The organism is Paraburkholderia sp. JHI869, assembly GCF_038900775.1.
In the GTDB taxonomy this organism is placed as follows: domain Bacteria; phylum Pseudomonadota; class Gammaproteobacteria; order Burkholderiales; family Burkholderiaceae; genus Paraburkholderia.
Genome location: NZ_JAYMSC010000013.1, coordinates 114,701 through 171,024 on the forward strand (window position 1 = coordinate 114,701; position 56,324 = coordinate 171,024).

Consider the following 56,324-nt stretch of genomic DNA (forward strand, 5'->3'; position numbering starts at 1 on the left):
CACCTCCATGCCGCGGCGCTCGGCAATGGGGGCCACCGCCGGCGAAGCCGGCAGCGCGCCGCCATGCACGCGCTGCAGCAGGCCTTCGGCCGCCAGTTCGCGCAGGTCGCGCCGCACCGTGTCCTCGGAAACGCCGAACTTCTCGCTCAGTTCGCCGGCGAGCACCTGGCCGTCGCGCTTGAGGGCTGCGAGTATTGCTTTCTTTCGTTGATCTGTGAGCATGGCATTGGCATGAACGGGATTGCACGAATTTTCTTGATTTTGCACGAACCTGCACGATACCATGAATGGCAAATGCTGACCGAGGAGAACGAGATGACTGCAACCCAGGACCGCGTGCGAATGATCAACACCACCGTGCTGTCCGACGACTGGTATGTGCTGCGCAAGGTGACCTTCGACTTCCTGCGCAGCAATGGCACGTGGCAACGCCAGAGCCGCGAGACGTACGACCGCGGCAACGGCGCGACCATCCTGCTGCACGACCCGCGCAGCGGCAATGTCGTGCTCACGCGGCAATTCCGCATGCCGACGTTCGTCAACGGACACGACGGCATGATGATCGAGGCGCCGGGCGGCCTGCTCGACGACGCCGCGCCCGACGAGCGCATTCGCGCCGAAGTCGAAGAAGAAACCGGCTACCGCGTGCGCAACCTGCGCAAGGTGTTCGAGGCGTACATGAGCCCAGGCTCGGTAACCGAAAAGCTTTACTTCTACCTCGGCGAATACGACCCCGCCGAGCGGCCCGGTGCAGGGGGCGGCGTCGAGGAGGAAGGCGAGGATCTGGAAGTGGTCGAAGTGCCGCTCGGCGATGCGCTAAGGATGATCGAGCGCGGCGAGATCGTGGACGGCAAGACGATCATGCTGCTCCAGCACGCGGCGTTGCGCGGTCTGGCGCGCTAACATAGCCGTTCCCGCACGCTCAATATCGACCGCACATGTATATCGTTTCGCTGATCTATACCGCTTCGCTCGAACGCATCGACGACGCCCTTCCCGCGCATCGCGCTTACCTCGACGCGCAATTCGAAGCCGGCAACTTCATTGCAGCCGGCCCGAAAATGCCGCGCGACGGCGGCGTGATCATCGCCTCGCACATGCCGCGCGAGCGACTCGATGCGCTGCTCGCCGCCGATCCCTTTGCACAAGAGGGCGTCGCCATCTACGAGGTAACGGAATTCAAGGCGACGCGGCTTGCGCCCGGCCTCAATCTGCCGCGAGCCGAAACGCCTTGATCAGTTCGATGAGCCCGCATCCGCTGCCATGGGCAGGACCATGCCCGACCACACGATTTCCAGCTCCACCGCAATGGATCGCGCGAGCCCGTCGAGCCCCGGAAAGAGCGACGCATTCGTGATGTTCATGCGGTAGAGCCACTTCATCGCGTCCATGCGGATACGCTCGGGCAGCACGATCTTGTGCAGCAGTTCCTCGTGGCTCTCGTAGCCTTCGAGAATAGCCTGCAACGGCTTGTCGATCACGCCCGGCACGACGAACGTGCCCGACTGCGCGACGAGCCGGTCGTCCATCTCCGTGGGTTCACCCGACCAGAGAATTTCGTTCGTGTTGCTAAAGAAATAGCGTTCGAAGTTATCGTGCGCACGCGGGTCGATCACATCGCGCGTGAGCGTGGGGTTGGTTTTGGGCAGCGCGCGGCTGTTCCACAGTGCAGGCGTGTTGAGTGCGTAGACGGCCGCGTCGCCGGTTGCGCGTTCCAGCGCGAAAAAGGCCGCGACGAACGGGCTCTTGGTGAAATCGAGCAGCCGCGTGGGGGCGCCGTGGTGCTGCATGAGCGCGAGACAGCGCAGGTCGTCCTTGAGCAGGTCCGGATGCGCGAGAAAGTTGTGCGCCTTGCGGCGAAACACGCGAATGGCGCGCTCCTCGCGCTGGCGCCATTGCAGGCGGTCGCCCACGTAGTCGCGCATGTAGCGCGTGAGCGAGCTTTCGAGGTGCCACTGCGCGTTCTGCTGGCCGCGAAACGCCCAGCCGTCGAGCTGTGTCGTCAGCACCATGAACTGCTGCCAGTCTGTGAGTACCGTGGTCTGCATCGTTATTCCGGAGGCGTTTGTTTTTGCGTTGCGCTGGGTCGCGTGTAGCGCGCGCCCCGCTGGACACGCTAGCACATCGACAATGACAACATCACGAAGCCTTCGCCGCGTTCCTCGTGCACATTCAGGCAAATGCACGCAGCATCGCGATCTGCTCGCGCCAGCGCGTCAGCACCTGCTCGGGCTCGTAGAGCCGGAACGTCACGCCGCTCAGCACCTCGGCATACTTCGCGCGATGTTCGGTGACGGATTCGATTTCGACGCGAAATACGCTCAGTTCGAGCGCCGTTTGCCGCTGCGCCACGGCGTGCGAGCGGGCGCGTATCTCCAGCAGCGCGCCGTCGTGCACGAGCGAGAGCGTAAGGCGGCCGTCGCGCACGAGGTTGGCTGTGGTGCTGGACTGCGGCCAGAGCGCGACGAGCAGCGTGGTGGCGTTCACGGCCAGGATCTCGCCCGCGCTGAGTTGCGCGCCGTGCGGCCAGCCGTCCTCGCTTACGGTCGAAAGGCGGAGCGCATCGGCGAGGCGCGCTTCAAGGTGGTCGCCGTCGAGTTCGCGCACGAGCGCTGCGGGCAATCGGGTGGACGAGGCGGGTTGCAACGGCCGCGGGGCCGGTTCCTTGTGCGGCATGGGGCGTTCCTTACGGGCATGACTGACGTCGGGTCGTTCGAAATTGGACCGTAGCGCCGCGCCGAAGTCAAATCGCCCCGCCTTTCATCACCCGTTCAGCCCTTGGTCGCGCCGAACGTGAGCCCCGCCACGAAATGCTTTTGCATCGCGAAGAACATCATTACCGAAGGCAGGGCCGCCAGCACCGAGCCTGCGGAAACGAGGTTCCATGCCGTCGTCCACTGGCCCTTGAGGGCCGCAACGCCCACGGTGATCGGCGCGGCGTCGTCGCCCTGGGTCAGGCACAACGCCCAGAAGTAGTCGTTCCAGACGAACGTGAATACGAGAATGGCCAGCGCGGCGAGCGCCGGTCGAATGAGCGGCAGCACGATGCGCACGAACACGGTCCATTCGTTCGCACCCTCGATGCGCGCGGCCTCGACGAGTTCGAACGGCAGCTGCTTGATGAAATTGCGCAGGAAGAGCGCGCAAAACCCGGTCTGAAACGAAAGATGGAACAGGATCAGCCCGCCCACGGTGTTGTAGAGCCCGAGCTTGAGCGTCAAGTCGCGCACCGGAATCATCAGCACCTGGATCGGCACGAAGTTGCCCGCAACGAAGGTCGCGAACAGCGCCGAATTGCCCGGAAAGCGGTAAATGGCCAGCGCATAGCCCGCCAGCGCCGCGAGCGCGATCGCCCCGGCCACGGCGGGCAGTGTGATCTGCACGCTGTTCCAGAAGTAATGGAGCATCGGCGAAGTCGTGAGCGCGTCGCGATAGTTCGCGATCAGCGCGAAGTGCCTTGGCCAGCCCCAGTAGTTGCCTTCGCTCAGTTCTTCGGTGGAGCGCACAGAAGTAACCAGCACGGCGACGAGCGGCAGCAGCCAGATGACGAGCGCCACGGGCAGCGAGAGCTTGTACAGGCGGCGCGACGCGGGCTTCCATTTGTCGACCGGTATCGGAAACATGTGGGGCTCCTCGTAGCGGATTCAGTGCTCGCTGCGCAGCAGGCGGCGCAGGTGATAGACGATGTACAGCAGCATTATCGCGAACAGCACGACGGCAATCGCGGCCGAATACCCGAGCCGGTAATATTTGATCGCCTGGTCGTACATGTAGTACGCGAGCACCGTCGAGCTTTCGAACGGACCGCCACCTGTCATCACGGAGATAAGGTCGAAGCTGCGCAGCGCGCCAATGACCGTGACCACCACGGCCATGAATGTGACGGGACGCAGTTGCGGCAGGATCACGTGCCACAGCATGGTCCAGCCCTTCGCGCCTTCCATGCGCGCGGCCTCGATCTGCTCGCTGTTGAGCGTGGTGAGGCCCGTGAGATACAGAATCATGCAGTACGCGGTTTGCGGCCAGAGCGCTGCGAAGATGATGCCGGGCGTGGCGTAGTTCGGGTCGCCGAGCACCGGAATGCCGTGGCCGAGTATGAGCGCGAGCAGGCCGAACGTGGGGTCGTAGAACCACGAGTAGATGAGGCCCACCACCACGCCCGAAAGCACGAACGGCGCGAAGAACAGCGACTTGACGATGCGGATGCCGCCCACCGCCTGGTTCAGATACAGCGCGATCGCGAGGCCCATGGGCGGCGCGAGCAGGAACAGCACGAGCCAGATCACATTGTTCTTGAGCGCCGTGTAGAACGTGGGCGACTGGAACAGTTCGACGTAATTCGCGAGACCCACGAAACTCGCTTCGGTCATGCCGTCCCAGTTGTAGAGCGACAGACGCAGCGTGGAGAGAATCGGCCAGATCACGTAGACCGCGAACATGATGACCGCGGGCGCGAGAAAGAGGCACGCGGCACGGCGCTGGCGACGTGCGGTGGGCGACGCGCGGCGGCGCGGCTGGATGCCCCGGCCGCTTGCGTGCGGCATGCCGCCGTTCTCGCCGCCTGCCGGCGCGGCGCCGTCCACGCGGTGCGAAACGGTGTGAGTCACTGCCTGTCTCACGGCAAAAACCTCCTGTTAGCCGACTCAGCAGGCGGGCAGCATTGACGCACCGCCCGCCTCTTCTTCGAACTCCTTACTTCTTGTAGATCCGCTGACGCGTCTGCTCCAGTTGCGCGAGAATCGCGTCGATCTTGGTCGGATCGGACACGAACTGTTGCATGCCCTTCATGCCTTCGTCTGCCATTTCCTTCGTCATGTCGCGATCGTAGAACTGCGCAATGCCGCCCTTCGTGTTCGAGAGGATCTGGAAGCCGATCTTCGAAATCGGATCTTCAGGCTCCGGCGACTTGCTGTTCGCCGAAAGCGAACCCAGCCCCTTGGCGAGTTGCGAGCCGATCTCCGGCGTCTCCGCAAACGCGAGGAATGCACGCGCATCGGCCTTGTTCTTCGCCTTGCCCGGAATATGCAGCGATTCGACCGGACCGTCTTCGGCGGTCGGCACGTTCGGGTCGATGATCGGGAACTGGAAATAGCCCATCTGCTGCTTGACCGTCGGGCTGAAGCCGCCCGTGATGAACGTGCCCATCAGCATCATCGCGGCCTTGCCCTGGAACAGGAACGGCTGCGCCGAGTCGAGATCGTACGAGAGCGAATTGGGAATGAAGTCGCCGTCATCGATCAGTTGCTTCCACGTGACGTACACCTTCTTCACGCGCGGGTCGGTGTACGGCACTTCGCCCGCCATGAGCTTCTGGTGGAACGCGTTGCCGTTCAGGCGCAGGTCCAGATAGTCGAACCAGCCCGCAAGCGTCCACGCGTCGCGGCCGGCCACGGCAATCGGCGCGATGCCGGCGGCCTTGAGCTTCTTGCAGGCGTCGAGGAATTCATTCCATGTTTTCGGCTCGCTCTTGATGCCCACCTTGTCGAACAGGTCCTTGCGATAGAACATGCCCCACGAGTAATACACCGTGGGCGCGGCATACTGCTTGCCCTGGTACGACGAAGCCTCCTTCGTCGATGCGTACATGCTGTCCCAGTTGTTTTTCTTCCAGTCGTCCGACAGGTCCGCGAACAGGCCGCGCTTCGCGTAGTAGGCCATGCGCTCGCCGTCGTGCCAGTTCACGATGTCGGGCGGCGCGGTCGTGAGCCAGTTCGGCAACTGCACCTTGTAGGCTTCCTCGTCGACGAACGACACCTTCACGTCGGTGCCGGGGTGCGTCTTCTTGAACTGGTCGATCACCTGTTCCCACACGGCGCGCTGGCTTGCGCCCTTGTAGGCAATGTTCATTTCGAGCGTGCCGGCCTGCGCCGCGCTTGCGAACGTGCCTGCAAGCGCGCCCGCCGCCAGCGTCGCAGCAACGAGCAGGGTGCGTGGTCTGAAGGTCTTGCCGATCATGCGTGTCTCCTTGGTTATACGTCGTTGTCGGTGCTGCATCGGTAGGAACTGGATCTGCTATGCGTCTGTTATGAACGGTAGGCGCTCACGCCCTGCGGTTCTATCGTACGCGAGCCCATCACGATTGCCTCGTCGGGAATATCCGCAGAGAGGGTGTGCGTACCCGGTCCGTAGTTGAATACCCAGGTGAAGCCGCCGCGCCGGCTCACGCGTATCGCATCGCCAAGCGGCTGCGGCGTGAGGCCCGCTTCGCGCGCCACGCGCGCAAAGAGCGCCTGCGTGCTCGCCTCGTCGAACAGGCTCGCGAGGTAGTGGACCGCGCCGCTCTTCACGTAAGCGGGATGGCCGTCGCTGAACGTCGCGCGCACTTCCGGCACAGCCCATTCGTTTTCGCCGGTGTTTGCACCGAGTTCGATCAGATCGCGCCAGTGGCGCGCGTGGCCTTCGTGCGCGCCGTCGATGTCGAAGCGCACCGGCTCGCTGATGTTGGGCCGCAGCGACTCCACGCGCCACACGCGCAGCGGCAGCAGCGCCGCGAGCGGCCCTGGCGGCAGGTTGGCGGGAATCTGCAGATCTACGGTTTTCGAACCCGTGCGCGGCCCGATCACCACCTGCGCGCCCGAATTGGCGAGACGCTGTGCGAAGTCGTCGGGCACGATGGGCAGCGGCGGCACGACCACGAGACGGTAGCCGTCGAGCGGCGCGTGCACCGAAACGATATCCACATCGAAGCCGAGCGCGCGCAGCGCCGAGTAGTACTCCACAGCGAAACGCGGATAGTGGAAATCCGCGCCCTGCGGATGAATTTCGAAGAGCCACTTCGCCTCGTAGTCGAGCACGAGCGCAACGGGCGTCTTCACGTCGAAGTCGCGGCCGCCCTGCTTCGCCGCCGCGAGCACGGCCTCGATTTCCTCGGCCACGCGTGCCGCTTCCGCACTGCCAAGATCGGGGCGGTTATCGGGCGTATTCAGACCCGCGTGCATCTGCTCCTGCGCGAACGGCGCCTGGCGCCAGCGGAAATACGACACGCAGCCCGCGCCATGCGCGAACGCTTCCCAGCTCCACAGCCGCACCATGCCGGGCAGCGGCGCGGGGTTCCAGTGCGCCCAGTTCACGGGACCGGGCTGTTGCTCCATGACCCAGAACGGCAGCTTCGACATGCCGCGATACACGTCGTGATGGAACGAGGCGAAGTCCGGGTGACCGGTGCGCAGATAACGCGCCTTCACGTCGGGCGCGTACCACTGCTGGTCGAGCGCGCCGAGCGGATAGCTGTCCCACGTCGCGACGTCGAGATCGGCGGCAACCTTGTAGTGATCGAACTCCATGAACAGTTGCATGAAGTTGTGCGCAATGGGTCGTCCCGGCGAATGCGCGCGCAGGATATCCACCTGCATGCGGTTGTAGCGCTGTACTTCATCGGAGGCGAAGCGCTGGTAGTCGAGCCGGTGCGACGGATGCGCTTCGGTTACGGTGCCGACGGGCGCTTCGATTTCGTCGAAGCTGCGGTACTCCATGCTCCAGAACACGGTGCCCCAGGCGGTGTTGAGCGCGTCGATGCTGCCGTAGCGCGCCTTGAGCCATTCGCGAAAGCGCTGCACCGCCGAAGGGGAGTAGCTCACCACCGTTTGATGGCAGCCGTACTCGTTATCGGTCTGCCAGTAGGCAACGGCGGGATGCTTGCCATAACGCGCCGCAACCGCTTCGCAAATGCGCCGCGAAGCCTCGTAATACGCCGGCGACGAAAAATCGTAATGCCGACGCGAGCCGAACCCGCGCACGCGGCCATCGGCGCCCACGGGCAGGATGTCCGGATGCTGGTCGATCAGCCACTTGGGCGGGGTGGCGGTGGGCGTGCACATCACCACTTGCAGGCCGGCGGCGCCGAGCGTGTCGATCGCGCGATCGAGCCAGCCCCAGTCGAATTCTCCGGGCGTGGGCTCGATGCGGCTCCACGCGAACTCGGCGATACGCACCTGCGCGATGCCCAGCGCCTTCATGCGCGCGGCGTCGTCTTTCCACATGGCCTCCGGCCAGTGCTCCGGGTAATAGCAGACTCCAAGACGCATCCCTGTGTCCTCGGTGGTTGTTGTCATGCAGGTTGATCGGCGGTGGCGAGCGGCGCGACGGCGAAGCCGTCTTCCGCAAACAGATGGCAGGCGCTCGCGCTCGCACGGAACTGGACGGTGTCGCCGCTACCTAGCCGTGCGTCGCCGGGCGCCTTGGCGACGAGCACCGCACCGCCAGGCTGCTCGAGGTGCACGTAGCTGTGCTCGCCAAGCTCTTCGACCAGGGTAATGGTGCGCGCAATCGTCAAGGCGTCCTTATCATCCTTTGACGCTACGACACTGCCATTCATCAGTTCGAGATGCTCGGGCCGCACGCCGAACGTGACAGGCGCACCCACCGCAAGCCGTGCGCCCTGCACTGGCAGCCGCACCGTTTCGCCGCTTTCGTCGAGTGTGACGCTCACGCCGTTCGCCTCGATAGCCGACACGCGCGCCGGCAGAAAATTCATGCGCGGCGAGCCGATGAAGCCCGCCACGAAGCGGCTCGCGGGCCGATGATAAAGCTCGAGCGGCGCACCCACCTGGGCGATGCTGCCGTATCGTTCGGTATCCTTACCGCTATGCAGCAGGACGATCTTGTCGGCGAGCGTCATCGCCTCGATCTGGTCGTGCGTCACGTACACCACGCTGGCCTGCTCGAACTGTCGATGCAGGCGAGCGATCTCGATACGCGTCTGGCCGCGCAAGGTGGCGTCGAGATTGGAAAGCGGCTCGTCGAACAGGAACACGCCGGGCTCGCGCACGATCGCGCGGCCAATCGCCACGCGCTGGCGCTGCCCGCCCGAAAGCGCTTTGGGGTGACGTTCGAGCAACGCTTCGAGTTGAAGAATGCGTGCGGCTTCGCGCACCTTGCGGTCGATTTCGGCCTTCGGCGTTTTCGCGAGTTTCAGGCCAAACGCCATGTTCTCGTACACGGTCATGTGCGGGAACAGCGCGTAGCTCTGGAACACCATCGCCACGCCGCGCTGCGCGGCGGGCACGTCGTTCACGAGCTTGCCGCCAATCGAAATATCGCCGTCGGTCAGGTCTTCCAGGCCCGCGATCATGCGCAGCAGCGTGGACTTGCCGCAGCCCGATGGGCCGAGGAATACACAGAACTCGTTCCTGCCGATCTCCAGATCGACGTTGCGAATCACCGGCGCATTCTCGCCGTATGCCTTCTGAACGCCGCGCAACGAAATGCTCGCCATCGTCCCGTCTCCATGTTCTAATCGGCACGAAACGGAGATTAAGCGCTTAATCAGCAGCCCATAAAAAAGCGATCGCATGGGCGATCTGGCTGGCTTGTCTCCGATATTCGTTTTGATTGTCGGGCCAATGTTGCAGTGGCCGTCACAATCATGCAAATGTTGAATCGCCTTCCCATATTTTGAGATCGCATGCCGACCCTGAACGAAGTCGCGCGCCGCGCCGGCGTCACGCCGGCCACCGTCTCGAACGTCTTGCGCGAGCGCGGGCGCGTGGGCGAAGCCACACGCCAACGCGTGCTCGAAGCGGTCGAGGCGCTGGGCTATCGCCCGCATTTGTCGGCGCGCGCGCTTGCCGAAGGGCGGCCGCCCACCATCGCGCTCATGGTGTCGAGCATCGCTAACCCGTTCTACCCGGAGTTCGCGCTCGCCGTGGAGAATGCGCTGCGGCGCAGCGGGCGCTTCCTCATCATCTGCAATACGGACGGCGACCCGCAAACGGGCCGCGCCTACCTCGAACAGATTGCGGGCACGCTCTCGGCGGGCGTGCTCGTGATGAACGCCAATCTCGACTTTGCCGACCTGCGCGCCACCGTGCGGCGCGGCGCGCCCGTGGTGCTGTGCATGTGGGAGCGGCCGCTCGACCCGCCGGGCCTGCCCTGCGTGGCCGTGGACTTCCGGCGCGCAGGCGAGCTTGCCGCGCAGCATTTGCTGACGCTCGGGCACCGGCGCATTGGCGCGATTGTCGGCAGCAAGGTTTCCGGCATCCACGCAGCGCGCTATGACGGCTTCGTCGCGGCCATGCAGGCAGCCGGCCTCGACGGCGCGCTCGCGCCCGTGCGCTACGCGCCGGATACGACGCAAGGCGGCTACGCGGCCACGAGCGAGTTGCTGGCGCGGCATCCCGACCTCACTGCGATCTTCGCGACCAACGACCTGCCCGCGCTCGGCGCGATGCAGGCCGCCGCCGATCTCGGGCTCGACGTGCCGCGCGAGCTTTCCGTGGTCGGCATCACCGATATTCAGCTTGCGCGCGAGTCGCGGCCCGCACTCACGACCGTTGCGGTCGCAACGGTCGAGGCGGCGGAGCTGGCCGTCGAATTGTTGACGGAACTGGTCGAGGCGACAGATTCGGCCACCGGCACGGCTGCGCGCGTGTGTGTGGTTTCAGCGCCGCGCCTTGTCGTGCGGGCTTCGACGGCGTCGCCGCGAGCGAAAGGCTAACGAAAGAATTGATATACCAAACCCTACCCAGCGCAAAGAACCCATAAGCAAAGCTTAAGGTTCCGTTCGAACCATCCGTTAAACACGATGGCGCTGCACATGTGCACCGTCACGCAAAAAACAATCGAAGATGGCTGGAGAAAAACGAACGTGAAGCGAACAACGTTGAATCAGAAAGCCTGGAGCATCGTCGGGCTGCTATGGATCTCGCTCGTCGTGATGGTGGTGGCCAACGCCTTCATGACGCGCTCGGGCATGGTCACGGACCGCAAGAACCTGGTCGAACAGGAGACGCAAACCGCATTGGGCGTGGTCTCGTACTACCAGAAGGAAGCGACCGCCGGCCACATGAGCGCCGACGACGCGAAGCGTCTCGCCATCGCCACGCTGCGCGGCACGCGCTACGGCGACGACCAGAGCGGCTACTTCGGCATTTACGACAGCAACGCCATGGCGCTGCTCGTGCCGCCCAAGCCGGAAATGGAAGGCAAGAGCCAGGCGAACATGACCGACCCGCGCGGCACGCATGTGGCGCTCGAGATCGTCAAGAGCTCGTCCACGGGCGGCGACGGCTACAGCAGCTACTGGTGGCCGAAGCCCGGCAAGAGCGCGCCGGTCGAAAAGATCACCTATTCCGCGCTCGTGCCGGGCTGGGACTGGCACATCTTCACCGGCATCTATACCGACGACATCGACGACGCCTTCCGCAGCGCGCTGATCAGCAACCTCTTGCTCGTGACCGTGATCGGCGCAGCGGTGACGCTCGGCCTCATGTGGCTCATCCGCACGATCCGCAGAAGCCTTGGCGGCGAGCCGGAATACGCCTCGGAGATCTGCCAGCGCATTGCCGAAGGCGACCTCACGGCTCATGTGAATCTCGCGCCCGGCGACCAGCACAGCCTGCTCCACTCGATGCAGCAGATGCAGCGCCGTCTCGTCGAAACCGTGCAGCGCATTCAGACTTCGGCTGAATCGATTACAACGGGCGCGAAGGAAATCGCATCCGGAAACCTGGACCTGTCCTCGCGCACCGAGGAGCAAGCCGCCTCACTGGAGGAAACGGCCGCCAGCATCGAAGAGCTCACGACCACGGTCAAGCACAACACCGACAACGCGCGCCAGGGCAATACGCTCGCCGTGAACGCATCGGAAGTCGCCGCGCGCGGCGGCGAAGTCGTGCGCCGCGTGGTCGAAACGATGAACGAGATTTCGAGCAGCTCGCAGCGCGTGGAGCAGATCATCGGCGTGATCGACGGCATTGCCTTCCAGACCAACATCCTCGCGCTCAATGCGGCCGTGGAAGCGGCGCGCGCCGGCGACCAGGGCCGCGGCTTCGCCGTCGTGGCGGGCGAAGTGCGCAGCCTCGCGCAGCGCAGCGCGACGGCCGCGAAGGAGATCAAGGACCTGATCGGGCAGTCGGTGGCGCAGGTGTCGGAAGGCACGAGGCTCGTCGACGAAGCGGGTAAAACCATCGACGAGGTGGTGATTTCGGCGCGCCGCGTGGCCGACCTGATGGGCGAAATCGCAGCAGCGTCCGAGGAGCAGCATACGGGCATCGAGCAGGTGAACCGCGCCGTCGCACAGATGGACGAAGTCACGCAGCAGAATGCGGCGCTCGTGGAGGAGGCATCGGCCGCTGCGCAGTCGATGGCGGCGCAGTCGAATGGCTTGCGCGATGTCGTGACGGTGTTCCGGGTCGGGGCGCAGGCTGAGCCGGCGATTGCGTCGACAGTTGCAGCGCCTGCTCGAAGCGCGCCTGCCGTGCGCCCGGCGGCACCGCTCAAGCGCTCGGTGCCGCCCGCACGCGCGAAGGCCGCTGGAAAGTCCGCGAACGCAGCACCGGCAGCACCCGCGGCAACGGCAAAGGCGGCATCGGCCAGCCCTGTGGCCACCGCCGCTAACGAATCCGCAGACTGGGAAACGTTCTAAAGGCTGTTCGCGACGTAATCACGCAAGGCGCTCGCCCTCATCCGGCGCGCCTTGCACCGCCCGCCACGCAGCAAACGTGATCAACCCGGGTGCAAGACCCGGATCGCCGATACGCGTCCAGCTCGTATGCGTATCCTCGAGTCCCGGCACCGGCTGGGGCGTCGCAAACTCCACGCGCGACATGCCAGGCCGATACGCTTCGTTCGGCCAGTAAACCGGCATGATGCGGCGCGCCGCCATTTCCTCGCGCAGGGCTTCCGGGCCACCCTCGTCGGCCACGACATCGCATTGCGCCGCCCAGTCGTGGCTGTCCCATGCGAGAAACACGCCGGCGTTGCCTTCGGCGTCGAACGTCAGCACGGCATTCTGCTCGGGCCGCCAGTAGTACTCGACGATGCGCTCGCGCAACGCGACTTCGTGCAGCACGTCGGCAATGCGCCGGTTCGCGTAGATCGCGCCCACCCCATGCACGCCGATATGGCCGCGCCTAGCGCAGAACTTGCGCTTGGCGTCGTCGATCGCGCCGCGCAGCTTGCGGGTCATGGCGGGATCGGACTTCTTCACATAGAAGTCGATCAGTCCCGCGTTGAACGCCTCCACCGCGTGCGACTCGTCGGCCGTGGCCGTGAGCAGGATGCGCGTGCACGCCAGATCCTTCGCGGCCGCAAGGAACTCGACGCCAGTCATCTCCGGCATTTCATAGTCCACGACGAGCGCGGCGATATCGCCAAAGCGCGCCGCGTCGGCCATCACGTCCTCGCCTAGCGCATTGCCGCCCTTCTTCTCGAACTCCGACCATGCAGCGCCCGCAGCGGGATTGCGCGCGCTCTGCCGTGCCTCGTGCGAAGCGACGAAGGCCAGCGTCTCTCGCGCGCTCGTGAAATAGCGGTCCGTGCCCGCGCCCGGAAAGAGGCCGCGCAGCGCGTAAAGGAAGTCGGGGCTGTCGTCGAGGAAAACGACGGAGACGGGATGGTAAACCGGCTGTCTGACGATGGAGCTCATGCTGGATCTCGGTTAAGCGCGCTGCACTTCATGCGGCTCATGCCATGCCGCGAGGTAAACAAGTGAATTATGCGGCGTGTCGCCTGGACACAGCAACCCGAAGCCGCAAAAGCGCGATCAACGAAAACACGCGCAAACGTTATCGCGCCCTGCGAGCATGAACCGCTTTGCGTATGTGGGAAGCACGGTATTGGATGAAGAGGAAGACGAAGAGAATGATGCATGCCTCCCTTTCTGCGGAGGCACGCGCGGCTGCCGCCTGCAGTCCTTATCTGGAGTCACTCTGATGTACGCACGCGAATCCATTCCCGCCGTCCTGTCCCGTGGCACCGCCGGATTCTCCGACGAAATCATGGAAGCTACGCCGACCAAAACGTTCCATCACGTCATCGATATCTACCTGAAGGACTCGAACGCGTTCATGAACACGTATTTCGCCCGCTATTTCGAATGGCAGGGCATTTGCCGCGAACGCTGGTTTCACGAGTGCATTCACAACAATCTGCTCGCCTCGGGCGGCGTGTTCGTCACCAAGCGCGCGCACCAGGAATACGTGCAGGAAACCTTTCCGTTCCAGCGCGTGGATTGCTACCTCAACACCTTCCAGGTGCGTCAGTGCTCCGCGTATCTCGTGTTCCGCTTCTGCGTGGACGGGCGGCCTGTTTCGCTCGGCTATCAGCAGATTCTCTTCGCCGGCACCGACAAGCGCATTCGCCGCTTTCCGCCCGGCATCATCGAGCGCGTGAAGGAATACGAGCTGGTCCTGCCCTCGGGTTCGAACTAAGCGTGTTGAACCCGGCTACATGAACTAGCCCGCGAAATCCTGCCCCGCCGGAAAGCGGCGGGGTTTCGCCGGTGCGTCATGCAGCGCGCGATCCGCGCTCGTGCCGGGCTCGGGCAGGCGGATCGTGAAGGTGGTGTGAACGTGTGGCTCGGACTCGCACGCTATCGTGCCGCCCAGCGCTTCGGCCACGCGGCGGCAGAACGTGAGGCCCATGCCGGTGCCGCGCCCGTGCGCCTTGGTCGAATAAAACGGATCGAACACGCGCGGCAAAATATCGCCGGGAATGCCACAGCCGTTGTCGGTAAAGCGCAGCACGCAAAAGTCCGCTTCGCTCGTCGCGCTGATCTCCACTCGGCCCACGTAATCACTCACCTTGTCGCTACGTTCGGCCATTTCCGCGTGAATCGCGAAGAGCGCGTTCTTGAGCAGATTGAAAAGCACGAACACGACGAGCGAATCCGAGCCCGAGAAACTCAGTTGCGCGTCGATGGGCGTCACTTCCACCATATCGCGCTCGCCGGTGCGAAATGGAAAGCGCTCGAGCGCCGCATTCACGCAGGAACGCACCGGGTAAGTCTCGAAGCTGCGCCGGTCGAGCCGGTCGAGCGTAAACGATGCCAGTGACATTTCAACCACTGTGCTCGTGCTGTCCACCTGGCGGCGTATCGACGTGGCGAGCGACGAAAGGCGCTCCGACTGCCCCGGGTAGAGTCCGTCCACGCACAACTGGTGCTGCACGGCCAACTGGTAGCCGCGCATAAGTTCGGGCAGCACATTGCCGATTTCCTCGGCATGCATGCCGATGGCCGCAAGCGGCGTGGCGACCTCGTGCGCCACCGTGGCCGCGATGAGGTACGGGCGCATGAGGCCGTAACGCACGATCGTGACCGCGAGAATGCCGAGGCTGATGGCGATGAACACCGCGCCCACGGGATAGAACGCGAGCCCGTAATTCACGGCGTAGTCGGTCGCGGCGAACGTGTAAAGGCCGAGGCTCACGAAGCACAGGTCGAGCAGCTTGCGGCGGTCGTGCGCCTGCGTCTGGCCGCGCGCAGCGTACAGCAGCCACGCGCTGCGGCAGGCGAGCAGCACCGTCTGCGCCACATGCACGGGATGCAGCATGCCCGCCTTCGGATACTTGCCGAAGAAGAACGTGCCGTAGCCGTCCACGACGGCGTCGCTCAACAGCAGCAGCGCCGCGAGCAGCACACTGAGCAGATAGGAGGCGATGAGCAGCGGGCGTTCGCCGCGCCGGCCGCTCACTTCGGTCACGAAGTGATAGAACGTGGTGGGCAGAAAGAGAATGAAGAAATATCCGCCCTTCACCAGCGCGGCGGAGAGTTCGGGGTCGGACGTCTGGAACAGAAAGGCCCAGGTGCCCTGCCAGAAGAACGTGGTCGCGCACATCAAGGCGAACGGCACCGAGAGGCGCGTGAAGCCCTCAGTCAGGAGCACGTAGACGCCGAATCCGAGAAATAATGCGGACACGAACGCTGGCAGGATCGAATACATAGTCTGTCGCGTGGGTTCTTGTTCTTATCAACCTGGTTGGCGCGGCGCGTTCCCTGCAGCGTCCCCGTGCGCCCAATTTGTGCGATTCGCAGGCCGGATCTCGCCGTCACATGCATAGCGCATTAAATGCGCGCCGATCGAATCGATTTTGCCGATTATCGCCGCTAATCCCTTATTGCGGCGAAATTTTGCCGATTTCGGTGCTGCCGATATGCGCCGCGAATCCCCGCTAGCGCAATTTCGGTCGAATTGGCAGAAAACCACGGTATCCGTCGATTGAGGACAACCCTGGCGCCACCCAGAATAGAGGTCATCACCCACCCCGACGGAGCACCAAGATGACCCCGACCCTTGCCGATGTCGCGATCCCCGACAGCAAACTCGCCCGCGAAATCACCGAACTCGTGCGCGATACCGAATCGCCGCTGCTTTTCCATCATTCGAGCCGTGTCTATTATTTCGGCGCGCTGGCCGGACGCCGGCTCGGCCTGAAGTTCGACCGCGAACTGCTCTACGCGGGCGCCATGTTTCATGACATGGGCCTCACGCACACGCACAGCAGCGAGCACGAGCGCTTCGAAGTGGACGGCGCGAATGCCGCGCGCGATTTCCTGCGCGGCCACGGCATCTCTCAGCACGACATCGACCTCGTGTGGACCGCCATCGCGCTGCATACGACGCCGGGCATCCCCCAGCACATGCATCCCGTGATCGCGCTCGTCACGGCGGGGGTCGAAATGGATGTGCTCGGCATTGCCTACGACCGCTTCAGCGACACCGAACGCGAGGCCGTGGTCCACGCGCACCCGCGCAGCGAGCACTTCAAGGAAGACATCATCCAGACCTTCTATGACGGTATCAAGCACAAGCCCGCTACGACGTTCGGCAACGTGAAGGCCGATGTGCTCGCCGACAAGGACCCGCACTTCCACGCCGGCAACTTCTGCAGCGTGATCCGCCATTCGGCCTGGCGCGGTTGAGTGTCGGGGAGCGCGCCATCCCGGAAGCCTGAGGCGGCGCTGACACGCCGCGCGGGCGCGGAGCCCCGCCCGACGGGCGATGCTATGCTCATCGCGATGCCCGGAACCGCGCCGCCGGGCCACGCCGCACCGCGATGCGCGCGCGTCCATTCGCAGTCCCGGGGGCTTCATGCAGCACACGCCAGGCCGCACGCGGCCGCATGGCTTTTCCAGCATGGTCATGAAACGCCCGCATCTCGTGGTGACGGTGTGCTTTCTCGCGGCCATGGCGCTCGTGACCGGCGTGGGCCTGCGCCAGATCTACCAGATGACGCGCTACGACCTCCATAGCCGCCAGCGCGACCTGGAGGTGCGGGCCGTGGCGGTGGACGCGCTGATCTCCGCCGAGCGCCGGCGTTTGCTGTTCCTGCGCGACTATGCAGAACACGTGCTCGCCTCGCCGAGTCAGCAGCGCGCCGGCCTGCAGGACCCGGCGGTACAGGCCGCGCTGCACGACAGCGACAAGCTGCAATGGGACGTTCCCGGCGCAATGGATGGACCGCTCGTTTTCGGCACCAATGCGCAGGGTCTCGCTGGAATCGAGGGCTTTCACCGCGACGCGGCCACGCTGCCCGCCGACATCGTGCTCGCGCGCTCGATCAGCCCGCTCCTCGCGATCAGCCAGAACGCCGACGCGGTGCAAAGCACGGTTGCCTACATCTCCGCCAACGGTCTGTACGTGCTCTCGCCCGCGCGCCCGGACGCGCCCGCGCCCGACCTGTTGCGGCGCTTCAGCACCATGCCCTACTACCACCCGCATCCCACCGGGCAGAGTGTGGCACACGATATCCTCTGGACTCCGATCTATACGGAATCGAAGAAAAGCGAGGCGATCGCCACGCTCAGCGTGCCCGTCTACGCGGAAGGGCGCTTTCGCGGCGCCGTGGTAATGGATGTCGCGCCCTCGCGCCTGCTCGCGCTCCAGCTCGCTTACGCCAACCTGGTCGACGACGAGGAACCTGCCGAGTTCGGTCTCCTGAACAGTAACGGCGACCTCGTGTATTTCGTCGATGGCAAGATCACCGCGCAGCGTCCCGCCAGATTCGATCCTTATCTGCTCGACATGGCGCGCGCGTCGGCCGCCGCCTGGATGCAGCGCGGCCAGGGCTACGCCCAGCGCGCCGGCAAGTATCTGATCTTCCAGCACGTGGGCGAGTCGCACTGGATCCTGCTCACGAACACAGACAACTCGGAACTCACGCTCGCGGCAGCGCGCCACGTGTTCAGCAGCCCGCTGATCGTCGCGTGGCTGGCGATCGCCGTGCTGCTCGTCGGCACGCTCTTCATCGTCAAGAACATCTTCGGCCAATACGTCGAGGCGAGTTCGCGGCTCGAAACGCTCGCGCGCAGCGATCCGCTCACCGGCCTCGCGAACCGGCGGCGCTTCCAGGAGGTCTTCGACGAAACACTCGAACGCGCCGCCCGCGAAGGCAATGACCAGGCGGCCGCGCCCGCCATGGCGATGCTGATGCTCGACATCGACTACTTCAAGCGCGTCAACGACCGCTTCGGCCACGCGGCGGGCGACCGCGTGCTGGTGATATTCGCAGACATCCTGCGCAAGAACCTGCGCAGCGCAGAAATGCCCGCGCGCGTGGGCGGCGAGGAGTTCGCGGCGCTGCTTCCCGGCGCCGATCTCGCCACGGCGGCAGGCGTCGCCGAGCGCATCCGTCTGGCGGTCGAAGCGCACTCGGCAGACTCGGCGCATGTGGCCAGCACGCCCGGCGAAGCCGTGAACCCGGATGCGATTGCATTCACCGTTTCCGTTGGCGTGGCGGCCAGTCCCGCCGATTGCCCCGCCCACTACGAAGCGCTCATGTCGGTGGCCGACCGGCGGCTCTATGCCGCGAAGGAAGGCGGCCGCAATCGCGTCGTTGCAGAGGATTCCCGATCGATCGATCCGGCGCGCGCTTGATTGATCCGCTGGCTACGCTCATGCGTCGTGCATGAGCGCAGGCCCCATCGGGCACTCTGATTGCTGTCTCGCGCGGGACAGCAGCGCGTCGCCCGCGCAGGAAAGACGCTACCATCGGCAGCGGCGATCGATGACGCGCTCGCGACACACGCCGCACATGCCCGCTACCCGTCGCCTTTGTTCGCGCAGCCGGAGTCCGACCGACCACCATGAGCAGCCGACTCACCGCCCTGACGACGTTTTGTGCCGTGGCGCTCGCCGTCCTGGTAACGCTCACGGTGGTGGTGTACGCAGCGGACGCCGTCTACGAACGCCAGCAGCGCGAACAGATCGATGTCTTTTCGAGGCGCGCGCTGCTGCGCGCCGAGCTGGTGACCTCCGAAGCCGAGACTGCGCTGCGCCAACTCGCGCCTTACTCCGACATGTCGTGCACGTTCGAACACATGCAGCGGCTACGGCAGATCGAGGAACAGTTTCGATACATTCGCGAAGTCGCCTGGACCGATGGCGAGGCGCTTCGCTGCAGTTCGCTGCGGGGCGCCTTCGACACCCCGTTGCCTCCGCCCGAATGGACCTACGCCGGCGGCTTCACCGCATGGCATACCGAAGTCGGCAAGCCCGGCAACGAGCGGCACATGCTCAACCTGCGCCTCGCCAATCATGTCGTGGTGATCGATCCGCGCTTCTACCTCGACATCGTGCCGCTCGACGACACCATCGAGCTGGCCGTGCTCGAAACGCAGGACGGTGCCGTCATTTCAAGCTGGGCGCGCACAGAATCCGCCCTGGTACGCGCGGCGCTCGAACGCACCCACAGCAGCCAGTATTTCGAGGGGCGCTATTACGTCGTGGAGCGCTCGAGCCGCTATCCCATCGCAGTGGTCTCGTACGAGCCCGAGGAGCGCCTGCGCCGCAACCTGCCCGCACAACTGCGAACCGTGCTCCCCGCAGCGCTCGTCCTGAGCGTAATCGGCACGTGGCTCGTCATGCTCTGGCGCCGCAAGCTGCGCACGCCACGCAACGCGATATTGGAGGGGATCCGGCGGCGCCAGTTCGTGGCGTGGCTGCAGCCGCTCGTTTCGCTGGAAAGCGGGCGCTGCGTGGGCGCGGAAGCGCTCGTGCGCTGGAAGCTCGAAGACGGCACCATCGCCGCGCCGGACACGTTCATTCCCATGGCGGAGTCGCTCGGCCTCATCGAGCCCATCACCGATCAGGTTGTGCGCTCGGTGTTCCATGGCGTGGGAGCCGTGCTCGCCAGGCGCGGCGATCTGCACGTCTCGATCAACCTCGCTGGCAAGGATCTCGCCGGCACACGCGTGCTCGAGGTGCTCAAGGCCAGCCTTGCGAAATATGCAGTGCGCCCCGAGCAGATCTGGTTCGAAGCGGTCGAGCGCACGCTCATCGATACAGCCAGTTCCGCGCCCGTTCTCGAAGCGTTTCGCGCGGCGGGCCACCGCATCTTCATCGACGATTTCGGCACGGGATATTCGAGTCTTTCGTATTTGCAGCAGTTGCCGGCGGATGGCATCAAAATCGACCGCTCGTTCATCCGTTCGCTCGCGAGCGGCGAGGAAATCAACAAAATCGTGCCGCACGTCATCGAAATGGCGCGCAGCCTCGACCTGATGATGATCGCAGAAGGTGTAGAGACCAAGGCGCAAGCGCAGTATCTGCGCGAACGCGGCGTGCAGTTCGCGCAGGGCTGGCTCTACGCGAAGGCCATGCCCGCCGACGAGTTCCTGCGCTATCTGGAGCGCGAAGCGGCGCGCACGCGCAAAGCGTAAGCGTGACGCGCGCTCAGGCGAACGGACTTGCCGACGTGCAGTGCGCCAGCGATCCAGTTACGTGCGGGTACCCCATGCCGCCACGCGCCACAGCGGCCTTGCTGAGCACGGCGCTGTCGTAGCCACGCCCGGCGAAACGTACGACATCGACGAGGCTAAAGCCTTGTGCGCGATAGAACGCAATGAGGTGAGCGGCGGGAAACGGCGTGTCGAGCGCGAGCTGCGTGCAGCCACGGGCAGCCGCCCAACGCCCCGCGAAAGCGAGCAGCGCACGGCCGATACCGCGGCCTTGCCATTTGGGCTCGATGCCGAACTGATGGACCGAAGCCACGCTGCGCAGGCGATAATGTTCGCACTGCGAATGACTATCGTGACCTTCCACCGTGAGCGAGCCGATGATCCGGCCATTGCAGACGGCGACGAAGCAATCTCCAGCCAGCGCGCGTTCACGCGTGAGGCTCACCGCCTGGTCGACGCATGCGCAGTGGAATCCGAGCGACGCAAGCCGCGAGAACGCGCGATGCAGCAAACGCGTGAGCGCTTCCCATGAGTCGTGGCGCGGATCGAAGCGCCTCAGCACGAGCCGGCCAATGCCGGGCTGCACAGAGGTGAACCGCTCATCCAGGCGCTCGGTTGCACGCGAGATCGACATGGCGTCTCCAGTCGTTTCGATGCATCCAGTCTAGGGTCTGGTCCGTAGGGGCCACAAGAAAAAATGTCGTAAAAACCAGGGCGATGGTCGTGAACACAATGATGCAAGCGCGCTAGCCTTGCGCGTCCATTCGCTCCACCACGGCGAGCACGATGCGCCTCGCCGAGCTGATATGCGCCACGGTCAGGGCGCGCGCGCCGCGTGCGTTGCGTGCGAGACACGCCTCCAGGATCGCCTCGTGTTCGTGCTGAAACGAGGGTGTATCGGCGAGCAGCGTATTCTGCAGCCGCTCGTAGCGATCCACCTGCGCGCGCAGTTCGCGGATCGCGGCCAGTTGCCGGGCGTTGCCGCAAGCACCGTAGAGCAGTTCGTGAAACTCGCGGTTGAGCTCGCCCTGCTTCTTCGTGGTGGCCGCCTCGTCGAGCAGACGGTGCACGAGTTCCGCGCGTGCAAGCGTTTCGTCGTCGATGCGCTTGACGCTGTGAAAGACCGCGTCGCCTTCGAGCAGCGCGCGCAAGCCGTAGATCTCCTCCACGTCTTGCACCGTGAGCATGCGCACCACCGCGCCGCGATTGCGGAAAATCTCGACCAGCCCTTCGCGCGCGAGCCGCTGGATGGCTTCGCGCAGCGGAATGCGGCTCACCTCGAAACGCTCCGCGAGATCGCGCTCGACAAGGCGCTCGCCGCTGCCCAGTTCGCCGCTCACGATCAGGTCGCGCAACCCGGACGCAACCGCGTCCGCCGTGGAGTCGAATTTTGTTTCCATGCGTGTTTTGCCCGGTTCCCGGCCAGTCCCGATTTTCACCATTTCGGCATAATGGTATACCAAAATGCCGAATGCGGTCATAATGACCCACCCCTTTTCGATGCAAAACGGAGAGTCAGCATGGCGCATGGCGAACACACCTACCGCGTTTCGGTGCAATGGACAGGCAATCGCGGCAGCGGCACCTCGGGCTATCGCGATTACGACCGCGATCACGTGATCCGCGCGAACGGCAAGCCCGACATCGCGGGTTCGTCGGACCCGGCCTTTCGCGGCGACGGCTCGCGCTGGAACCCCGAGGACCTGCTCGTGGCTTCGGCTTGCGCGTGCCACAAGCTCTGGTATCTGCACCTGTGCGCCGAAGCGGGCATCGCGGTGCTCGCCTATGAAGACGAGGCCGAAGGCACGATGGCGGATACGCCGCAGCGCGGCTCGTTCACGAAGATCGTGCTGCGCCCGCGCGTGACGATTCGCGCGAGCGACAACCGCAGCCTCGCCGAACGGCTGCATCACGCCGCGCATGAGCAGTGCTATATCGCCAATTCGGTGAACTTCCCCATTGTTTGCGAACCGTCCATCGAACTGGCTGCGTAAGCGCTCGCGAAAGCCTGAAGCGCCGTGGCGAGGCGCTTTCCCGGCCCCCCCGCGGGAGCCGGGAAAAAGGTTTCGATCGCGAATACCCTCTCTATACGATGGATAACATCTCACCGCGCCGAAGCTGCCCCATATAAATCGTATGCGAGTTAATCTCATGCGCTTGACAAGCCGGATTTCCTCGTCCATTATGCGTCGCATGCGATTCGATCTTACGCGACGCATATCACCGAACCCCGGATTCAATCAAGGAGCGCATCATGGCAACGATCGACAAAGTGCTGTTCTCGGGCAACACCCACACCACCATCAATCACGACCCCGCCGCCCAAAAAGGCGAATTTGGCGTGGTCGACCTCCAGCTCACATCTTCAACCGGCGACACGCTCGACATCGTCGCGACCGAACCGCACCCGCGCGCCGAGCAGTTGTTCGCCGGCGCATGGTCTGCCTGCTACATCTCCGCGCTCGGCATCGCCGCATCGCTGAAGAAAGTCGCGCTGCCGCAGGACGCTTCGGTGGACATCCAGGTCGACATCGGCCAGACCGGCACCGCCTGGTTCCTGGGCGCGCACTTCACGGTCACGCTGCCGGGCGTCGAGCAAAACGTGGCGGAAGCCATCGCGCGCAGCGCCCATCAGATCTGCCCGTACTCGAAGGCCGTGCACGGCAACATCGACGTGAGCCTGAACGTCGTCACCGCGTAACCGGCAAACGCAATCGCCACTCACACCCAAACTCACTGCACCTACCTAGCGAGATATCACCATGAAGACCCGACTCATCGCCACGCTCCTCCTCGCCCTTTCTGCTAGCGCAGCCGCGCCCGCATTCGCCAGCGGCTACGGCCCGGCCCCGAGCTACCGCCCCGAAATCGGCGCACCGGCATCGCAACGCGGTCAGAGCGTGCAAACGCTCGCGGCCGAGGGCACCGAAAGCGGCAACGCGGCCACGGCGTACGGCGGCATGACCAGTGTCACCTCGGACGCGGGCAGCCGCGTCGCCATGGAGCGAAGCAGCCTCTTCGCCCACCATTGATTGCGCCACCGCGTTGTGGCTGTTTCGCCGGGCATCGCGATGGCGGTGTGCGGCGAAACCGGTGTCGGCCTACGATATAATCGCAAACGATTAATTCAAGTTTGCGAGCCATCAAGGCCTTCGTCTGAAGAGGATTGACCATGAAATCGACGGACCACCCCGCGCAAGCCGCCAAGCCCGCGCCGCTCGCAGACTATCTTTGCTTTGCGGTCTACTCGACCAATCTGGCGTTCGGCAAGGCGTACAAGCCGATTCTGGACGAACTCGGGCTGACCTATCCGCAGTACATTGCGATCATCGCGCTGTCGGAGCAGGACAACCAGACGGTGAGCGGCCTGGGCGAGAAGCTCTTTCTCGAATCCAACACGCTCACGCCCATGCTGAAAAAGCTAGAATCAATGGGGTATGTGGAACGGCGGCGCGATCCGGAAGATGAGCGCCAGGTGCGTGTGAGCCTGACCGCCAGCGGCCGGAAGTTGCGCGAAAAGAGTCTGAAAATCGCGGATCTCACCGATGCGACCGGGCTGGGTCACGACGAATTCATGAAATTGCAGAAGGCGATTGTGACGCTGCGCGCCAATCTGATTCGTTCGATCGACACCGAATAGCCGTCACGCCAGCGCGTACCGTTTTTACGGGCCGGCTTCAGACACCAATAGTTAGGATTACGACTTATACCTTGGTTGCCGAGGTGAATGCGCACGTCTGTTGCTTTCTGCCCGCCACGGTACAACATCTCTATCAGGAACTTGTATGTCAACCGATCTTCAATCTCCACCCCTTTCGCGCCGGCGCTTCATCGGCGCCGCGGCCGCCACGCTGGTGGCGGGCGCCACAATGAGCCGGCTCGTTTTCGCAGACTCGAAGCCGTCGGCAAGCGGAATCACACAGATCGCCGCCGGCGATCCGTCTTCGATTCGCCCGCTTCGCGTGCACGTGCCAGACTCGGCGCTGACCGACCTGCGACGGCGCATCGTCGCCACGCAATGGCCCGAGCGCGAAACCGTCGACGACGCCTCGCAAGGCGTACAGCTCGCGACCATGCAAAGACTCGCCAGCTACTGGGCCAATGACTACAACTGGCGCAAGGTGGAAGCGCGGCTCAACTCGCTGCCGCAGTACGTCACGGAAATCGACGGACTCGATATTCACTTCATCCATGTGCGCTCGAAGCACGAAAATGCGTTGCCGATCATCGTCACGCACGGCTGGCCCGGATCGATCATCGAGCAGTTGAAGATCATCGAGCCGCTCACCAATCCGACCGCTCATGGCGGGAGTGCATCCGATGCGTTCGATGTCGTCATTCCCTCGCTTCCGGGCTACGGTTTCTCGGGCAAGCCGACGAAGACCGGTTGGGACCCTCAGCGTACTGCTCGCGCCTGGGCCGTGCTGATGGACCGGCTCGGCTACAAGCGCTACGCGGCGCAAGGCGGCGACTGGGGCAATGCCGTGACGGAGCAGCTGGCGCTGCTCAAGCCGGCAGGGCTCGTCGGCATCCACACCAACATGCCCGCGACCGTGCCCGACGCTATTGCCAGGTCGCTCAAGGACGGCACGCCGCCCCCCGCCGGACTTTCGACCGATGAGCAACACGCCTACGACCAGCTCGACAATTTTTACAAGCACGGTCTGGGTTACGCGCTGGAAATGGCGAACCGCCCGCAGACGCTCTACGCAATCCAGGATTCGCCAGTCGGCCTCGCCGCGTGGATGCTCGATCACGACGCCAGCGGTCAAGCGCTGATCGCACGCGTGTTCGAAGGCCAGCCCGAGGGCCTGACGAAGGACGATGTGCTCGACAATGTCACGCTCTATTGGCTGACGAAGACGGCGGTCTCTTCTGCGCGCCTGTATTGGGAAAACAAGCTCAACTTTTTCGAGCCCAAGCATGTCGAGCTGCCCGTTGGCGTGAGCGTCTTCCCGGACGAAATCTACGCGGCGCCCAAGAGCTGGACGGAACGCGCTTACCCCAAGCTGATTCACTACAACCGTCTGCCGAAAGGCGGTCATTTCGCAGCGTGGGAGCAGCCTGCCGCATTCACGGAAGAGGTTCGCGCGACTTTCAGGACGCTGCGTCAGCCTGCCTGACGAAATGCCACACGTGAGCCTTCGAGAGTCCGACGATTTTATCAAGGACTCCGAATGCTCACGCCGAATCCCCAGACCTGAGACCATGAACGCGACCCTTCCCAAATACTGCACAGCGAGGCCGCCAGCATCGCTCAATGGGAAAAACGGCGCATTTTCCGGCGCTTTTCCGTGAATCGAAGCGCTCGCGCTTCGCGGACAATGCCGGTTATAGCCAGATTTTCGGCTATTTCAACCATGCGCCCGCCGGCGCAAGCCAAACTTCGATGTCAAAAAAAGAAAGGTGATTGTCTTGTTTGCCCGGATTTTCCTGCTGTGGATGGCGTCGTTGATGCTGGCGCACGTCGGTTTTCGATATCTCGATGCGGATTCGCCCTTCAATTTCGGCGACACGGCGTTCGATCCGGCGTCCGCAGCGCACCCGGCCCAGCAGCAGGACGCCGAACTGGACCTGGAACTGGCCGCGCAAGGTGCGATCGTGCGGGGGATTGCTCCGTTGGTGTCGATCAAACCGGACATCGTCAATGTCGGCGCCGAGGTGGCGCCTCATCTGCGCGACGCCATTTGGGCGCCGTATGCCGCAACGTCGGCGAACGCGTCCTATCTTCGCAAAGCCTGTTCGTCGAGCCTCGTGTGCCTGAAAACGGTCGCTCGCTGGTTCGATGCACGATTCGCGGCGCTCCTGCTGGCCCTCTGCGCGCTGCTGCTCGCACTGCGCGCCTGGTGGCTACGGACGGTGCGCCGCGATCTGCTGGAAATGATTGACACGCTGCGCATCGCGACGAGCGGCACCGGTGCGCCCCCCGTGCTCGCGGACTGCCCGCGCAAACTCCACGGCCTCGCCTGCGCGATCGGCGATCTGGTGTGCCGCCGCAGCGGCGCGCTCGAGGACCAGTCGGCCACTTTCGCCGCTTTCCTGCGGCAAATCGAATCGCGGGCTGCGCGCTTGCGCGCCTATGCCATGACCGTCACGCGCTGGAATTTGCGCGTGGCGCTCGTCGAGGACATCGATCTCTTTCAGGACGTCGCGCGGCAGTTCGTCGATACGGCCGGCCACGGCGGTGCGAATCATGCGCCAGTGAACGTGGATGCCTATTTGAAGGACCGCTTCGTCTACGGCGCGCACGCGGACGCGAGCATCGCGCTGCGGCTGGACGCCGGCGAGGCGTTTGCGCTGCCGCGCTCCGCGCTCGCGCGGCTCGTTAACAACCTCGTGGGCAACGCACAGGCGCACGGCAAACCGCCCATCGAAATCTGCACGGCGCGCGGGTTGCGCACGTGGACTTTGAGCGTGCGCGATCACGGCGAAGGCGTCGGGGCGAATCTGCCCGAAGGTGGCGCGCTGGCGTCACCTGCGCTCGCCTCGCGCGCGGCGAGCCTCGGGCTCGATTCGCATTGGGGCATGGGCCTGTCGATCGTCCGGCGCCTCGCGCGCCTGTGCAACGCGAAGCTCAAGATCGGCAATCATCCCGAGGGCGGCCTCTGGGTGCGCGTGATCGTGCCGATGGATAAAACCCGCCAGGCCTGAAGGGAGTCCCCTTCGCCTCAAGCCCCCAGCAGCACGCCGCTGCGTGTTGGCCGCGTGCCCGTCACGCGGCCGAGCGGTGCGCCGGCCGTGACGAAGCGAATCGCCCTTCGCATATAGAAATTGCCTTCCACGGTGCTCTTCACCGTCGTCGTTTCGCCCGTCATCGGGTCGACGATATCGAAGAGCGGGTCGTTCTCGCGGATCCAGTCGCCGATCTTCGCGCGGTGCACGAGAATGCCGCTGTGCGGCGCATAGAATTGCGCGCTTCCGGCGAGCGGCGTAGCCGGCATCAGCAGTTCCGGCAGCGGCTTCACGTCGCCGGTGAGAATCGCGCCGCGCCAGCGCAGATAATCGATCAGCGCGTCGGCGTCCTGTTGCGCGCTTTCCCACGACACGTCGCGTTGGCCGCGGCACTCGACCGTCACCGCCGTGGGACCGGCGGGCACGGGCTGCGCGGCCGGCATCTCTTGTCGCAGTTGCCACCACAGCAGGCTATGCGCCTCGTCGAAAGCCAGCGCACCCGAGTCGGTCGCGAGCAATTGCGCCTGCGAACCGAGGTAGCGGGCAAGCGGCTCGACATCGGGCCAGCCGGCCTCGCTCGTGTACACGTGCATGACCGCCTCGAGCGAGCAATGCAGGTCGATGATGAGATCGGCGTCGTGCGAAAGCCTCAACAGCGCCAACTGGAGCGAATCGAATTCCGTGAGCGGATTCTGCGCGTCCAGCGCTTCGCGCATCAGTTGCCGGATCAGCTCGCGGTTGCGATCGACGTCCGCGCCGAGCGTTTCTTTCGCGCGCGCGAGCAGCCTGGGAAACGCGTGGAAATGGCGGTTGAAGTTCTTGCCGCTCGCGAGATCGAAGCGGCCGATGAACTGGCCAAGCACGTGCTGGTTAAGGCCAACCGGATTGGCAAGCGGCACGAGCACCACCTGCGCGGCGAGCGCGCCTTGCGCCTCGAGTTCGGTCAGTTGCGCGCGCAACAGCACGGCGGCCAGCATGGCGGGCGTTTCGTCGGCGTGAAGCGACGCCTGGATGTAGACCTTCTGGGGCGCGTCGGCAGGGCCGAAATGGAAGCTGGTCAGTTCGCGGTGCGTACCGGGCGTGGCGCTCAGGAGCGCAATGGATTGCTGGTTCATGAATTCAATGCGGTTTCAAAAAAATGTCCGGCGGCTCAGTTTCCGCTCAGTTGCCGCTCAGTTGCCGCTCAGTTTCCGTACGGATCGAAGTCGAAATAGCGATGCGCGATCTGCGCGTAAGTGCCGTCCTTCAGCATGGACGCAATCGCGTCGTTCATCTGCGCAGCGAGCGCGGTTTCGTCCTTGCGCATGCCGATGCCCGTGCCGCGGTCGCCCATCGATATCGGGCCGCCCGCAAACGCGAAGCCGTTGCCCTGGGGCGTGCGCAGGAAGCCGTAGTCGGCTTCGACGTAGCCCAGCAGCGCGGCGTCGAGCCGCCCGTTCACGAGGTCGGCGAACACCTCGTCCTGGCTCTTGTAGGTGACGACGTGCACGCCCGCCGGCGCCCAGTTCGCGAGCGCATAGGTCTCGAACTGCGTGCCTGCCTGCACGCCGACCGACTTGCCGGCCAGCGACTGCGCGGTGCCGCCGAACGTGGCGCCCTTGCGCGCGACGAGCCGCGACTTGAACTGGAACAGCTTCGACGTGAAGAGAATTTGCTGCTCGCGCTTCGCAGTGATCGCCATCGACGACATGACCGCGTCGATCTTGCGTGCCTGGAGCGCCGGAATCATGCCCGAGAACTCCAGCTCGACCCACTGGCAATGCGCATGAATACGGCGGCAGATCTCGTTGCCGAGATCGACGTCGAAGCCCTTGAGCGAGCCGTCGGGCGCCTTGGCGTCCATGGGCGGATAGGTCGGATCGATGCCGAGGCGCACGGTGTTGCCCTCGCGCGCGAAGGCACTGGTGCTTAGCGCAAGTGCAAGGGAAAGCAAGATCGACGGGATTGTTTTCATGACGAGCACACGATGAACTGCGGGGAAAGTGAGGGGTCTCCTGCCCGACCGATGTTAGGACGGCGCTGCGTTCGGGAAAAGCCCGGATTCGTCTATCATGATCACTTCCACCGATCGCAATGGATCATCGCCCATGAGCCTCACGCTTTCCCAGTTGCGCGTCTTCGTCGCCGTTGCCCAGCACGGCAGTGTGCGGGCGGCTTCGCGCGCGCTCGGCGTGGCGCAAAGCGGCGTGACGCAGCAATTGCAGAATCTCGAAGTCGAACTGGGTGGCGCGTTGCTCACGCGCACGAATCGCGGCGTGACGCTCACGGTGCTTGGGCAGCGCCTGCTGGTGCGGGCGGCGTCGATTCTCGGCGAGTGCGAGCGCGCAAGCGAAGAGGCGCAGCAACTGCGCGGCGATTACGCGGGCGAAGTGGCTTTCGGCCTGACGACCGACCCGCTAATGGACGCGCTCGTGCCCGTGCTCGGGCAGTACAGCAAGCGGTTTCCTCGCGTGGCGCTGCGACTGCGCACGGGAACGTCGCGCATGATGATTTCGTGGATTCGCGAAGGCACGCTCGATTTCGCGCTCGCGCTCGTTTCGGACCAGACCGATACGACCGATCTTTCCGTCACGGAGCTTTATCCATCGGATCCAGTGGTCGTTTGCCGCCGTGACCATCCGAAGGTGGGAGCGCGCTCGCTGCGCTCGCTCACGCACTGCGACTGGCTCGCCACACGCTCGCCCAATATCGCGGACGCCTTCGCTTCGAGCCGGCTCACGACGTTCTTCACCGACCACGGCTTGCCGCCGCCGCGCATCGTCGCGACGGTGGAGGGACTGTTCGAAACGCTGCATTGGGTCAGCGAGACGGACTGCCTCGCGCTGGAGTCGTCGGTGGTCGCCGCACGCGGGCCGTTTTCCGAGCGGCTCACGCGCATCAAGATCGCCGAGCGGCCAGCCGCGCAGCAGGTCTGCCTGCTGCAGCGCGCGGCCGTGCCGCTCACGCCTGCGGCACAGGAACTCGCGACCATGCTGGCTTCGTATACGCGCGCGGGTCGTGCGCCGCGTTGAAATCGCCGCTACGCGCCCGGTCCTTGTAGATAGGCAGTCAACCCCGACGCAAGCGCGGCAAATGTCACCGCGCAACGCGCGCTCGTGCGCAAATCCTCGTGCATGGCCACCCACGTATCCAGCGTCAACGAGAACTCTTCGCGCAGTACGCGAACCAGCTTCGGGTCTCTTGCCGCCAATGGCGACTGGCACCCGCCGATACCGAATCCCGCGCGTATCGCGGCCAACTGGGCGAGGTCGCTGTCGGCCCGAAATGCAAAGTTATTGCGGTTGTAGGCCGCAAACCTGGACTGGAGCGAGCGAATGTACGCGTTCTCCTGATCGAAGCCGATGACCGTATGGCGCGACAACTCCTTCATCGACCTGGGCACGCCATGAACCGCCAGATATCGTTCGTGGGCGTGCAGCCCGACCTCGATCGCGCCAATACGTTTGGCGACCAATGCCTCCTGCACGGGCCGGAACATGCGTATCGCAATATCGGCTTCACGACGAAGCAAGTCATCCGCTGTGTTCGACAGCACCAGTTCAATCGTCAGCTCCGGATATTCGTTGCGCAGGGCTGTCAGTATCGGCGGCAGGACCTCGACGCCAATGACCTGGCTTGCCGTCAGCCGCACCGCACCGCGCACACCCGATCCGTGACTGCTCGCCGCCCGGCGCAATGCGGCTGTGGTCGTCGCAAGACCGACGGCGTACGGTCTCAGTTCATTCGCCGCGGCCGTCGGTGAAAACCCATCGGACGAGCGCGTAAAAAGCGTGAGTCCCAGCGCCGCTTCCAGACTTTCGATGTGGCGGCCAACGGTGGGCTGCGTGATGCCCATCGCACGGGCGGCCGCCGACAACGAGCCGCTTTCCAGCACCTGCAGAAAACTCCGGTACCACTCCCAGCTCGGTTCCTTTTCGGCCATGTTCGGGTCCCCTTTTCGATCGCAATCTATACATAAATGTATAGCCTATCGCCTATTTTCGGTAATTTTCTATTGACGGCAAGCGGCGCAGAATGCCCTTCATCACAGCTCACCCGCAAGGAGAACCGGCATGAACACCATCCCCCTCAATCGACAGAACCGCGCACTCGTACTTGGCGCAAGCGGCGGAATCGGCAGCGAAGTCACGCGCCAGTTGCTAAGCGCCGGCTGGCAAGTCCGCGCGCTGCGGCGCGGCGGTGCGCCGGGAGCGGCTGCGGCCAGCGGCATCGAATGGCTCGACGGCGACGTGCTCTCGCCCGAAGCGGTCATGAACGCGGCGCAGGGCTGCAAGGTGATCGTGCACGCCGTGAATCCGCCCGGCTACCGTCGCTGGGCGCAGGTCGTCCTGCCGATGATCGACAACACGCTCGCCGCCGCGGCCGCCGTGGGCGCGACTGTCGTGCTGCCGGGCACGGTCTACAACTTCGGCCCCGAAACGTTCCCCGTGCTGCGGGAAGACTCGCCGCAGCAGCCGCTCACGCGCAAGGGCGCGATTCGCGTGGAACTGGAGCGGCGCATGAAGGCCGCGAGCGAGCATGGCGTGCGCTCGATCGTCGTGCGCGCGGGCGACTTTTTCGGGCCGCACGTGGGCAATAGCTGGTTTGCGCAAGGGCTCGTGAAAGCGGGCGCGCCTGTGCAGGTCGTGCGCCAGCCGGGTACGCGCGGCGTGGGCCACGCGTGGTCGTATGTGCCCGACGTCGCGCGCACGATGCTCGAACTGATCGAACGGCGCGACACGCTGCCTCCGTTCTCCACGTTCCACATGGCCGGCCACTGGGATGCCGATGGCTCGCAATTCGTCGAAGCGATCTGCCGCGTCGCCCGGCGTCACGGACTGAAGCCGCAAAGCAAGCCCTTTGCCTGGGCCTTCGTGCGCGCCATCTCGCCCTTCGTGACGACGCTGCGTGAACTGATGGAGATGCGCTATCTGTGGAGCGAGCCGTTGCAGCTCGACAATGCCCGGCTAGTCAGGGAGCTCGGGCGCGAGCCGCATACGCCGCTCGACGAAGCCGTCGAGGCGACGCTCATGGGCCTGAATTGCCTGAGCGCCGATGAGCGGGCGCCAAAAGCGGCCTAGCGATTGCACCTGCAAGCGCCTCACAATTTGCTATGGATTCCGAATCATATGGAAAAACGCAATCACGGCATAGCGGGCCCCGACCCCGGCGGCAAATACGCAAGCGGGTCCACAGCGTGCCCGTCCTCGCGCATCTCGAACTGCAACAGCGCCTGACCTTCGCTGCCGCCGCCCATCTCGGCAATGGTCGCGCCGCGCTGCACGCTGGCGCCTTCCGCCACCATCAGGCGACGGTTGTTGCCATAGGCCGTGACGAAGTGGTCATCGTGCTTCACGATGACCATGAGGCCATACTGCTTGAGCTTGTCGCCGGCATAGACGATCCGCCCGCCGTCCACGGCCTTCACCGCCGCACCGGCCTGCCCCGCAATCTCGATACCGCGCGAGCCTTGCGTGCCGAACTCGCGCACCACCGTGCCCGCAACCGGCCAAACGAAGCGGTTCACGGCCGGCGTGGCCAGCGCGGCCGCGCGCGAATCGCTCGCGACGCCCGAGGGCGGCCCCACGCGGAGCATCTGCCCTGCACGCACCGGGGAAGCGGCCTCCATGGCGTTCCATTGCGCGATCTCATCGGGCCGCCGCCCGAACGAAGCCGCGATCGAGTCGAGCGAATCGCGGGGCTGCACGCAGTAGTAGCCCGCGGCGGCGCTCACGCAAGCACCGGCTACATAACTGGGCACGGCGAACGGCTTTTCGGCGACACACCCCGAAAGCAGTCCCAGTGTGACAAGCAGGATAGGGGCGCCCGCAGCGCTGGCGCGCCAGCGCCATGAGCGAAGGCGGGTTGGTAGGTATCGTAGTTTCATGGCGAATCTCCGCGAATGGCTGAATGGGTCACTGCCGCCAGCCCGCCGGCTGGCATCCGCATAACGCGACCCATGTTTTCGCGTTGACCGCTCCATATGACGCACGACAAGCCTTTGCGTGCATACGATCCAACGTTGCGGAAAGCCCAAAACAATCAGGAAACCGAACGTAGGGAAACGTCGAAAGAGATCCGTTGAATCTTTAATTTTTGATGCGAGGGCGGGAACCCGCGTCTGCCGCAACGCGGGTTCCGCGCGAGCGATGTCAATGCGAATGGCTCGGCACGTCAGAGCCGCGGCAGCCCACCAGGAAGTCGAAATCGCAGCCCTCGTCGGCCTGCAGCACGTGCTCGACATAGAGCTTGCGATAACCGCTGCGATCGGCGGGAATGGGATGCTGATTCGCGGCCCATTCGTCGAGCCGCGCGACGATCGTCTCGTCGCTGATATCCACGCGCAGCGTGCCCTTTTCGCAGTCCAGTTCGATCCAGTCGCCGTCGCGAACGATCGCGAGCGGTCCGCCCGCGCGCGCTTCGGGGGCCACGTGCAGCACCACCGTGCCATACGCGGTGCCGCTCATGCGCGCGTCCGACACACGCACCATGTCGGTCACGCCCTGCGCGAGCAGCTTGGGCGGCAGGCCCATGTTGCCCACTTCGGCCATGCCCGGATAACCCTTGGGCCCGCAATTCTTCATGACGAGCACGGAATCTGCCGTGACGTTGAGTTCGGGGTCGCCGATACGCGCCTTGTAGTCGTCGAAGTTCTCGAACACCACGGCGGGCCCGCGATGCTTCAAGAGCTTTTGCGTGGCCGCCGAAGGCTTCAACACCGCGCCGTTCGGCGCGAGATTGCCGCGCAGCACGCACAATGCGCCGTCTTTCACGAGCGGATTGTCGAGCGGGCGAATCACTTCGGCGTTGTGGATGGGCGCTTCGCGCACATTTTCCCAGAGCGTTTTGCCATTGGCCGTGAGCGCGTCGGGATGCGGCAGCAGATTCGCTTCACCCAGGCGCCGCAACACGGCGGGCAGGCCGCCTGCGTAATAAAACTCCTCCATCAGGAAGCGGCCCGAGGGTTGCAAATCAACGATGGTCGGGGTACCGCGCCCGATGCGCGTCCAGTCGTCGAGTTCGAGCGGCACGCCGATGCGTCCCGCAATCGCCTTCAGGTGGATCGCCGCATTGGTCGAGCCGCCGATGGCCGCGTTCGTGCGAATCGCATTCTCGAAGGCCTCGCGCGTGAGCAGTTTCGAGAGACGCAAATCTTCGAGCGCCATCTCCACGATGCGCATGCCCGACATGTGCGCGAGCACGTAGCGCCGTGCATCCACGGCGGGAATCGCCGCGTTGTGCGGCAGCGTGACGCCGAGCGCCTCGGCCATGCACGCCATGGTCGAAGCCGTGCCCATGGTGTTGCAGGTACCCGCCGAGCGCGACATGCCCGCCTCCGCCGACATGAACTCGTGAATCGAGATCTTGCCCGCCTTCACCTGCTCGCTCAGTTGCCATACCACCGTGCCCGAGCCAATATCGCGCCCTTCATGTTTGCCGTTGAGCATCGGGCCGCCGGTCACGGCAATAGCCGGCACGTCGCAGCTCGCGGCTCCCATCAGCAAGGCAGGCGTGGTCTTGTCGCAGCCCACTAGCAGCACGACGGCATCGACGGGATTGCCTCGTATGGATTCCTCAACATCCATCGAAGCGAGGTTGCGCGTGAACATCGCCGTGGGCCGCAAGTTCGACTCGCCGTTCGAGAACACCGGAAACTCAACCGGGAAACCGCCGGCTTCGTATATGCCGCGCTTAACGTGCTCGGCGAGCTTGCGAAAGTGCGCGTTGCAAGGTGTGAGTTCCGACCACGTATTGCAAATGCCGATAATCGGCTTGCCGGCGAATTCGTGATCCGGGATTCCCTGATTCTTCATCCAGCTCCGGTACATGAAGCCGTTTTTGTCCGTGGTGCCGAACCACGCGGCCGAGCGAAGCTTGGGCTTACGGGTGTTCATGGCTTTGCCCACTTAGTGAGAAAGTCCTATAAATAGCATGACTATATGGACTGCGATTATCGGGAAAACGCTAATCGAATCCGTTCCGGACGTTGCATATAGTTTGTCTATTGTGGTCAGCAGGGGCGGCTAACGGTTTACCGAAAGGATATAACCGGAGGCCAGGGATGGCGCGATACTTCTCGTGATACTGTCCGGCCGTGATGGACGCGGGTGTAGCGCCATGAATTAAAGAAATACAACGCACAGAGCTACATCGGAGACACGCATGAAACTGGCAACTCGCATGGTAAGCGGGCTGGTCGCTACGGCGGCCGCTTTTTCGTTGGCGGCGGGCGTCGCGCACGCCGAAGACAAGCAGATCACGCTAGGCTTTGCGCAGGTCGGCGCGGAAAGCGCCTGGCGCACGGCCAACACGGTGTCGGTCAAACAGGCCGCGAAAGACGCCGGCATCAATCTCAAGTTCTCAGACGCCCAGCAGAAGCAGGAAAACCAGATCAAGGCGATCCGCTCGTATATCGCCCAGAAGGTCGACGTGATCGCGTTCTCGCCCGTGGTGGAATCGGGCTGGGAGCCGGTGCTGCAGGAAGCCAAGCGCGCCAAGATTCCCGTGATCCTCACGGACCGCAACATCGACGTGAAAGACCAGTCGCTCTACGTGACGATGATCGGCTCGGACTTCCTGGAAGAAGGCCGCCGTGCGGGCAAGTGGCTTGAAGATCACTACAAGAGCAATCCCGGCCCGATCAACATCGTCGAACTGCAGGGCACCGTGGGTTCCGCACCGGCCAACGACCGTCACTCGGGCCTCATGGAAGTGATCAAGAACGATCCGAAGTTCAAGATCATCGCGTCGCAAAGCGGCGACTTCACGCTGGCCGGCGGCAAGCAGGTCATGGAAGCGTTCGCGAAGACGTATGGAAACAAGATCAACGTGGTCTACGCGCATAACGACGACATGGCGCTCGGCGCGATCCAGGCCATGGAAGAAGCGGGCATGAAGCCGGGCAAGGACATCAGCGTCGTGTCGTTCGACGCCACCAAGGGCGGCTTCGAGGCGATGATCGCCGGCAAGATGAACGTCGACGTGGAATGCAGCCCGCTGCTCGGGCCGCAGCTCATGAGCGCCGTGAAGGACGTCGTGGCGGGCAAGCAGTTGCCCAAGCGCATCGTGACGAACGAAACGGTGTTCCCGATGGATGTGGCGGCGCAGGTGCTGCCGTCGCGCAAGTACTAAACTCGCTGCAAGCGGCGCGGTGTGCTTCGTAGCCCTTAGTACGTAAAGGGTTCACGAAGTCCGCCGCGCGCTCTGGCCTCTTTCACGGTTGCCCATGAGCGTTTCCCCGATACTCGAAACTGTCGGTCTTACCCGAACCTTCCCCGGCGTGCGTGCGCTCGACCGGGTCGATTTTCGTCTGTACCCCGGCGAGATTCATACGCTGATGGGGCAGAACGGCGCCGGCAAGTCCACGCTCATCAACGTGCTGACCGGCGTGCACCAGCCAGAGGCTGGCGAGATACGCCTCGCGGGCCAGGCGGTGCACTTCGCGACGCCGCAGATGGCGGAGGCCGCCGGCATCCAGACGCTCTACCAGGAGGTCAATCTCTGCCCGAATCTCTCGGTGGCAGAGAACATTTTCGCGGGTCGCCAGCCGCGCAAGCGCGGCCTCGGCCTGATCGACTGGAAAACCATTCATCGCCGCGCGGAAGAAGCGCTCGCGGAACTGAATCTCTCGCTCGACGTCACGCAATCGCTCGACACTTACCCCATTGCGATGCAGCAGATGGTGGCGATTGCGCGCGCGGTGTCCGTCGATGCGCGCATTCTGATTCTCGACGAACCGACTTCGAGCCTCGACGAAGGCGAAGTCGCGCGCCTCTTCGACGTGCTGCGCAAGCTGAAAGCGTCGGGCATTGCGATTCTGTTCGTCACGCATTTTCTGGAGCAGACCTACGCGATTTCCGACCGCATCACGGTGATGCGCAACGGCGAGCGCGAAGGCGACTATCTCGCCGCCGATCTGCCCGTGCAAACGCTGGTCGCGAAGATGGTGGGCCTGCAGAACGCGGGCGAGCGGCTCACGCAAACCGAGGCCGCGCACAATGAAACCGCTGCTTCGGACGCCGAACCGTATCTCGCCGCACAAGGCGTGGCGCGCCGCGGCGTGCTGAACCCGCTCGATCTCGAAGTACAGCCGGGCCAGATTCTGGGCCTCGCCGGCCTGCTCGGCTCGGGCCGCACGGAAACCGCGCGTCTGCTGTTCGGCGCGGATAAAGCCGATGAGGGCACGGTGCATATCAACGGTAAGCCGGTGAAGCTTTCTTCCCCGCGCGACGCCGTACGGCACGGCATGGCCTATTGCCCCGAAGACCGCAAGAAAGAAGGCATCGTCGCCGATCTGTCGATACGCGAAAACATCGTGCTCGCGCTGCAGGCGCAACTGGGCTGGTGGCGCATGATCCGGCGTTCGCGTCAGCGCGAACTGGCCAACGAGTATATCGAGCAACTCGGCATCAAGGCGCGCGACGCCGAGCAGCCCATTGGCCTGCTTTCGGGCGGCAATCAGCAGAAGGTACTGCTCGCGCGCTGGCTCGCGACCAAGCCGCGTTTGCTGATACTCGACGAACCCACGCGCGGCATCGACGTAGCCGCCAAGTTCGAGATCATGGACCGCGTGCGCGCGCTTTGCGCGAAAGGCCTCGGCATTCTGTTCATTTCGTCGGAAATTAGCGAAGTGGTGCGCGTGAGCGACCGCATCGCCGTGCTGCGCGACCGGCGCAAGGTGGCCGAGCTTTCGGGCGCATCGCGCTCGGAGCACGAAGTCTACGACCTCATTGCCGGAGACCGTCGATGACGCGCCCCGCTCTCCCCGCCTGGCTCTCGCTCGTCATCCGGCATCCGCTGGTGTGGCCGGCGGTCACGCTCATCGCTCTTTTCGTCGTCGATGTCGCGCATCGCGGCAACTTCCTCGCAATCACGATGCTGGGCGGCCACCTGTTCGGCGCGCCCATCGACATCCTCATGCGCGCCGCGCCGCTCGTCGTGGTGTCGCTCGGCATGACGCTCGTGATCGCCACGCGGGGCATCGACATTTCCGTGGGCGCCGTCGTGGCGATCGCGGGTGCAGCGGCCGCCACGGTGCTCGCCGCCGATCCTTCGCGCGTGGGCTTGGCGTTCGGCGCGGCGCTTGCGGTGGGTCTACTTGCCGGCATCTGGAACGGGCTGCTCGTGGCGTTCGTGGGCATGCAGCCGATCATCGCCACGCTCATTCTGATGGTGGCGGGCCGTGGCGTGGCGCAATTGCTCACGGGCGGACAAATCATCCCGATCGGCGCGCCCGGCTACCTCTTCGCGGGCGGCGGCTATTTCGCGCTGATACCGTGCGCCGTGTGGATCGCGCTCGCCGTGACCGTGCTCACCGCGCTCATCGTCAATCGCACCGCGCTCGGGCTTTTCATCCGCTCGATCGGCGTGAATCCGGTGGCCGCGCGCCTTGCGGGTCTTTCGTCGCAAGCCGTGGTGTTCGGCGCGTATGCGTTCTGCGGCGTGACCGCTGCGATTGCGGGCATTCTCATCAGCTCGAACGTGCGCAGCGCGGACGGCAACAACGCGGGCCTCCTGCTCGAACTCGACGCCATTCTCGCCGTGACGCTCGGCGGCACTTCGCTGCTGGGCGGGCGCTTCAGTCTCGCGGGCACGGTGCTCGGCGCGCTCATCATCCAGACGCTCACCTACACCACCTATTCGATCGGCGTGCCGCCCGAGGCCACGCTCGTCGTGAAGGCCGTGGTCGTGCTGCTCGTGTGCCTGATCCAGTCGCCCGCCGCGCGCACCTTCGCGTTCCAACAACTCAAGCGTATTGCTCTCGCACGCCGCGCGCGCGCCTGAGCACGAAGCGCACCCATACGGGGGAAGCCGAGCATGAACCGCCCTGCCCTGTCATTTTCGAACACGCTCGCAGCGTGCAGGCGCGGCGCGCAGCGCTTCGTCGATCCGCGCGTGCTGCCCATCTTCGTGACCGTCGTGCTGTTTGCCGTGCTGTTCGGCTTCGGCTCGGTCATGTACACCGGGTTCTTCTCGCTTCAGGTGGCCTTCGGCCTGCTGGTCGATAACGCGTTCCTGCTGATCGTCGCCATCGGCATGACGTTCGTGATCATCTCCGGCGGCATCGATCTTTCGGTCGGCGCCGTGGTCGCGCTCACCACGATTCTTTGCGCGGTGGGCACCGAAAAGCTGCACTGGCCCGTGCTCGTGGTCGTGCCGCTCGTCTTGCTCTGCGGCGCGCTCTACGGCGCGGCAATGGGCGCGCTGATCCACTTCTTCCGGCTGCAGCCCTTCATCATCACGCTCGCGGGCATGTTCCTCGCGCGCGGCACCTGCTTTCTGATCACCACCGAATCCATCCAGATCAACGACCCCGGTTTTCACGCGCTTTCCGAATTCAACATTCCGGTGGGCAGCGGCTCGCTCACCACGGGCTCGCTCACGGCCATCGCCATGCTCGTTGCAGGCATCGTCATTGCGCACTTCACGCGCTTTGGGCGCAACGTCTACGCGATCGGCGGCAACGAGCGCTCCGCCCTGCTCATGGGTCTGCCGGTGGCGCGCACCAAGATCGGCGTGTATGCGCTCTCGGGCTTTTGCTCGGCGCTCGGCGGCGTGGTGTTTACGCTCTACGTGCTCTCGGGCTACGGTCTGCAGGCACAAGGCATGGAACTCGACGCCATCGCCGCGACGGTGATTGGCGGCACGCTGCTCACGGGCGGCGTGGGCTATGTGATCGGCTCGGTGTTCGGCGTGGGCATTCTCGGCACGATCCAGACGCTCATCACCTTCGACGGCACGCTCAGCTCGTGGTGGACGCGCATCGTGATCGGCGCGCTGCTCTGCGCGTTCTGCCTCATGCAGCGCGCGACCGAGCGCCACGCCGCGCGCCGCAAGTCCACCGGCACGGGACGCGGCGCACCGCGCACCACACGCCCGCGCACACAATCCGCCACGCCGATGGACCAGGCCAAGCTCGCGAGCCCGCCGCCGCACATGCAGGAGGCGAAGGGCGGCGCGTAAGCCGCTTGTCATCGCGCTTATGGAGTAGTTACGGGTATACATGGATTAGGAGGCCTCATCACGCTGCACTAAGCTTTTTGCGGTACCGTCGGCGCCCGGCGAACCCACGTTCGCTGCGGATGTCTAGCGCGTGATGACTCGAATCAGCGAGCGCCGCGCATGCGCGTTCCCCCGGTACTGTCCAGTATCTGCACGCTTTTCGACGAAAAGTCGACACCATCGACCACGAAGACAAGACCGGAGGAAAACATGGCGCACGATCGGGATGACGCAAAAGACGGGAAGAGCTTGATCGACACGGGCCGGCGCGGCCTGATGCAGGGTGCGGGGCTAGGTGCGGCGCTATCGCTGCTCGGCGCGGTGGGCGGCGGCGGATTCATTTCCACGGCCCAGGCAGCCGAGGGGGGATTCCCCTCGCACAAGAAGTGGAAGATCGTGTTCGTCAATCACGTCACCACGAATCCGTTCTTCGTGCCGACGCAATACGGCATTCAGGACGCGTGCTCGCTGCTGGGCATGGACTACCAGTGGACCGGCTCGGCCACGTCCGACGCAGGTGAAATGGTGCGCGCCGTGAATTCGGCCATCGCGGCCAAGGCCGATGCGATCGCGGTGCCGATCGTCGACCCCACCGCCTTCGACAAGCCCATTCAAGCGGCGCTCGACGCGGGCATTCCGGTCTTCGCCTATAACGCCGACGCGCCGCGCGGCAAGAAGAATCCGCGTCTCGCCTATATCGGCCAGGACCTGTATCTCTCGGGCTACCAGATGGGCGAGCGCATCGTGAGCCTCATCGACAGCGGCATGGTCGCGCTCTTCATCGCGACGCCCGGCCAGCTCAACATCCAGCCGCGTCTCGATGGCGCAAGCGACGCCATCAAGAAGTCCGGCAAGAAGATCGACATCCAGACCGTGGCCACGGGCGCGACCGTCAACGAAGAGCTTTCGAAGATCAAGGCGTTCTACCTCGGCCACCAGGACGTGAAGGGCATGTTCGCCGTGGATGCGGGCAGCACGCAGGGCGTCGCACAGGTGATGAAGGAACAGAACCTGCCATCGAAGGGCGTGCATGGCGGCGGCTTCGACCTGCTGCCCACCACGGTTCAGCTCATTCACGAAGGCTTCCTCGACTTCACGATCGACCAGCAGCCGTACGTGCAGGGCTTTTACACGGTGATGCAGGCGTTTGTCACGCTGGCCTCGGGCGGCCTCGTCGGCCCGGCCGACACCAACACGGGCCTGAAGTTCGTGACGAAGGACACCGTCGAGCCGTACCTGAACACCTCGACGCGTTTTGAAGGCAAGACCACCAAGCCGCAAATCGTCCCGATGAGCGGCGCGATCAAGTCGTGATCCACTACGCGTAATGAACTCAGTGAACGAAACTGGCAAGGCTGAAGTCTCCGCGCGGGCTGCCCGCCCGCGCGGGCAATGGCTCTCCGCGTGGGCGCCCGAGCTGCGCATTTTGCTCGTGGCCGTGATCCTCGCGGCGTACTTCGAATTTTCCAACCGCGATTTCCTGCTCACCAACGCGAGTCTCGTCAACCTCTCGCAGTTCATCGCGCCGGTGGCGATCATTGCGTTCGGCGAAATCATGCTGATGATCGGCGGCGACATCGATCTCTCGGCAGGCATGGTGTTCGCCTTCGCGCCGTTCATGATGGTGTTCGCCAACGACGCGGGCGCGCCCATGTGGCTCGCCGTGATCGCGGGGCTCGTGGCCGCGGGCATCGTCGGCTTCGTGAACGGGGCCGTGACCGTGTGGCTGCGCCTGCCCTCGTTCGTCACCACGCTCGGCACGCTCTTCCTCATCAACGGCATCACGCTGACCATCTCGCGCGGCACGCCGGTGCAAACGCCGGGCTCGCCCGAGTTCGCGGCCTTCATGGGCGCGTGGGGCTATAGCGAGATTCTCTGGACCATCGTGATCGCGTTTGCGATGCACGTGCTGTTGCGGCACACACGCTGGGGCCTGCATACGCAGGCGGCCGGCGCGAATCCAATAGGCGCGAGCGAAGCCGGTATTCATGTGAACCGCCTGCGCCTCGGCAACTTCATCATCGCCGCCGTGCTCGCGGGCTTCACGGGCATCCTGGAAGGCTTTCGCATCACCTCGATCGACCCGCAGGCAGGCGGCAACCAGATCATGTTCCTCGCCGTGGCTTCGGCCGTGATCGGCGGCACGCCGCTCACGGGCGGCTCGGGCACGATCGTGGGCGGCCTGATCGGCGCGGCCGTGCTCGGTATTCTCAACGACGGCTTCACGCTCATCGGCATCAACGCGTTCACGTTCAACATCATCCTCGGCGCCGCGATTCTCGCTGCCATGGTCTTCAACATCCACGTTGGGCGCCTGCGCCGCAAAGGGGGCCAATGATGGACGAATCGCAAGCCTCCGCTGGCGGCGCCACCGCCACCGCTGATGCTCCGCTTGCCGTGCGCGCCGACAACATCGTCAAGCGCTTTGGCGCGGTCACGGCGCTCGACGGCGTTTCGCTCACGCTCGGGCGCGGCGAAATCCTCGGCATCCTCGGCGACAATGGCGCGGGCAAGTCCACGCTCGTGAAGATCCTCACGGGTTTTCATCAGCAAACTAGCGGCACACTGCAGATAGACGGCAACGAAACGCTGCTGCGCTCGGTGGACCATGCGCGCTCGCTCGGCATCGAATGCGTTTATCAGGATCTCGCGCTCGCCAATTCGCTGAGCATTTATCACAACATGTTCCTAAACCGCGAGATCGTGCGTCGCGGCCCCTTTAAACTGCTCGACCACAAGCAGATGCGCCAGCGCGCAGCGCAACTGCTCGACGACATCGGTGTGCACGTGCCCTCGGTGGACCTGCCCGTGGAGCGGCTTTCGGGCGGTCAGCGCCAGGCCATTGCGGTGGCGCGCGCCGTCCATTCGAACGCAAAAATCCTCCTGCTCGACGAGCCGCTCGCCGCGATGGGAGCGCGCGAAGCGGGTCTCATCATCGATCTGATCATGCGTTTGAAGGAAAAAGGCGGGCTATCGATTATCATGATCATGCACAACTATGCGCAGACGCTCGATATTGCGGATCGCATCATGTTGATGCAGCGAGGCCGCGTGACATACGAGCAGCACAGCGCCAATACATCGGTGGCTGAACTGATGGATATCGTGCGGCGGGAATACCGGGCAATGCGCGCCACCAGCGCGTAATGGCCCCATAACAAAGGGGGACGCTCCGATCGGGTAGCCCCCGCCGGACAATCATGGATTACCGCAATCTAGAGAAACGCAAGAGCATGCACGCGCGCATCGTGCAGGAGCTCGGCATGCAGATCGTGGGCGGCACGCTCGCCCCCGGGCAGCGCCTGCCCGCTGAACCCACGCTGTGCGAGACCTACGGCGTGAGCCGCCCCGTGCTGCGCGAGGCCACGCGCGTGCTGGTCGCCAAGGGCCTCGTGGTTTCGAAGCCGCGCGTGGGCAGCGTTGTGCGGCCGCGCGAAGAATGGCACATGCTCGACCCCGACGTGCTGTACTGGACCGTCAACAGCATTCCCGAAGGCGAATTCTTCCGCTCGCTCATGACCGTGCGGCAGATCATCGAGCCCGCCGCCGCGGCGCTTGCCGCGATTTCAGCAAACGACGAAGACCGCGCCCGTATTATCGCCGCCTATGCGCGCATGGAGCAGGCGCAAACCGCCGCCGACCTGCTCGAGCCCGATCTGGAATTCCACCGCGCGATCATGGCGGCCACGCATAACAACATGCTGGCGTACATCGGCAACATGCTCTCGCTCGCGCTTTCCGAGTCGATCAAGCTCACGAGCCGCCATCCCAACACGCATGCGCTCTCGTTGCCGCGCCACAAGGCGATTCTCACGGCGATCGAGCACGGCGACGCGCTCGCGGCGCGGCAAGCGAGCGTCGTGCAGCTCGATAATGCGCGCGCCGATGCCAATTCGATATTGGGCGGGGCGCCGCTGGAGACTTGAGGCGCGCAGCTTACGCCCTCCTTCGCCTTTCACCGGGTGTTAGAGGGCGGGGTCTAGCGGCGTGATTTTCGCCAGCATGAGCGTGTATTCCTCGGCGGCGATCTGGCGAAATTTCATCTTCACAACCGCTTCGCGCTGTGCAGGGTCGTCATTGGGAAAGAGGCGCGTCGCCGCGTTCCTGATCACGAGGTCCTTCTCGTCGGTTTGCGGCACGGTGCCTGGCGGCAACGGGATGGTCGGCGCGCCCTTGCCGTCCATCGCCTGCACGAGCAGGAAGATGGGCACGACATCGCCCAAACCGATGGGCAGCAGTTGCGCAGCGTTGTTGCCGAAATGACGTCGCACGATGGCCTGTGACCCCAACCGCAACGTGAAGCGAAACGGAAACCCCGTGCGAATGGAAAGCGTGACGGGATCCGCCGACGCGACCTGCTCGATCGATTCGATGCCTTCGACCTGCAGGGTCTGCGAAACGGACTTCGTCACGCCGCTCAGATGGAGTAGTTGGTCTTGCGGATCTTCCTCCTTCTCGACCTTCAGAACGTTGACCGCCGTGAAACGGCGAACCAGCTTGACGATCTCGCCCAAAGGCAACGTCGCGATGACGAAAGCAAGCGCCACCGCGCCGCCATCGGGCTTTGCCATCGCGTTGGCGAGCAGCGCGAACGGAATCGCTAACATGAGCCGCAATGAGTACCAGTACACATCTGAGACATTGAGCGCCCGGCGTCGCACCGCAAGAACGGAATCGCTCACGATGAACATAAAGGCGCCGCCAAACACGGCAAGGATGCCGGGCACATTCAAACCAAACAGGCAGGTGGCAGCGGTCGTGCTGTCGCACGACGCGCACATGTACACCCAACCCACAACGGCGGAAGCCGCATAAACCATCACGACGAGAATGCAATACGGCGGCACAAAAGCCGTGAGACCGTATTGCTGGTGATAGATGTGCAAGAAGAGCCGGTCGCATAGCTGAAGATTGTTATCAGCCAGGCCGCGCCAATCCTTGTCGCCGCCTTGCGGCGGCGCAGCGTTCGTGTCCGGCACGGGCCTGGCAAGCGTGCCCGGGAACGCACCGTTGATCGCATCGATCAGCCACTTCGACCAGAAGCGCTGGAGGTACGCAGAAAGCGCCCCGCACTTGAGGCTATTTTCAAACTCCCGATAGCGCACATACCATCCGATTGTGAGGAAGGCGATGAACGGCGCCGACGCGAGCGCAGTGGTGAGGGCGGCAAGCACGAAGATCGGCAGCGGGAGTTCCTCGATCCTGAACAGCCACGGCCGCCTTTGCGGTTTCGTCGAACGTATCGGATTCGTCGGATTCGGCGCAGCCGCGATCGCGGCTTTCCGACTTGCGTTTTCCGTGACCGGTTTCGCCGCATTGCGATCGCCGGCAACCGATCCCGCACTCGCGGACAGGGACGGCACGGGCGCTCTCGGCAAGTGCACGGCGAGCAGCGCAAGAGCGTCGCCGGCAGCGTTCACGATGACCACAACGAAAACCAGCAGCAATAGTCGCCCTGTCGCTAACCAGTAGGTTTCCGTGAGCAGGCGCTGCGCCCATTCGCGGTTGGTCTCCTCGTTCGTTTTTGCAATCACAAGATTCCCTCCATTAACGAAGGAATGCTAATTACTTAAAAAAACAATACATCCGGTTAGCTTTTCCCCCCTCGCGCTTGCTGCCGCTCAACGGCACCACCATGTCGCCTGACCACCCAGGCTGTCCGTAAGCGTCATGTTTCTGTCGATGTTCAGCCCGCAGAGCACGTCGGGCGCAGCAGTAATGCGTTGCGTCATCTGGTAGCCCCGCTGGGGGAGCGTAGGCACCGTGCTTCCCGACTGCCAGTAGTGCTGCGTCTGCAAATTCCAGAACAATTGATCGCCCGTCAAGCCGCAGTTGGCGCCCACGTAAATACCGGGTTGATAACCGGCGCTCCTGACCGCTGCAAACCACGCATTGCAATAGGCGATCACATCGCTGGCGTCCGCTGCATTGCTCACGCCTTCGAGATCGAGCCATACGGTCACGCCTTGAGGCACGCCAACACTCTGGGCATTGTCAGCCGCATTCGTTCCGTAGCTCACGCCAAGCGCGCCGGAAGGCGACCAGCCCGCGGCGCTCACATGCTGCACGACGCCGAGCGCCAAGCCCGCGCCGAGCACCGCATTGGCCTCGCTGGAGCTCAGATCGAGCGCCCCCTGCGTATCCGAGCGCGAGAGATAGCGGATGCAGGCGCCGAACCCGGCTGCCTTCATGCCTGAAGCCGCACTGGAAGAGACCGGTGACACACAATCGAAAGCATGCGTTCCGATCGGCAGTTCTTGAGACGAATCGCCATTCGATAACATTTCGGCCTCCTCTACAAAGTAACGGCGCGACGTCATTGCATGAAAGGCCTGCCCGGTGGACGAACCCTGTGCACGAAGCGATGTGCCGAATGGCGCGGAGCGCGCAATTGCGCTGCGGAACGTGGGACAGTTGGGAGATGACGCAAGAAAACGCTACACCGCGAGCGAGCGCCCGGATGTACGGCAGCGAACACAGGCGGTGCGCGCTTTCCGGCTCAATGCGGACTGCATTGATGGCGGCGTTGCACCGCCAGGCATGAACCAGAAGCACTGCGCACTAACCGAAATAATGCTCGCAAACTTCGGAAGGCCAGCGCGCCAGCGTTGGAGAGAGCCTTCGCGCGCTTTCACCCTGGACGCCGACGCGCGCGAGGCCTTCGAGGAGCGCCTGGGCGCTCCAGTGACTCCGGTGGCCCTTACACCGCCCGCTTGCTGCGGCGGAACTGGTCGAACAGCACCGCGAGCAACAGGATGCCGCCGCGAATCAGGTACTGATAGAACGTCGGCACGTTCATGAGGCTCATGGCGTCCTGCACGGCGCCCATGATCAGCACGCCCACCAGCACGCCCGAGATCGTCGCCACGCCGCCCGTGAGCGACACGCCGCCCAGCACGCACGCCGAGATCACACCGAGTTCGAGACCCACCGAAGTCTTCGGGTCGCCGAGGCTCATGCGCGAGGCCAGCATGACGCCAGCAAAGCCCGTAATGAGCCCTTGCAGCACGAACACCGTGATCTTGATGCGCGTGACCGGCAGGCCGGCAAGGCGCGCCGCTTCGCTATTGCCGCCCACCGCGAGCACGTTCTTGCCGAACACGGTTTTCTTGAGCAGGAAGCCGAACACCACGAAGCCGATGATGTTGCTCCAGATCGGGAACGAGATGCCGAGGAACGAGCCGCCGCCCAGGTCGAAGAAGCGCTCTTCGGAGATCATCACGGCGTCGCCGTTCGAGGTGAGGAACGCGAGGCCGCGCACCGCTTCCATCATGGCCAGCGTGGCGATCAGCGAGTTGATCTTGAAGCGCGCGATCAGCACGCCGTTCACGAGGCCTACCGCGCCGCCCGCGAGCACGCCCGCGGTAATGCCGAGCAGCACGCTATGCGACTGCGTGATGACCGTGGAAGCCACCACGCCCGAGAACGCCACGATCGAGGCGACCGAAAGATCGACCTCGCCGAGCGCGAGCACGAACATCATCGTGACGGCAATCGAGCCGATCAGCGTGACGGAGAGCAGCAGGCCCTGAATGTTGCGGGTCGTGAGGAAGTCGGGGACCGTTGCGGATAGCACCGCGAACAGCACCACGAACACCACCACGATGCCCGATTTGTTGATCATGTCCCAGGCACGCGCGCGCTGAGGGGTAATGGGCGCGGCGGCTTCGTTGACGGTAGGCGTGCCCTGTGGCTGCATGGCTTCACTCATTTCTGGTTCATCGTTTCGGATCGGTTACGCGGCATCGTTGCGCGCGCAACCGGCAAGGCAAAAAAGCAAAAAGCGGCCGCTTTAGCGCGGCAGCGCCATCTTGATCAGTTCATTGGGCGACGCATCGGCTTTCGACACGCTGCCCGCAATACGCCCTTCGCGCATGACGATGATGCGGTCGGATACGCCGATCACTTCGGCCAGATCGCTCGACACCATGATCACGGTCTTGCCCGCTTCGGCGAGCTCGTACAGCAGGTTGTAAATCTCGGCGCGCGCGCCCACGTCGATGCCGCGCGTGGGCTCGTCCATCAGGAACACCTCGATGCGCTCGGCGAGCCAGCGCGAAAGAATCACCTTCTGCTGGTTGCCGCCCGAAAGCGTGCCGATGGCCGTGTCGCCGTTGCGCGTCTTGATCGCGAGCTTCTTGATGTAGTCCTGCGCGAGGTCGCGCTCGCGCCGCGCATCGAGCAGGAAGCGCGCGGGGCTGAAGTGACGGCGCGCGCTGATGTTGAGGTTGTCGGCCACCGAGGCGATCGCGACGATGCCTTCCTGCTTGCGGTCTTCGGGACAAAGCGCCAGGCCCGCGCGCACGGCGTCGCGCGGACTTGCGAAATTCACGCGCTTGCCTTCGAGTTCAACGTGACCCGCTGTGGCACGCGTCGCGCCGTAAATCAGCTTCATGAGTTCCGAGCGCCCTGCGCCCACGAGCCCGAAGAAGCCGACGATCTCACCGCGCCGCGCCGTGAACGACACCGGCTCGTTAAGACCCGGCCCGAGCAGCCCCTTCGCTTCGATCAACACCTCGCCCGCTTCGCGCGGACGATAGCCGTACACGTCTTCGATCGAGCGGCCCACCATCGCGGCAATCAGGCGATTGCGGTCGAGGTCCGCCACCGAATCGAACGTCTCGATGCGCTTGCCGTCGCGGAACACCGTCACGCGGTCGCACAGTTCATAGACTTCGTCCATGCGGTGCGTGACGTAGATGATCGCGCGGCCATCTGCGCGCAGCGCGTTGATGATGCGAAAGAGGTTCTCGGTCTCGCGCGCCGAGAGCGAACTGGTCGGTTCGTCGAAGGCGATCACACGCGCGTCGCGCATGAGCGCCTTGCCAATCTCGATCATCTGGCGCTGGCCGATGGAGAGATTCTTCACCGGCGTGCGCGGATCGATGCGCTCGCCAAGGCGCTTGAGTTCATCCATCGCGCGCTTGACGAGCGTGCCTTCGTCGAGCACGCCGAAGCGATTGGGCAACTGCCCGAGCATCAGGTTTTCCGCCACCGTCAGCTCGGGCACGAGATGCAGTTCCTGATAGATGATCGCGATACCCGCTTCGAGCGCCGCCTTCGTGGTCGTGAAGCGATGCTCCACGCCATTCAGCTTCAGCGTGCCTTCCTGCGGCTGGTTCACGCCCGAGAGCACCTTGAGCAGCGTGGATTTACCCGCGCCGTTCTCGCCCATCAAGCCGTGCACTTCGCCGGCACGCACTTCCAGCGCCACGCGGTCGAGCGCGCGCACGCCCGGAAAGCTCACGGTAATGCCGTCGAGCTCCAGATACGCGCGATTCCCCTGTTGAGCGCTCGTTCCTGCGACCTGCGCGTTCGCATCAGTCATCGTTTCAGTCATTGCATCCCTGCCCTTTCCATCGCCTCTAACTTTCTACGCTTAGATACCCAGCTCGCTGCGCACGGCCGTCCAGTTGTCGCGCGTCATCAGCTTGCCGGTGGTCTGCGTGTCGGCGGCGGGTTGCTTGCCGTTGCGAATCCAGTCGATGAGGTTCTCGGCGCTTTCCTTGCCGTGGTTCGTCGAGCTCACGGCGATCGTGCCGTAGAAGCCCGTGGGCTGCTTCTTCTGGAACTCGGCGAACGCTTCGCCTGCGCCGTTGATGCCCACGCCAATCACGTCAGCCGAAGGAATGTGCAGCTGTTCGGTTGCGCGCACGGCGCCCAGCACGCTTTCTTCGTTGAGCGCGAACACCACCCACTTCTTGATGTTCGGATGCTGAGCGAGAACCGGCGATGCCGCATTGAAGCCGCCTTCGTCGTCGGTGGTCTTTTGCGGGGCGTCGAAGATGTTTTCCTTCTTGAAGCCGCCGGCCAGCAGCGATTGCGTCGCGCCGTCCGTGCGCAGCTTCGCCGTGGGCAGTTCATAGTCGGTGATACGCAGCGCGCCCACTTCTTCCGGCTTCCAGCCGCGGCGCTTCATTTCGTCGGTGATCGCCTGGCCAACCTGATTGCCGATCTTGAGCGCCGACATGCCGAGGTGCGGCACGCTGGCGAGCGGCTTGCCCGACGAGTCGACGAGCTGGTCGTCCACCGTCACGAACTTCATGTTGTAGCGCTTGGCGCGCGCCTGAATGGCCGGTCCGAGACGCACGTCGGGCGCGCAGATCACGAAGCCCTGTGCGCCTTGCGCGCCGAGGTTGTCAATGGCGGCGAGCACCTTCTCGCCGTCCGGCGTGCCGATGTTCACCACCGAGAAGTTCTCCTTCTGGCCGAGCGCCGTGGCGGCCTTCTGCTCGTTGATGAACCATGCCTGTTCCGGCATCTTCACGAGGAAGCCGATCTTCACGGGCGAGTCGGCGTGCGCCGCCACGTTCATGCCGAGCGGGGCGATGCACATCGCCGCGAATGCGGCACGAAGGGTCAAGCGGCGAATCTTGCTGGTCATGCTCCTGTCTCCTGGGTGTGGTTTGCTGCTGTGTGTAGTACGTAAAAGAAGCGCTTAGTGGCCAAAGGCCTCGACTTCGATGTGCCTGCCGAGCAGGAACGCGTCCGCCACGAGGCGCAGCGGGCGCACGTCCACGTCGTCGGTGCCGTGGGCGATCAACCAATGAAAACGTTCATAGAGCGCCGAATATTCCCTTTCGGCTTCGAGCGCGACCGGCTCGCCCGCAATCGCGAGGCGTTTGCCGCCTTCCGCGATCGAAAGCAGGCCGTCCGTTGTCTCCACATCGATTTCCCATTGCTCGACCGGGCCGTGGCGCCAGTCGAACTCGGCGCGCACGGGCACGCCGTCGGTGTCGATGCAGTCGAGTTCCGCGGCGATGGGCGTCGCGCAGTCGCTCGGCACATGCAGCGTCGCGCCGCGCAGCAGCACTTCGCGCGGCAGGATGCGCGTGACGATGGAAAGCGCGTTGATGCCCGGATCGAACACGCCAAGGCCGCCCGGTTCCCAGATCCACTGCTGGCCCGGATGCCAGCGGCGCACGTCTTCCTTCCAGCGCACGTGCACGGCGCGGATGGTGCGCTCGGCGAGCCACGCGCGTGCGGGTTCCACGGCGCTCGCGCAGCGCGAATGCCACGTGGTGAACAGCGTGCGGCCGCGCTTTTGCGCGAGTTCGCGCAGCGCCTCGACTTCGCTCACGCTCGCACCCGGCGGCTTTTCGAGCATGACGTGCTTGCCCGCTTCGAGCGCGGCGCGCGCCTGCGCGTAACGCACCTGCGGCGGCGCGCACAGCGACACGGCATCGAGGTCGGACTCGGCGCCCAGCAGCGCGCCGATGTCCTTGTAGTTGCGCACGTTCTCCACTTGCGCATTACGGCTCGCGCTCGCCACGAGTTCGAAGCCGGGATTGCCCGCGATGGCGGGCAAATGCTGGTCGCGCGCAATCTTGCCGACGCCGACGATACCCAACGTATAGGACGCTTTCATGACGTATCTCCGCCCCTTCTTTTCAGGGAGATTTTTTATTCTGGATGACGAACGATTTACTTACCCCAGCGCAGCACGAGCGGATCGAGGCGTCGCGCAATCTCGATCAGCTCGGCGCGCGTCGCGGGATTCATCGCGGGCAACGGATGGCGCGGCAGTTCGCACTCGATCACGCCGCCTTCCTTCATCAGCGACTTGCAGGCAAGCAGGCCCGCCTGGCGGTTCTCGTGATTGATGAGCGGCAGCCACTTCTGGTAAAGCGCGAATGCGTCGTCGGCGCGGCCCTCACGGTGCGCTTCGATGATCGGGCGAATGCCGTCCGGGAAGCCGCCGCCCGTCATCGAGCCGGTCGCACCTGCGTTGAGGTCGGCGAGCAGTGTGATGGCTTCTTCACCGTCCCACGGGCCTTCGGCCGCTTCGCCCGCCAGCTTGATCAGCTCGCGCAGCTTGTTCGCCGCGCCGGGCGTTTCGATCTTGAAGTACGAGACCTGCTCGATCTCACGCGCCATGCGCGCGAGGAACGCGGCGGAAAGCACCGTGCCGCTCGCGGGCGCGTCCTGGATCATGATCGGAATGTCGATCGCGTCGGACACGCGCGCGTAGAAGTCGTAAATCTGCTGCTCGGGCACGCGGAAGGTCGCGCCGTGATACGGCGGCATGAGCATCACCATCGCTGCACCCTGCTCCTGCGCGCGCTTGCTGCGCGCCGCGGCAATCGACGTGCCGTAGTGCGTGGTCGTCACGATCACGGGCACGCGGCCCGCCACGTGCTCGAGCACGGTGCGCGTGATGAGTTCGCGCTCGTCGTCGGAGAGCGAGAACTGCTCCGAGAAGTTCGCGAGAATGCACAGGCCGTCCGAGCCCGCGTCGATCATGAAATCGACAGCGCGCTTCTGGCTCGCCAGATCCAGTTCGCCGGTTTCGGTGAACGTGGTCGGCACGACGGGGAAAATGCCCCGGTAGCGGGGCGTACGGCTCGTATTCATGTCTTCAGTCCTGCTTGAGAAAGGGTGTCAGGCCGCGCCTTCACGATTCGCTCGCCAGCTTTCCAGTGCCGCGCTCGGGCGTGCGCAACACCGCGCGCACGGCAAACGCCACGAGCACCGCGAACACCAGCGTGGCCGCGAGAAAGTAAAGCCCGGCCGCCAGGCTGCCCGTCGCATCCTTGATGATCCCGATGCCATAGGGGCCGAGATAGCCGCCGAGATTCGCGAGCGAGTTGATCGTCGCGATCCCCACGGCCGCGCTCGCGCCGGTGAGGAACTCGCCGGGCAGCGCCCAGACCACGGCTTGAATCGAGTAGATCGAGAAAGCAGTCAGGCAGATGAACAGCAGTTGCAGCGCCGGCGCGTGAAACCACGCGCTCGCGGCCATCGTCAGCGCCGCGACGCCCGAGACCACGACGATGTGGCCATAGCGTTCGCGATGCTTGTCCGAATGGCGCGGCACGGTCAGCAGACCCACCACCGCGAACAGATACGGCACCGCGGAAAGCAGGCCCGCCGTGGAATCGCTCACGCCGAACGCCTTGATAATGGTAGGCAACCAGAGCGACAAACCATAGATGCACAGCGGAAACGGCAGGAACAGCAGCGCAAGGAGCAGCACGCGGCGGTCCTTGAGCGCGCTGAACGGGTTGCGGTGCGTGTCGAGCTGGTAGGCGCGCTGGTCGGCGGCGAGTTCGCGCTCGATCCAGCGGCGCTCGGTGTCGTCGAGCCACTTCGCGTGCGCGGGCGACTCGGGCAACAGGCGCAGCGTGGGAATGCACAGCAGCACGGCGGGCAGGCCGCTCACGACGAAGAGCGTCTGCCAGTTCGACATGCCGAAAAAGCCGTGCGTTTCGAGCAGCGCGCCCGCAATCGGGCCCGTGACGATGCCCGCGATGGGCTGCGCGAGCACGAGCAGGCCGATCACGCGCGCACGGTGGCGCATAGGGAACCACTGCGTGAGGAAATACAGAATGCCGGGATAGAGCCCGGCCTCCGCCGCGCCCAGCAGGAAGCGCAGCGCATAGAAGCTCTTCGGGCCGCTCACGAGCGCCATGAGCATCGTGATCACGCCCCACGTGAAGAGGATGCGCGCGAACCACACGCGCGCGCCGAAGCGCGCGAGCGCGAGATTGCTCGGCACTTCGCAAAGGAAATAGCCGATGAAGAAGAGGCCGGCGCCGAGGCCATAGGCGGCGTCGGAGAGGCCTACTGCGGCGTTCATGTGCAGCTTGGCGAAGCCGACCACAGTGCGGTCCACATACGCCACCACATAGATCAGCGCGAGAAAAGGCAGAAGCCGGCGCGCGATATGGCCGACGATGTGCTTTTCCTCGCCGCTGGCGCTTGCCAGCGCAGCGGGGCTTTCGTGTTGCAGCACCTGCGGGTTCGTCATCGTGTCTGTCTCCACCCTTTGTTTCTATTCACCGGTGCACGCCTTCGCGCGCTCAGGGCGCCGGCGCGCCCTGCCTCAACACGTCAAACGCTTAGTGCGAATGGCGCGGCACCGCCGCCCCGCGCTTGCCCACGAGAAAGTCGAGGTCGCAACCTTCGTCGGCCTGCAGCACGTGATCGACATAGAGGCGCGCGTAACCGCCCTTGCCCAGTTGCTCCGCCACGCCAGGCGCGGCGGCCGGATCGACGTCGCTCAAGCGGCGCGCCAGTTCCTCGTCGCTGATGTCCAGATGCAGACGACCCGATTCGCAGTCCAGCTCGATCCAGTCGCCGTTGCGCACCGCGGCCAGCGGGCCACCGGCCGCCGCTTCCGGCGCGACGTGCAACACCACCGTGCCGTAAGCCGTGCCGCTCATGCGCGCATCCGAAATGCGCACCATGTCCTTCACACCCTGGCGCAGCAGCTTGGGCGGCAGGCCCATGTTGCCGACCTCGGCCATGCCCGGGTAGCCGCGCGGACCGCAGTTCTTCATCACGAGGATGGAGTTCTTGTCGACGTCGAGCGACTCGTCGCCGATAGTCGCCTTGTAGTGGTCGAAGTTTTCGAACACCACGGCGCGGCCACGATGCTTGAGCAGCTCGGGCGTCGCCGCCGAAGGCTTGAGCACCGCGCCGCGCGGCGCGAGATTGCCGCGCAGGATACAGATCCCGCCGTCTGCGATCAATGGGTTGTCGAGTTGACGAATCACTTCGTCGTTGTAGTTGGGCGCTTCGCGCACGTTGTCCCAGATGGACTTGCCGTTCACCGTGAGCGCATTGGGATGCGGCAGCAGGTTCGCTTCGCCAAGCCGGCGCAGCACCGCCGGCAGCCCGCCCGCGTAATAGAACTCTTCCATCAGGAAGCGGCCCGAAGGCTGCAAATCGACGATGGTCGGCGTATTGCGGCCAATGCGCTGCCAGTCTTCGAGTTCGAGATCCACGCCAATGCGGCCCGCAATCGCCTTCAGGTGAATCACGGCGTTGGTCGAGCCGCCGATGGCCGCGTTCGTGCGGATGGCGTTTTCGAACGCTTCGCGCGTGAGGACCTTCGAGAGCTTCAGGTCTTCCAGCGCCATCTGCACGATGCGGATGCCCGACATGTGCGCGAGCACGTAGCGGCGCGCATCGACCGCGGGAATCGCGGCGTTGTGCGGCAGCGAAACGCCGAGCGACTCGGCCATGCAGGCCATCGTCGAGGCGGTGCCCATGGTGTTGCAGGTGCCCGCCGAGCGCGACATGCCCGCTTCGGCGGAAAGGAACTGGTGCAGGTTGATCTCGCCCGCCTTCAGTTCCTCATGCAGACGCCAGACCACGGTGCCCGAGCCGATGTCCTTGCCTTCGTGCTTGCCGTTAAGCATCGGGCCGCCCGTCACGACGATGGCGGGCACGTCCACGCTCGCCGCGCCCATCAACAGCGCGGGCGTGGTCTTGTCGCAGCCGCACAGCAGCACGACGGCGTCGATCGGGTTGCCGCGAATCGCCTCTTCCACGTCCATGGAGGCGAGATTGCGCGTGAGCATGGCCGAGGGGCGCAGGTTCGATTCGCCGTTCGAGAACACCGGGAATTCAACGGGAAAGCCGCCCGCCTCATAAATGCCGCGCTTCACATGCTCGGCGAGCTTGCGGAAATGCGCATTGCAGGGCGTGAGTTCCGACCAGGTGTTGCAGATGCCGATGATCGGGCGACCATCGAATTCATGATCGGGAATGCCTTGATTCTTCATCCAGCTTCGGTACATGAAGCCGTTCTTGTCCGTGGTGCCGAACCACTGTTGGGAGCGCAGTTTGGGTTTGGTATCCGACATCGTGTTCGTCTTGTAGTGCGGGCGTTTCGCCGATTGGTTCGCCGAGTCGTTCGAGCGATGGATTGGGCACAGTCTAGGGAGAAGTCTGATAACCTTCTAATGAAAAAATGGACGCTTCCGATATCGAAATCGGCATTGGTATAAACACCTAAAACTATTTGGGAAAACAGGCGGAAAACATGCTCGATACGAGCCCCTGGTATGTGCGCACGCGGCTGAAAACGCGGCAATTGCTGCTCGTCGTGGCGCTGGCCGAAGAAGGCAACATCCACCGCGCGGCGGCCGCGCTGAACATGACGCAGCCCGCTGCCTCGAAGCTGCTGCGCGAGCTGGAGGACATGCTCGGCGCGGTGCTGTTCGAGCGCATGCCGCGCGGCATGAGGCCCACGATGTACGGCGACGCGCTCATACGCCACGCGCGCGCCGTGCTCGGCAGCCTCGACCAGGCGCAGGAGGAACTGAGCGCGCTCAAGGCCGGGCGCCTGGGCCACGTGGCGGTCGGCGCGATCACGTCGCCTGGCGTGCGCGTGCTGCCGGCGGCCGTCGCGGCGGTCAAGCGCACGCATGCGAACCTGCGCGTATCCGTGGAAATCGACGCCAGCAACGTGCTGCTCGAACATCTGGCGCAAGACAAGCTCGACGTGGTGCTGGGCCGCCTTTCCGCCGAACACGACAAGCTC

General features: G+C 64.2%; 52 protein-coding genes (2 of these 52 running past the window's edge). 26 read left to right on the forward strand and 26 right to left on the reverse strand.

The window, feature by feature from the left end:
• Nucleotides 1-285: the start of a DeoR/GlpR family DNA-binding transcription regulator gene (locus tag VSR72_RS22445; protein WP_342954527.1), read on the reverse strand. Its footprint begins 534 nt before the window's first position; the window shows 285 of its 819 coding nt (coding positions 1-285); the start codon lies at nt 283-285; its stop codon lies off the left edge, out of view.
• A 30-nt stretch (nt 286-315) separates the two neighbouring features.
• On the opposite strand from VSR72_RS22445, the gene VSR72_RS22450 reads away from it, so the two are divergent.
• Both VSR72_RS22450 and VSR72_RS22455 read left to right on the forward strand, forming a co-directional pair.
• On the forward strand, nt 316-903 hold the full coding sequence (locus tag VSR72_RS22450) for an NUDIX domain-containing protein (protein ID WP_342954528.1): 588 nt from the start codon (nt 316-318) through the stop codon (nt 901-903).
• Between the two features lie 35 nt (nt 904-938).
• Complete coding sequence (locus tag VSR72_RS22455; protein ID WP_342954529.1) at nt 939-1,235, forward strand: YciI family protein; 297 nt, start codon at nt 939-941, stop codon at nt 1,233-1,235.
• On the opposite strand, the gene VSR72_RS22460 is transcribed toward VSR72_RS22455, so the two are convergent.
• The 7 genes from VSR72_RS22460 to ugpC form a co-directional block, all read right to left on the reverse strand.
• A complete protein-coding gene (locus VSR72_RS22460; protein WP_342954530.1) occupies nt 1,236-2,048 on the reverse strand; it encodes an FRG domain-containing protein in 813 nt (270 codons plus the stop codon).
• A gap of 124 nt (nt 2,049-2,172) precedes the next feature.
• Nucleotides 2,173-2,676 (reverse strand): hypothetical protein, encoded by a 504-nt coding sequence (locus VSR72_RS22465; protein WP_342954531.1) that lies wholly within the window; start codon nt 2,674-2,676, stop codon nt 2,173-2,175.
• A gap of 95 nt (nt 2,677-2,771) precedes the next feature.
• The gene (locus VSR72_RS22470) at nt 2,772-3,623 is read right to left on the reverse strand and encodes a carbohydrate ABC transporter permease (RefSeq protein WP_342954532.1); all 852 of its coding nucleotides are present in this window, start codon (nt 3,621-3,623) and stop codon (nt 2,772-2,774) included.
• 21 nt (nt 3,624-3,644) lie between these two features.
• On the reverse strand, nt 3,645-4,544 hold the full coding sequence (locus VSR72_RS22475; RefSeq protein ID WP_342954628.1) for a sugar ABC transporter permease: 900 nt from the start codon (nt 4,542-4,544) through the stop codon (nt 3,645-3,647).
• A gap of 148 nt (nt 4,545-4,692) precedes the next feature.
• A complete protein-coding gene (locus VSR72_RS22480) occupies nt 4,693-5,955 on the reverse strand; it encodes an ABC transporter substrate-binding protein (RefSeq protein ID WP_342954533.1) in 1,263 nt (420 codons plus the stop codon).
• Between the two features lie 68 nt (nt 5,956-6,023).
• Entirely contained in the window at nt 6,024-8,024 is a 2,001-nt protein-coding gene (locus VSR72_RS22485) for a beta-galactosidase (RefSeq protein WP_342954629.1), read from the reverse strand.
• A gap of 23 nt (nt 8,025-8,047) precedes the next feature.
• Nucleotides 8,048-9,214 carry a sn-glycerol-3-phosphate ABC transporter ATP-binding protein UgpC gene (gene ugpC, locus VSR72_RS22490; RefSeq protein WP_342954534.1) on the reverse strand — a complete coding sequence of 389 codons (1,167 nt, stop codon included), beginning with the start codon at nt 9,212-9,214 and terminating at the stop codon, nt 8,048-8,050.
• Between the two features lie 189 nt (nt 9,215-9,403).
• On the opposite strand from ugpC, the gene VSR72_RS22495 reads away from it, so the two are divergent.
• Together VSR72_RS22495 and VSR72_RS22500 are read left to right on the forward strand one after the other, a co-directional pair.
• Nucleotides 9,404-10,435, forward strand: coding sequence for a LacI family DNA-binding transcriptional regulator (locus tag VSR72_RS22495; protein WP_342954535.1), 1,032 nt, complete (start codon nt 9,404-9,406; stop codon nt 10,433-10,435).
• 150 nt (nt 10,436-10,585) lie between these two features.
• Complete coding sequence (locus VSR72_RS22500; RefSeq protein ID WP_342954536.1) at nt 10,586-12,364, forward strand: methyl-accepting chemotaxis protein; 1,779 nt, start codon at nt 10,586-10,588, stop codon at nt 12,362-12,364.
• An 18-nt stretch (nt 12,365-12,382) separates the two neighbouring features.
• Here VSR72_RS22500 and VSR72_RS22505 read toward each other — a convergent pair whose 3' ends face one another.
• Nucleotides 12,383-13,366 carry a response regulator gene (locus VSR72_RS22505; RefSeq protein WP_342954537.1) on the reverse strand — a complete coding sequence of 328 codons (984 nt, stop codon included), beginning with the start codon at nt 13,364-13,366 and terminating at the stop codon, nt 12,383-12,385.
• A 286-nt stretch (nt 13,367-13,652) separates the two neighbouring features.
• Between VSR72_RS22505 and VSR72_RS22510 the strand changes: the two genes are divergently transcribed.
• Nucleotides 13,653-14,150, forward strand: coding sequence for a thioesterase family protein (locus tag VSR72_RS22510; protein ID WP_069265858.1), 498 nt, complete (start codon nt 13,653-13,655; stop codon nt 14,148-14,150).
• A gap of 24 nt (nt 14,151-14,174) precedes the next feature.
• Here VSR72_RS22510 and VSR72_RS22515 read toward each other — a convergent pair whose 3' ends face one another.
• On the reverse strand, nt 14,175-15,662 hold the full coding sequence (locus VSR72_RS22515) for an ATP-binding protein (RefSeq protein ID WP_342954538.1): 1,488 nt from the start codon (nt 15,660-15,662) through the stop codon (nt 14,175-14,177).
• A 338-nt stretch (nt 15,663-16,000) separates the two neighbouring features.
• Between VSR72_RS22515 and VSR72_RS22520 the strand changes: the two genes are divergently transcribed.
• The 3 genes from VSR72_RS22520 to VSR72_RS22530 all read left to right on the forward strand — a co-directional run bounded on the left by VSR72_RS22520 (nt 16,001) and on the right by VSR72_RS22530 (nt 20,380).
• The gene (locus VSR72_RS22520; RefSeq protein ID WP_342954539.1) at nt 16,001-16,642 is read left to right on the forward strand and encodes an HD domain-containing protein; all 642 of its coding nucleotides are present in this window, start codon (nt 16,001-16,003) and stop codon (nt 16,640-16,642) included.
• 220 nt (nt 16,643-16,862) lie between these two features.
• Nucleotides 16,863-18,596 (forward strand): diguanylate cyclase, encoded by a 1,734-nt coding sequence (locus tag VSR72_RS22525; protein ID WP_342954540.1) that lies wholly within the window; start codon nt 16,863-16,865, stop codon nt 18,594-18,596.
• 209 nt (nt 18,597-18,805) lie between these two features.
• Complete coding sequence (locus VSR72_RS22530; RefSeq protein WP_342954541.1) at nt 18,806-20,380, forward strand: EAL domain-containing protein; 1,575 nt, start codon at nt 18,806-18,808, stop codon at nt 20,378-20,380.
• Nucleotides 20,381-20,393: 13 nt separating this feature from the next.
• Here VSR72_RS22530 and VSR72_RS22535 read toward each other — a convergent pair whose 3' ends face one another.
• Together VSR72_RS22535 and VSR72_RS22540 are read right to left on the reverse strand one after the other, a co-directional pair.
• Nucleotides 20,394-21,032: a GNAT family N-acetyltransferase gene (locus VSR72_RS22535; protein ID WP_342954542.1), complete on the reverse strand. Its 639-nt coding sequence runs from the start codon at nt 21,030-21,032 to the stop codon at nt 20,394-20,396.
• Between the two features lie 112 nt (nt 21,033-21,144).
• Nucleotides 21,145-21,798 carry a GntR family transcriptional regulator gene (locus VSR72_RS22540; RefSeq protein WP_342954543.1) on the reverse strand — a complete coding sequence of 218 codons (654 nt, stop codon included), beginning with the start codon at nt 21,796-21,798 and terminating at the stop codon, nt 21,145-21,147.
• Between the two features lie 120 nt (nt 21,799-21,918).
• Here VSR72_RS22540 and VSR72_RS22545 point away from each other — a divergent pair, with 120 nt between their 5' ends.
• From VSR72_RS22545 to VSR72_RS22575, 7 genes are all read left to right on the forward strand, one after another.
• Nucleotides 21,919-22,392, forward strand: a complete 474-nt coding sequence (locus VSR72_RS22545; protein ID WP_342954544.1) for an OsmC family protein — start codon at nt 21,919-21,921, stop codon at nt 22,390-22,392.
• A gap of 260 nt (nt 22,393-22,652) precedes the next feature.
• Nucleotides 22,653-23,099 (forward strand): Ohr family peroxiredoxin, encoded by a 447-nt coding sequence (locus VSR72_RS22550; protein WP_342954545.1) that lies wholly within the window; start codon nt 22,653-22,655, stop codon nt 23,097-23,099.
• A gap of 61 nt (nt 23,100-23,160) precedes the next feature.
• Nucleotides 23,161-23,430, forward strand: coding sequence for a hypothetical protein (locus VSR72_RS22555; protein WP_342954546.1), 270 nt, complete (start codon nt 23,161-23,163; stop codon nt 23,428-23,430).
• A gap of 140 nt (nt 23,431-23,570) precedes the next feature.
• Nucleotides 23,571-24,038 (forward strand): MarR family transcriptional regulator, encoded by a 468-nt coding sequence (locus VSR72_RS22560; protein WP_342954547.1) that lies wholly within the window; start codon nt 23,571-23,573, stop codon nt 24,036-24,038.
• Nucleotides 24,039-24,183: 145 nt separating this feature from the next.
• Nucleotides 24,184-25,521 carry an epoxide hydrolase family protein gene (locus tag VSR72_RS22565; protein WP_342954548.1) on the forward strand — a complete coding sequence of 446 codons (1,338 nt, stop codon included), beginning with the start codon at nt 24,184-24,186 and terminating at the stop codon, nt 25,519-25,521.
• 137 nt (nt 25,522-25,658) lie between these two features.
• Nucleotides 25,659-25,808: a hypothetical protein gene (locus VSR72_RS22570; RefSeq protein WP_342954549.1), complete on the forward strand. Its 150-nt coding sequence runs from the start codon at nt 25,659-25,661 to the stop codon at nt 25,806-25,808.
• Nucleotides 25,805-27,049 (forward strand): ATP-binding protein, encoded by a 1,245-nt coding sequence (locus VSR72_RS22575; RefSeq protein ID WP_342954550.1) that lies wholly within the window; start codon nt 25,805-25,807, stop codon nt 27,047-27,049. Before VSR72_RS22570 ends, VSR72_RS22575 begins: the two co-directional genes overlap by 4 nt.
• A 17-nt stretch (nt 27,050-27,066) precedes the next feature.
• On the opposite strand, the gene VSR72_RS22580 is transcribed toward VSR72_RS22575, so the two are convergent.
• On the reverse strand, nt 27,067-28,185 hold the full coding sequence (locus VSR72_RS22580; protein ID WP_342954551.1) for a succinylglutamate desuccinylase/aspartoacylase family protein: 1,119 nt from the start codon (nt 28,183-28,185) through the stop codon (nt 27,067-27,069).
• A gap of 68 nt (nt 28,186-28,253) precedes the next feature.
• On the reverse strand, nt 28,254-29,024 hold the full coding sequence (locus VSR72_RS22585; protein WP_342954552.1) for a transporter substrate-binding domain-containing protein: 771 nt from the start codon (nt 29,022-29,024) through the stop codon (nt 28,254-28,256).
• 133 nt (nt 29,025-29,157) lie between these two features.
• Here VSR72_RS22585 and VSR72_RS22590 point away from each other — a divergent pair, with 133 nt between their 5' ends.
• Complete coding sequence (locus tag VSR72_RS22590) at nt 29,158-30,081, forward strand: LysR substrate-binding domain-containing protein (RefSeq protein WP_342954630.1); 924 nt, start codon at nt 29,158-29,160, stop codon at nt 30,079-30,081.
• Nucleotides 30,082-30,089: 8 nt separating this feature from the next.
• Here the strand turns inward: VSR72_RS22590 and VSR72_RS22595 are convergent, their stop codons facing one another.
• Nucleotides 30,090-30,992 (reverse strand): LysR family transcriptional regulator, encoded by a 903-nt coding sequence (locus VSR72_RS22595; RefSeq protein ID WP_342954553.1) that lies wholly within the window; start codon nt 30,990-30,992, stop codon nt 30,090-30,092.
• Between the two features lie 130 nt (nt 30,993-31,122).
• On the opposite strand from VSR72_RS22595, the gene VSR72_RS22600 reads away from it, so the two are divergent.
• Nucleotides 31,123-32,130, forward strand: coding sequence for an NAD-dependent epimerase/dehydratase family protein (locus tag VSR72_RS22600; RefSeq protein WP_342954554.1), 1,008 nt, complete (start codon nt 31,123-31,125; stop codon nt 32,128-32,130).
• A gap of 62 nt (nt 32,131-32,192) precedes the next feature.
• On the opposite strand, the gene VSR72_RS22605 is transcribed toward VSR72_RS22600, so the two are convergent.
• Together VSR72_RS22605 and VSR72_RS22610 are read right to left on the reverse strand one after the other, a co-directional pair.
• A complete protein-coding gene (locus VSR72_RS22605; RefSeq protein WP_342954555.1) occupies nt 32,193-32,936 on the reverse strand; it encodes a peptidoglycan DD-metalloendopeptidase family protein in 744 nt (247 codons plus the stop codon).
• A 265-nt stretch (nt 32,937-33,201) separates the two neighbouring features.
• Nucleotides 33,202-34,944 (reverse strand): IlvD/Edd family dehydratase, encoded by a 1,743-nt coding sequence (locus tag VSR72_RS22610; RefSeq protein WP_342954556.1) that lies wholly within the window; start codon nt 34,942-34,944, stop codon nt 33,202-33,204.
• Between the two features lie 268 nt (nt 34,945-35,212).
• On the opposite strand from VSR72_RS22610, the gene VSR72_RS22615 reads away from it, so the two are divergent.
• The 8 genes from VSR72_RS22615 (at nt 35,213) to VSR72_RS22650 (ending at nt 43,977) form a co-directional block, all read left to right on the forward strand.
• On the forward strand, nt 35,213-36,181 hold the full coding sequence (locus VSR72_RS22615; protein WP_342954557.1) for an ABC transporter substrate-binding protein: 969 nt from the start codon (nt 35,213-35,215) through the stop codon (nt 36,179-36,181).
• Between the two features lie 94 nt (nt 36,182-36,275).
• Nucleotides 36,276-37,799, forward strand: a complete 1,524-nt coding sequence (locus tag VSR72_RS22620; protein ID WP_342954558.1) for a sugar ABC transporter ATP-binding protein — start codon at nt 36,276-36,278, stop codon at nt 37,797-37,799.
• Entirely contained in the window at nt 37,796-38,833 is a 1,038-nt protein-coding gene (locus VSR72_RS22625; protein WP_342954559.1) for an ABC transporter permease, read from the forward strand. Before VSR72_RS22620 ends, VSR72_RS22625 begins: the two co-directional genes overlap by 4 nt.
• 33 nt (nt 38,834-38,866) lie before the next feature.
• Nucleotides 38,867-40,012: a galactofuranose ABC transporter, permease protein YjfF gene (gene yjfF, locus VSR72_RS22630; protein WP_342954560.1), complete on the forward strand. Its 1,146-nt coding sequence runs from the start codon at nt 38,867-38,869 to the stop codon at nt 40,010-40,012.
• A gap of 249 nt (nt 40,013-40,261) precedes the next feature.
• Nucleotides 40,262-41,365 carry a sugar ABC transporter substrate-binding protein gene (locus VSR72_RS22635; protein ID WP_342954561.1) on the forward strand — a complete coding sequence of 368 codons (1,104 nt, stop codon included), beginning with the start codon at nt 40,262-40,264 and terminating at the stop codon, nt 41,363-41,365.
• A 13-nt stretch (nt 41,366-41,378) separates the two neighbouring features.
• A complete protein-coding gene (locus VSR72_RS22640) occupies nt 41,379-42,389 on the forward strand; it encodes an ABC transporter permease (protein ID WP_342954562.1) in 1,011 nt (336 codons plus the stop codon).
• A complete protein-coding gene (locus tag VSR72_RS22645; RefSeq protein ID WP_342954631.1) occupies nt 42,389-43,198 on the forward strand; it encodes an ATP-binding cassette domain-containing protein in 810 nt (269 codons plus the stop codon). The genes VSR72_RS22640 and VSR72_RS22645 overlap by 1 nt, the downstream gene beginning before the upstream one ends.
• 53 nt (nt 43,199-43,251) lie before the next feature.
• The gene (locus VSR72_RS22650; RefSeq protein ID WP_342954563.1) at nt 43,252-43,977 is read left to right on the forward strand and encodes a FadR/GntR family transcriptional regulator; all 726 of its coding nucleotides are present in this window, start codon (nt 43,252-43,254) and stop codon (nt 43,975-43,977) included.
• Nucleotides 43,978-44,016: 39 nt separating this feature from the next.
• Here the strand turns inward: VSR72_RS22650 and VSR72_RS22655 are convergent, their stop codons facing one another.
• The 9 genes from VSR72_RS22655 to VSR72_RS22695 form a co-directional block, all read right to left on the reverse strand.
• A complete protein-coding gene (locus VSR72_RS22655; protein ID WP_342954564.1) occupies nt 44,017-45,585 on the reverse strand; it encodes a hypothetical protein in 1,569 nt (522 codons plus the stop codon).
• An 87-nt stretch (nt 45,586-45,672) separates the two neighbouring features.
• The gene (locus VSR72_RS22660) at nt 45,673-46,242 is read right to left on the reverse strand and encodes a DUF1906 domain-containing protein (protein WP_342954565.1); all 570 of its coding nucleotides are present in this window, start codon (nt 46,240-46,242) and stop codon (nt 45,673-45,675) included.
• A 509-nt stretch (nt 46,243-46,751) separates the two neighbouring features.
• The gene (araH, locus tag VSR72_RS22665) at nt 46,752-47,762 is read right to left on the reverse strand and encodes an L-arabinose ABC transporter permease AraH (protein ID WP_321914059.1); all 1,011 of its coding nucleotides are present in this window, start codon (nt 47,760-47,762) and stop codon (nt 46,752-46,754) included.
• 81 nt (nt 47,763-47,843) lie between these two features.
• Nucleotides 47,844-49,391, reverse strand: a complete 1,548-nt coding sequence (gene araG, locus VSR72_RS22670; protein WP_342954566.1) for an L-arabinose ABC transporter ATP-binding protein AraG — start codon at nt 49,389-49,391, stop codon at nt 47,844-47,846.
• Between the two features lie 39 nt (nt 49,392-49,430).
• On the reverse strand, nt 49,431-50,435 hold the full coding sequence (locus VSR72_RS22675; protein WP_342954567.1) for an arabinose ABC transporter substrate-binding protein: 1,005 nt from the start codon (nt 50,433-50,435) through the stop codon (nt 49,431-49,433).
• Nucleotides 50,436-50,489: 54 nt separating this feature from the next.
• Nucleotides 50,490-51,419 (reverse strand): Gfo/Idh/MocA family oxidoreductase, encoded by a 930-nt coding sequence (locus VSR72_RS22680; protein WP_342954568.1) that lies wholly within the window; start codon nt 51,417-51,419, stop codon nt 50,490-50,492.
• Between the two features lie 56 nt (nt 51,420-51,475).
• Nucleotides 51,476-52,405, reverse strand: coding sequence for a dihydrodipicolinate synthase family protein (locus VSR72_RS22685; protein ID WP_342954569.1), 930 nt, complete (start codon nt 52,403-52,405; stop codon nt 51,476-51,478).
• A 40-nt stretch (nt 52,406-52,445) separates the two neighbouring features.
• Nucleotides 52,446-53,801 carry an MFS transporter gene (locus VSR72_RS22690; RefSeq protein WP_342954570.1) on the reverse strand — a complete coding sequence of 452 codons (1,356 nt, stop codon included), beginning with the start codon at nt 53,799-53,801 and terminating at the stop codon, nt 52,446-52,448.
• 91 nt (nt 53,802-53,892) lie between these two features.
• A complete protein-coding gene (locus VSR72_RS22695) occupies nt 53,893-55,644 on the reverse strand; it encodes an IlvD/Edd family dehydratase (protein ID WP_342954571.1) in 1,752 nt (583 codons plus the stop codon).
• A 179-nt stretch (nt 55,645-55,823) separates the two neighbouring features.
• On the opposite strand from VSR72_RS22695, the gene VSR72_RS22700 reads away from it, so the two are divergent.
• Nucleotides 55,824-56,324: the 5' portion of a LysR substrate-binding domain-containing protein gene (locus VSR72_RS22700; protein WP_342954572.1), read on the forward strand. Its footprint extends 483 nt past the window's final position; the window shows 501 of its 984 coding nt (coding positions 1-501); it begins with the start codon at nt 55,824-55,826; the stop codon falls past the right edge of the window.

Excerpts from the sequence above, each read along its gene's own strand:
- VSR72_RS22450 (WP_342954528.1), top strand. The coding sequence starts at position 316 with ATGACTGCAACCCAGGACCGCGTGCGAATGATCAACACCACCGTGCTG.
- VSR72_RS22455 (WP_342954529.1), top strand. The coding sequence starts at position 939 with ATGTATATCGTTTCGCTGATCTATACCGCTTCGCTCGAACGCATCGAC.
- VSR72_RS22460 (WP_342954530.1), bottom strand. The coding sequence starts at position 2,048 with ATGCAGACCACGGTACTCACAGACTGGCAGCAGTTCATGGTGCTGACG.
- VSR72_RS22465 (WP_342954531.1), bottom strand. The coding sequence starts at position 2,676 with ATGCCGCACAAGGAACCGGCCCCGCGGCCGTTGCAACCCGCCTCGTCC.
- VSR72_RS22470 (WP_342954532.1), bottom strand. The coding sequence starts at position 3,623 with ATGTTTCCGATACCGGTCGACAAATGGAAGCCCGCGTCGCGCCGCCTG.
- VSR72_RS22475 (WP_342954628.1), bottom strand. The coding sequence starts at position 4,544 with ATGCCGCACGCAAGCGGCCGGGGCATCCAGCCGCGCCGCCGCGCGTCG.
- VSR72_RS22480 (WP_342954533.1), bottom strand. The coding sequence starts at position 5,955 with ATGATCGGCAAGACCTTCAGACCACGCACCCTGCTCGTTGCTGCGACG.
- VSR72_RS22485 (WP_342954629.1), bottom strand. The coding sequence starts at position 8,024 with ATGCGTCTTGGAGTCTGCTATTACCCGGAGCACTGGCCGGAGGCCATG.
- ugpC (WP_342954534.1), bottom strand. The coding sequence starts at position 9,214 with ATGGCGAGCATTTCGTTGCGCGGCGTTCAGAAGGCATACGGCGAGAAT.
- VSR72_RS22495 (WP_342954535.1), top strand. The coding sequence starts at position 9,404 with ATGCCGACCCTGAACGAAGTCGCGCGCCGCGCCGGCGTCACGCCGGCC.
- VSR72_RS22505 (WP_342954537.1), bottom strand. The coding sequence starts at position 13,366 with ATGAGCTCCATCGTCAGACAGCCGGTTTACCATCCCGTCTCCGTCGTT.
- VSR72_RS22510 (WP_069265858.1), top strand. The coding sequence starts at position 13,653 with ATGTACGCACGCGAATCCATTCCCGCCGTCCTGTCCCGTGGCACCGCC.
- VSR72_RS22515 (WP_342954538.1), bottom strand. The coding sequence starts at position 15,662 with ATGTATTCGATCCTGCCAGCGTTCGTGTCCGCATTATTTCTCGGATTC.
- VSR72_RS22520 (WP_342954539.1), top strand. The coding sequence starts at position 16,001 with ATGACCCCGACCCTTGCCGATGTCGCGATCCCCGACAGCAAACTCGCC.
- VSR72_RS22525 (WP_342954540.1), top strand. The coding sequence starts at position 16,863 with ATGAAACGCCCGCATCTCGTGGTGACGGTGTGCTTTCTCGCGGCCATG.
- VSR72_RS22530 (WP_342954541.1), top strand. The coding sequence starts at position 18,806 with ATGAGCAGCCGACTCACCGCCCTGACGACGTTTTGTGCCGTGGCGCTC.
- VSR72_RS22535 (WP_342954542.1), bottom strand. The coding sequence starts at position 21,032 with ATGTCGATCTCGCGTGCAACCGAGCGCCTGGATGAGCGGTTCACCTCT.
- VSR72_RS22540 (WP_342954543.1), bottom strand. The coding sequence starts at position 21,798 with ATGGAAACAAAATTCGACTCCACGGCGGACGCGGTTGCGTCCGGGTTG.
- VSR72_RS22545 (WP_342954544.1), top strand. The coding sequence starts at position 21,919 with ATGGCGCATGGCGAACACACCTACCGCGTTTCGGTGCAATGGACAGGC.
- VSR72_RS22550 (WP_342954545.1), top strand. The coding sequence starts at position 22,653 with ATGGCAACGATCGACAAAGTGCTGTTCTCGGGCAACACCCACACCACC.
- VSR72_RS22555 (WP_342954546.1), top strand. The coding sequence starts at position 23,161 with ATGAAGACCCGACTCATCGCCACGCTCCTCCTCGCCCTTTCTGCTAGC.
- VSR72_RS22560 (WP_342954547.1), top strand. The coding sequence starts at position 23,571 with ATGAAATCGACGGACCACCCCGCGCAAGCCGCCAAGCCCGCGCCGCTC.
- VSR72_RS22565 (WP_342954548.1), top strand. The coding sequence starts at position 24,184 with ATGTCAACCGATCTTCAATCTCCACCCCTTTCGCGCCGGCGCTTCATC.
- VSR72_RS22570 (WP_342954549.1), top strand. The coding sequence starts at position 25,659 with ATGGGAAAAACGGCGCATTTTCCGGCGCTTTTCCGTGAATCGAAGCGC.
- VSR72_RS22580 (WP_342954551.1), bottom strand. The coding sequence starts at position 28,185 with ATGAACCAGCAATCCATTGCGCTCCTGAGCGCCACGCCCGGTACGCAC.
- VSR72_RS22585 (WP_342954552.1), bottom strand. The coding sequence starts at position 29,024 with ATGAAAACAATCCCGTCGATCTTGCTTTCCCTTGCACTTGCGCTAAGC.
- VSR72_RS22590 (WP_342954630.1), top strand. The coding sequence starts at position 29,158 with ATGAGCCTCACGCTTTCCCAGTTGCGCGTCTTCGTCGCCGTTGCCCAG.
- VSR72_RS22595 (WP_342954553.1), bottom strand. The coding sequence starts at position 30,992 with ATGGCCGAAAAGGAACCGAGCTGGGAGTGGTACCGGAGTTTTCTGCAG.
- VSR72_RS22600 (WP_342954554.1), top strand. The coding sequence starts at position 31,123 with ATGAACACCATCCCCCTCAATCGACAGAACCGCGCACTCGTACTTGGC.
- VSR72_RS22605 (WP_342954555.1), bottom strand. The coding sequence starts at position 32,936 with ATGAAACTACGATACCTACCAACCCGCCTTCGCTCATGGCGCTGGCGC.
- VSR72_RS22610 (WP_342954556.1), bottom strand. The coding sequence starts at position 34,944 with ATGAACACCCGTAAGCCCAAGCTTCGCTCGGCCGCGTGGTTCGGCACC.
- VSR72_RS22615 (WP_342954557.1), top strand. The coding sequence starts at position 35,213 with ATGAAACTGGCAACTCGCATGGTAAGCGGGCTGGTCGCTACGGCGGCC.
- VSR72_RS22620 (WP_342954558.1), top strand. The coding sequence starts at position 36,276 with ATGAGCGTTTCCCCGATACTCGAAACTGTCGGTCTTACCCGAACCTTC.
- VSR72_RS22625 (WP_342954559.1), top strand. The coding sequence starts at position 37,796 with ATGACGCGCCCCGCTCTCCCCGCCTGGCTCTCGCTCGTCATCCGGCAT.
- yjfF (WP_342954560.1), top strand. The coding sequence starts at position 38,867 with ATGAACCGCCCTGCCCTGTCATTTTCGAACACGCTCGCAGCGTGCAGG.
- VSR72_RS22635 (WP_342954561.1), top strand. The coding sequence starts at position 40,262 with ATGGCGCACGATCGGGATGACGCAAAAGACGGGAAGAGCTTGATCGAC.
- VSR72_RS22640 (WP_342954562.1), top strand. The coding sequence starts at position 41,379 with ATGAACTCAGTGAACGAAACTGGCAAGGCTGAAGTCTCCGCGCGGGCT.
- VSR72_RS22645 (WP_342954631.1), top strand. The coding sequence starts at position 42,389 with ATGGACGAATCGCAAGCCTCCGCTGGCGGCGCCACCGCCACCGCTGAT.
- VSR72_RS22650 (WP_342954563.1), top strand. The coding sequence starts at position 43,252 with ATGGATTACCGCAATCTAGAGAAACGCAAGAGCATGCACGCGCGCATC.
- VSR72_RS22660 (WP_342954565.1), bottom strand. The coding sequence starts at position 46,242 with ATGAAGGCAGCCGGGTTCGGCGCCTGCATCCGCTATCTCTCGCGCTCG.
- araH (WP_321914059.1), bottom strand. The coding sequence starts at position 47,762 with ATGAGTGAAGCCATGCAGCCACAGGGCACGCCTACCGTCAACGAAGCC.
- araG (WP_342954566.1), bottom strand. The coding sequence starts at position 49,391 with ATGACTGAAACGATGACTGATGCGAACGCGCAGGTCGCAGGAACGAGC.
- VSR72_RS22675 (WP_342954567.1), bottom strand. The coding sequence starts at position 50,435 with ATGACCAGCAAGATTCGCCGCTTGACCCTTCGTGCCGCATTCGCGGCG.
- VSR72_RS22680 (WP_342954568.1), bottom strand. The coding sequence starts at position 51,419 with ATGAAAGCGTCCTATACGTTGGGTATCGTCGGCGTCGGCAAGATTGCG.
- VSR72_RS22685 (WP_342954569.1), bottom strand. The coding sequence starts at position 52,405 with ATGAATACGAGCCGTACGCCCCGCTACCGGGGCATTTTCCCCGTCGTG.
- VSR72_RS22690 (WP_342954570.1), bottom strand. The coding sequence starts at position 53,801 with ATGACGAACCCGCAGGTGCTGCAACACGAAAGCCCCGCTGCGCTGGCA.
- VSR72_RS22695 (WP_342954571.1), bottom strand. The coding sequence starts at position 55,644 with ATGTCGGATACCAAACCCAAACTGCGCTCCCAACAGTGGTTCGGCACC.